The sequence below is a fragment of the Streptomyces sp. 35G-GA-8 genome, assembly GCF_023534745.1.
Taxonomy (GTDB): Bacteria; Actinomycetota; Actinomycetes; order Streptomycetales; family Streptomycetaceae; genus Streptomyces.
In genome coordinates this window covers 444,600-499,736 of record NZ_JAMHJQ010000006.1, presented here as the reverse complement: position 1 = coordinate 499,736, position 55,137 = coordinate 444,600, and the positions used below count along the sequence as shown (strand labels likewise).

Sequence of the window (55,137 nt, the reverse complement as noted above, 5' to 3'; positions counted from 1 at the left end):
GCTCGACGGCGATACCGCGCAGACCGGTGGCATGCGGCGCTTCGCCGCGATCAGCGGATCCACCGTCGGCTCGGAGCGCATCTGGATGGGCCAGACGCATGTGGCGCCCGACACCGCGTCCTCCAACCATCACCATGGCGCCTCCGAGACGGCGATCCATGTGGTGAAGGGGCACCCGGAGTTCGTGTTCCTGGACGACTCCGGCGGTACGCCGGAGGAGATCCGGATCCGTACCTCACCCGGCGACTACATTTTCGTACCGCCGTACGTCCCGCATCGCGAGGAGAACCCCAGCCCGGACGACGAGGCCGTGGTGGTGATCGCCCGCAGCACGCAGGAGGCGATCGTGGTCAATCTGCCCGAGCTCTACGTGCTGGGCCGCGACCCGGACGCGAGCCGGCCCACGAACTGACACACGGGACAACACTGGGCGGGCCGCTCGAAGCGGCCCGCCCGGGAAGACAGTTGTTCGCGCTCAGACTCCCTGGCCGCTGCCTCCGGAGCCGGTGCCCGCCGCCGCCTTGATCCCCTTGGTGATCTCGTCCATGACGGTCAGCTTGGGTGCCTTGTCGTTGACATCGAATCCGGAGCGTACGAGGACCATCAGCTCCGGTGACGTCGGCGAGGTGAAGGCGAGCGACTGCACATAGCCGTCGTCCCCCTTGCTCGTGACGACCTTCCACCGCACCAGATAGCCCTTCTGCCCGGCGACGGTGACCTCTTCCGACTTCAGCTGCTCGTGCGAGGAGATCTCGCCGTAGATCGTGCCGCCGTAGGATTCCTCGGCATTGACCTCGATGTCCTTCTCGGCCGCCGCCTTGGGCGTGGTGGCGTCGACCTTCAGGGCGGCGGCGGGAGCGGAGAACACCCCGCCGCGCACACAGCTCTGCGAGGTGTCCCCGGGGCACTCGTACTTCCCGGTCGTCACCCCGGCCCCGATGGTCCCCGATTCACCGGTCCAGCCGTCCGGTACCGGAATGCTGATCCCGCTGGCCGCGTCGGTGGCGTAGCCGTCCTCCGTCTGCGGCTGCTGCTGGGGCCCGCCGTTCTCGCCGCCGGGGCCGCCGCCTCGCGGGCCGTCGGGCGCCGGGCTCTGCTGGCCGGGTCGCGAGGGGGCGGCGGAGGGGCCGGGGCCCGCCTGGCCCGCCTCGTTGTCGCCACCGCTGTCGCGCCCGAGCAGATAGAAGCCTCCCGCGAGGGCCACCGCGACCACCGCGGCGATGGCGCCGATCGCTATCCGCCGCCCGCCGCGGCGTGTGCCGGGCGGGGGTGTCGCGGGGTACGGCGGTATCGGATACGGCGCTATCGGGTGGGGCGATTCGGGCGGGAGCCCGGCGGCCGGGGGCGCAGCCGGAGGGGGCACCGAGGCGGGCGGATCCCACTCGGCGGGCGGGGCGGCGCGGACTTCGTCGGTCCACGCGGAACCGTCCCACCAGCGTTCCTGGCGTGGTCCTTCACCTGTGTGCCCCGGGTCGGGATGCCAGCCGGGCGGAGTTGTGTACGTCACAGCCCTCACCTTAAACACATTGTCTGAAAAGCTTGTGAGAGGGCCATGAGAATCCCCCGTCGCGGGCCGTACCGTACCGCCTTACGCCTCTCCCGGCCCCGGCCCCGGCCCCGGCCCCGGCCCCGGCACGATCCCTCGTACCACCCCCAGGGACACCAGATCCTGCGGGCGCAGCCGGAGCTGGTCGGCTGTCACCCGGGCCTCCTCCGGGGCGCGTTTGAGGATCGCCGCCGCCAGTTCCGGCGCGATGACGGAGAAGTAACTGTCCGGCGTGGCCCAGGTGTTGTCCGGCGCCGACAGGGCAAGCGCACCGCCCGAGCCGCCCTCGCCGATCAGCAGCGTGGTGACGGGGACCGGGGAGGTGGCCATGGCCGCGAACAGGTCCGCGATGGCGCTGCCCGCCCCCGCGCGCTCCGCCTCCGCGTCATTGGCCGCGCCAGGGGTGTCCACCAGCGTCAGTACGGGTATCCCCAGCCGGCCCGCGAGCCGTACCAGCCGGGCGGCCGTGCGATAGCCGGCCGGCAGCGTGGCGGTGCCGCACTGCGCCGCGTACGCGATCGTCCGCCCTTCGCGTCGGCCGAATCCGCACAGCATTCCGGGGTCGGTACCACCGCAGCGGTCTCCGCCGATCGCCTCCCGGTGTGTGAAGTAGGCGTCCAAGTACGCGACGGCCCGGGGCCGTTGGGGGACACGCGCCTGAAGAACGGCCTCCCACCCGGTGGCCGGGAGCCCCGCGCCGCCCAGTCCCTCCGGAGGCGGGGCGGCGGGGGGCACGGCGTCCCGTACGCCTCCCATGAGCAGGTTCAGCCAGTGACCGACGGTGGCGCGCAGCTCGTGCCGGCCCACCACCGCGTCGATATGGCCCGCGGCGAACTGCGCCTCGGCCGTGTAGGCGTACGGATCGGCGTCCGCCGGGCGCACGCGCGAGCCCGCGAAACCGATCTGGGCGCCCGGCAGCGCCAGTACGACATCGGCGCCCGCCCCGAGCGTGGCCCAGCCACCACCGGTCGTCGGGTCGCGCACCACCGCCAGCTGCGGCAGTCCCGCGGCCCTGGTCAGGGCGGACTGCCGTGCCACGCGCTGGAGTTGGAGCAGCGCGCGCATCCCTTCCTGCATCCGGCTGCCCCCGGTCGCGATGAGCGAGACGACCGGCAGCGCCCGCTCCCGTGCCAGGGTGTACGCGGCTTCGAGCAGATCACCGGTGCGCTCCCCCAGGGAGCCGCCGAGGAAGCCGAACTCGAAGGAGATCAGCACCGCTTCGACCGCGCCGATCCGTGCGGTGCCGCAGACGACGGACTCCTTCTCCCCGGTGCGTTCCTCGGCGCGGGCGCGCGAGGCGTCGTACCCCTCCCAGCCCAGCGGTCCGTCCGGCGCGGACACGCCCTGGGGCGCGGGCAGTTCGGTGAAGGCGCCCTCGTCGCCCTCGTCGACGACGGTGGCGATGGCCTCGCGGGCGTTCGGCCGCTCAGCCATGGAGCGCGCGCTTCATGATCTTGCCCATGTCATTGCGGGGCAGGGCGTCCAGATACCGTACGGCGCGTGGCCGCTTGTGCGCGGCGAGCTGCGCGGCCACATGGTCGGCCAACTCCTGTGCGGACGGCGGCGCTTCGGCATGGGCCGGGACGATCCAGGCGACGATCCGCTCGCCGAGGTCCGCGTCCGGCTCGCCGGTCACCGCGGCCTCCCGTACCCCGGGATGCTCCAGGAGAACGTTCTCGATCTCCCCCGCGCCGATCTTGTACCCACCGCTCTTGATCAGGTCGGTGGCCTTGCGGCCGACGATACGGACATAGCCGTCGGGGTCGCGGATCGCCATGTCCCCGGTGTGGAACCAGCCGTCGGTGAAGGCGGCTTCGGTGGCGTCGGGCCGGTTCAGATACTCCGTGAAGAGATGGGGGCCGCGTACCTGGATCTCGCCGACCGTCTCGCCGTCGTACGCCTCGAACGCGACGCCCGACTCGTCGACGAGCCGCAGTTCGACGCCGCCCAGCGGCACCCCGACGGTCCCGGCGCGCGGCTCGCCGTCCGCCCGCACACTGGTGTTCATCAGGGTCTCCGTCATGCCGTACCGTTCGATGACCCGCCGGCCGGTCGCCGCGGCGATCCGTTCATGGTCGTGCACGGGCAGCGCGGCGGAGCCGGATACCAGCAGGCGCGCTCCGGCCAGCGCCTTCGCGAGCGCCGGATCGGTGGCGAGCGCCTCGGCGATGCGGTGGTACATCGTCGGTACGCCGAAGAGCATCGTGGCGCCCGAGGACAGTTCGCGCGTGACGCCCCCGGTGTCGAACCTGCCCAGATGGCGGACGGACCCGCCGCGGCGCAGCGGGCCGAGGATGCCGAGGATCAGCCCATGGACATGGAAGAGCGGCAGGGCGTGAACGAGTACGTCTTCGGCGGTCCACTGCCAGGCGTCCTCCAGCGCGTCCAGGTTCGTGGCGATGGCGCGGCGCGGTACGACGGCGCCCTTGGGCGGTCCGGTGGTGCCGGAGGTGTACACGATCAGGCCGGGCGCCTCCGGGGAGAGCTCGGGGAAGGCATCGGTCCGCGGGTGTTCCGTGGCCGCGTCGTCCCTGCCGGCGGCTCCCGCGTCCACGCGTGCCAGCCCGGCCAGTGCGGGCGGAAGGATGGCATCCGGTTCGGCGACGACCAGGGTGGGCGCACTGTCCGCGACGATGTGCGCCAGCTCGCGTTCACCGCTCCTGGGGTTGACGGGGACGGCGGGGACCCCGGCCAGCAGCGCGCCCACCACCCCCACGGCCGTGCCGAGTGTGGGGGTGGCCCAGACCGCGATCCGCCGTTCACCGGCGATACGAGCCGCCAGGGAACCGGCCGCGTCCGCCAGTTCGGCATAGGTGAGCGCGTGATCGCCGAAGCGGAGCGCGGGGCGATCCGAACGCGCGGCGAGGGCCGGGAAGAGAGGGGACACGCGTCGTTCTCCTTGCTGTTGACGAGTCTGGCCGAGCATCGCGGTCGTGGCGGCCGAAGCGGTCACCCGAAGCCTGGCACCACGAGTACCAGCCAGACCGCGGCGGGTACCACCGCCACCACAATCCCTCCGTACACCATGAGCTGCCGGAAGAAACGCTCGCGGTCCACATCGGGCGCGGCGGCCAGCACCAGCGCGCCATTGGTGGAGAACGGACTGACGTCGACGACTGTCGCCGAGATGGCGAGCGCCGTGATCATGCCGATCGCCCCGATCTCGCCCTGGGCGAGAAACGGCACGGCGAGCGGGATGAGCGCGCCCATGATGCCGACGGACGAGGCGAACGCGGAGACGATCGCGCCGATGTAGCAGAGCAGCACGGCGGCGAGGAGCGGGATCCCGATGTCCCCGACGGCGTTTCCGGCGTAGTCGATCGTGCCCATCTCCTCCATGACACCGACATAGGTGAGGACACCGCAGATCAGCAGCACCGTCGGCCAGGCGATCTCGCCCACGGCCTTGCGGCTGGTGTCCGGCCAGACAGTGCTGAGCACCACGGCGAGGGTGAGGGAGGAGAGCCCGGCGTCGAGGTCGAAGCCGAGGACGGCGACGACGAGCGCGACCAGCGCGGCGAGGGTGGCGCCGATGGCGGGGGTGAGCCGGACAGTTCCCCGGGTCCCCTCCGGCTCCCGCTCGCCCGTGCGCTCCTCGCCCTGCCGCTCGGGCCCCGTACCACCGGGCTCGCCGCGCCTGCCGGAGAGCTTGAGGCCGCCGAAGAGTACGAACACGACGGCGGCGATGACGAGATTGGCCACGAGCGAGCCGAGGAAGAGGGTGAGCTCGCTGCCCGGCAGGTTCTCCCGCTCCACGATGCCGTTGACGATCGAACCGTAGATGCTGATCGGTGAGAAGCCGCCACCCTGGGCACCGTGCACGACCATGGCGCCCATCAGCAGCGGGCTGATCCCGTACTGGGCGGCGAAGCTGAGCGCGATCGGCGCGACGATCGCGACGGCGGCCGGGGAGACGGCCCCGATGGCGGTCAGCGCGCCGGTGATCGCGAACATCACCCAGGGGATCAGCGCGATCCGGCCGCGGACCAGCCGTATCGCGGCATGGACCAGCCAGTCGGTGGTGCCATTGGCTCGGGCGATCGCGAAGAGATAGGTGACGCCGACGAGCACCACGAACAGATCGCCGGGAAAGCCCGCGAAGATGCCGTCGGCGTCGAGACCGGCGACCAGTCCACCGACGCCGAACGCGGCGGCGAAGGCGAGCGCGCCCATATTGATCGAGCGGGTGGTGGCGATCACGAAGACGACCGCGAGTACGAGGATCGAGATCAGTTCGGCGGACATTGCGCGGGCTCCCGTCCCTGGGTCCCTTGAATCAGCGGGGAATTGGCCGACTGGCTGACTGGACGACTGGCCAAGTGGCTGGACCACATTGACGGCCGGCCCGGGCGAGCGTCAAGGGATCGGACAGGAATTGGCTCAGCCACTTGACCGCCCGGTGTTAGGCTGGGCGCGCACAGGATCGCGAGACAGTGGGCAGCGATGGGGGGTCCGGATGTCCGACGCACTGCGGCCGATGGCCCGGCCGCGTTTGTACGAGCAGGTCCTCGACCGACTGCGCAGCTATGTCAGCGAGGGCGACCTCGGGGCGGGCGATCGGCTGCCCCCCGAGCGGGAGTTGGCCCAGCGGCTGGGGGTGAGCCGCGCCTCCGTCAAGCAGGCGATCGTTGTCCTGGAGGTCCAGGGTCTGGTCGAGGTGCGGCACGGCGGCGGCACTTATCTGACCCGGGCCGGCCTCGATCCCGAGCCCGTCGAGCGACTGGTGGAGCGCAAGCGGCGATTGCCCGATGTGCTGGAGGCGCGTGAGGCGCTGGAGACCAAGCTCGCCGAACTCGCCGCCGAACGGCGCACCGAACTGGATCTGGCGGCGCTGCACGACGCGCTGCACCAGATGTCCGACGAGATCGAGGCGGGCGGCTACGGAGTGGAGGGCGACCGGCTCTTCCACACCGCGGTGACCGCCGCCGCCCACAGTGGACTGCTCGCCGAGTTCATGCACTCCATCACGGAGCAGATCGCCGAGAGCCGCAATGAGTCCCTGCGCCAGCCCGGCCGCCCCAAGCGGTCGTTGGCGCAGCACCGCGCGATCCTCGACGCGATCGAGGGCGGGCGGGGCAAGGCCGCCGCGGCCGCGATGCGGCGCCATGTGCGGACCGTCGCGAAGGTGCGCCTGCTGGAGTGGAACCCGGACGAGAACGCCTGACACCGCCGTGGTCCATACCAAAGCCTTGACATGGCGTTGGTTCACTTCTTAAATCGAGCAGCAAGCGCTTCCTCCTGTCATGTGCGCGACATCCCCCACATTCCATGCGCCTTCGTTCACCGAACGGGCGCGGGAAGGATCGTCACGATGACCATGCTCAAGTCCTTTACGGCGCGCGGCTCGTCGCGCCTGCTCGTACTGCTCGCCCTGCTGCTCGGGCTGGTCGCGGTGCCGGGCGTCGGACAGGCGCAGTCACCCACCGCGCCCGCGTTCAAGGTGCTCGCCTTCTACAACGGCACCTGGGACGCGGCCCACATCAGCTTCGTCCATGAAGCGAACGAGTGGTTCCCCAGGACCGCCGCCGCCAACAACTTCTCCTACGAGTCGACCAACAACTGGAACCGCCTGACCAGCACCACCCCGCGGGACTACCAAGTGGTGCTGTTCCTGGACGACTTGCCGCAGACGGCGGCGCAGCGGACCGGGTTCGAGCAGTACATGCGGGCCGGTGGGGCCTGGATGGGCTTCCATGTCTCCGCGTTCACCACCGAGGCCCAGAAGTGGCCCTGGTATCACAACGAGTTCCTGGGCAGCGGTGGGTTCAAGTCCAACACCTGGGGACCGACCACCGCCGTACTGCGGACCGAGAACCGTACCCATCCCTCGACCACCCGGCTGCCCTCGACATTCACCTCGGCCGTGAGCGAGTGGTACAGCTGGACGAACGACCTCAGGAAGAACCCCGCCATCGACATCCTGGCCTCGGTCGATCCGGTGAGCTTCCCCCTGGGCACGGACCCCAACCAGTCCTGGTACAGCGGGTATTACCCGATCGTGTGGTCCAACAAGAACTACCGGATGCTGTACACCAACTTCGGTCACAACGCCATGGACTACGGGTCGGGCACCACACTGTCATGGACGTTCGGCAACGAGGTCCAGAACCGGTTCGTCATCGACGGACTGAAGTGGCTGGGCGGTGTGACGGCCGGGGCTTCCGCGCCGGCCCCGGTCAGTTGAGGGTGTCGGGGTCAGGTCCGGTACGCAGACCGCGATCGAGCGTGGCGAGCGCGGCCATGTCGCCGGCCGAGAGCTCGAAGTCGAAGAGGTCGATGTTCTCGCGGATCCGCGCGGGGGTGACGGACTTGGGGATGACGATGTTCCCGAGCTGAAGATGCCAGCGCAGCACCACCTGCGCGGGCGTCTTCTCGTGCCGCCCCGCGATCTCGGTGACCGCCTCCTCCTGGAGAAGGGCGCCCTGTGCCAGCGGGCTCCACGCCTCGGTCGCGATGCCGTGCTGGGCGTGGAAGTCCCGCAGCTCCTCCTGCTGGAGACCGGGGTGCAGCTCGATCTGGTTCACGGCGGGGACGATCCCGGTCTCGTCCAGAAGACGTTGGAGATGGGCGGGCTGGAAGTTGGACACACCGATGGCGCGGGTCCTGCCGTCGGCGAGCAGCTTCTCCATCGCGCGCCAGGTGTCGAGATAGCGGTCGCGTGCCGGGGTGGGCCAGTGGATGAGATACAGATCCAGCCGTTCGAGGCCGAGCCTGGCGAGGCTCGCGTCGAACGCGGCGAGCGTCGAGTCGTACCCCTGGTCGTCGTTCCAGAGCTTGGTGGTGATGAACAGCTCGTCGCGGGGCAGCCCTGAGGAGGCGAGGGCGCGGCCGACACCGTTCTCGTTGCGGTACACGGCGGCGGTGTCGATACTGCGGTAGCCCGTCTCCAGCGCGGTGCGGACCGCGCCGGTGGTCTCTTCGTCGCCGACCTGGAAGACACCGAAGCCGAGCTGCGGCATCCTGACGCCGTTGTTGAGTACGACGTTGGGGACGGAATTCATGGTGTTCCTCTTCTTCGCGGATTCACTGCGGATTCACTGTGGGGGGCGCCCCGGGAGGCGGCGCTGCGGGGGACGCTGTGGAGCAGGGGGAGAAAGCGGGGGCACACCGACTTCCAACGTAACGACGTCGTCGGCGCCGCGCGCTGCGGCGGTCCATGGCGCGCCCGTACGGGAGAGTCCGCTCAGTGCGGCGCGGTGGTGGTGACCCGCTCGGGCCGCCGCGGGTCAGCCGTCTCGGTGACCGTCTCTGCGGTGACCGTCTCTCCGGTGGTCGGCGCCCGGCGCTCCAGGACGCCGGAGACGATCGCCAGGACGAGGGCGGAGCCGGCCAGCGCGGCGCCGACCCAGTTCGGCGCGGTGTATCCGAGTCCGGCGGCGATGACGATGCCGCCGAGCCAGGCGGCCAGCGCGTTGCCGAGGTTGAAGGCGCCGATATTGACGGCGGAGGCCAGCGTGGGCGCGGCGGACGCCTGGTCGAGGACCCGCTTCTGGAGCGGCGGTACGGTCGCGAAGCCCAGGGCGCCGATCAGTGTGAGGGTGACGGCCGCCGCGATCTTGTTGTGGGCGGTGAGGGTGAAGAGGGCGAGCACCACGGCGAGCGAGCCCAGGGACACATACAGCAGCGGCATCAGCCGGCGGTCGGCGAACCTGCCGCCGATCAGATTCCCGGCGACCATGCCGAGGCCGAAGAGCACCAGCAGCCAGGTGACCGAGGAGTCGGCGAAACCCGCGGTCTCGGTCATCATCGGTGTGATGTAGGTGATCGCCGCGAAGACCCCGCCGAAGCCGAGGACGGTCATCGCCATGGCGAGCAGCACCTGCGCGTTGCGGAAGGCGGCGAGCTCATGCCGTACTCGTACGCCCTCGGGCCGCGGCTGCTCCGGTACGAGCCTCGCGATGCCCGCGAGGCCGAGGACCCCGAGTCCGGCGACCACCAGGAAGGTGGCCCGCCAGCCGGCGCTCTGGCCGAGGAAGGTGCCGAACGGTACGCCGACGACATTGGCGACGGTCAGCCCGGTGAACATCATGGCGATGGCGCCGGCCTTCTTCTGCGGGGCGACGAGACCGGCGGCGACGACGGATCCGATGCCGAAGAAGGCTCCATGGGCGAGCGACGCGACAACGCGCCCGGTGAGCATGAGTCCGAAGCTCGGGGCGAGCGCGGAGAGCACATTGCCCACCACGAACAGTCCCATCAGCACCATCAGCATCCGCTTGCGGGGGATCCGGGTGCCGAGGACGGTCATCAGCGGGGCGCCCAGCACGACTCCGAGGGCATAGCCGGTGACCAGCAGTCCGGCGGTGGGGATGGTGACGCCGTAGTCGGCGGCCACCTCGGGGAGCAGCCCCATGATCACGAATTCGGTGGTGCCGATCCCGAATGCCCCGATGGCCAGGGCGAGGAGCGCGAGTGGCATGGATATGACCTTCCAGAACGTATGCATGAGCGCGTTACAAGCGATGACAATACTTGCAGACGCCGATTAATTGCAAACGCGCTATATTGCGAATGTGCCCTATCCTGGGGTACGGGGACGCGTCCCGCCGCCACCCGCCCTCATCCCCCGCTGGAGGAAGCCATGACCGCCACGGACACCGCGCTCACCGGGCTCGCCCAGGGCTGGTGCGCCCTCTCGCTGCTGCACGGCAGGATCGAGGGGCATATCGAGCGCGCGCTGCAGGCCGGGCACGGTCTGAGCGTCCGTGAGTACTCCCTGCTCGATGTCCTCAGCCGTCAGCACGACGGCGAGGGCGGCCATCTCCAGATGAAGCAGGTCGCCGACGCGGTCGTCCTCAGCCAGAGCGCCACCACACGGCTGGTCACCAGGCTGGAGGACCGCGGACTCCTCACCCGCTATCTGTGCCCGACCGACCGCCGCGGGATCTACACCAATGTCAGCGAGGAGGGGCTGCGGCTGCTGGCCGAGGCACGCCCCACCAATGACGCCGCGCTGCGGGAAGCGCTCGACGAGGCGGCGAAGGTCCCCGAGCTGGCCGCTCTCGTCAGGACCGTGAAGTCGCCCGGGACCACCGGCTGACCCGCCCCACGTACGGCCTGTCCGAGAAACCCCCGGAAACCCCCGAAAACGGAGAGCCGGACGGAAACCCTGGTCGGGTTACCGTCCGGCTCTTCTCGCACAGGTCGTGCACCCGCGCCATACACGCGGACCGGCTCTGCGGCGTCAGCTCTTCTTCGCGCCGCCCGAGGCGCCGTAGCGGCGCTCGAACCGTTCCACCCGGCCGGCGGTGTCGAACACACGGCCGGTCCCGGTGTAGAAGGGGTGGCTCGCGGAGGAGACCTCCACATCGATGACGGGGTACGTGTTGCCGTCCTCCCACTCCACTCGCCGCGGCGAGTCCGCGGTCGAACGCGTCAGGAACGCGGTACCCGCCGCGCGGTCCCGGAAGACGACCGGACGGGAGACGGGGTGGATACGAGGCTTCATAGGAACTCCCTCCTCATGATGGATATCGTTTCCATCAAGTGGCGCATCGGGGTAACGCGACGAGCCCCCTCGGCATTCCCCGCCATGTCCCGAGCGCCGGAACAAGGGACACTGGGCGTGACGGGCTCCCCGCGGCCCGCCGAGGAACGCGCTCGCGGCCCGCCGAGTTCTCCCATCGGCACGGGCGGGCCGTCCGGGCCGACGACCGCCGGGGACGGCTCCGGTGGCGGAGTTCGGAGAACAGGAAAGTGGGCGGCACCCATGGGTGAGTTGATCCTGGTACGGCACGGAGAGACCGCCTGGTCCCTGTCCGGGCAGCACACCAGCTACACCGACCTGCCGCTGACCGAGCGCGGCGAGAGCGAGGCCCGTTCCCTGGTGCCACTTCTCGGCGAGCGCCGGATCGGCCTCACACTCGTCAGTCCGATGGCTCGGGCCCGGCGCACCGCGGAGCTGGCGGGTCTCGACGGGGTCCGCGCCGTACCGGATCTGCGCGAGTGGAACTACGGGGGCTACGAGGGGATCACCACGGCCGAGATCCATCGCACGCGGCCCGGCTGGGACCTGTGGACCGACGGCACCGTCCCCGGTCCCGACGGCCGGACCGGCGAGAGCCCCGCCGATGTCGGGCACCGCGCCGACCGGGTACTCACCGAGGCCCTGGAGGGGCTGCGCTCGGGTGACGATGTCGCCCTGGTGTCGCACGCCCACTTCCTGCGGGTGCTCACCGCGCGCTATCTCGGGCTGGCCCCGGCCGCGGGAGCCCTGTTCCTTCTCGCCACCGGGACCGTCTCCCGCCTCGGCACGGAGCACGACCGGCCGGTGATCACCGCCTGGAATCTCGCGATCCCCGAGAGCGTGCTGCGCGCCGCCCGGGAGAAGGAGAACGCGGCCTGACCACACCCGGCCCAGCGGTCCTCAGAGCTGTCCGAGGTCGGCCGAGAGCCAGTGCTCGGGCCGCATCCGGATGACGACCTGCTCGCCGTGCTCGGACGAGGCGACGTCGACATAGGCGTCGACCTTGTCGGCCGCGACATAGCGGGACGCGATCTCGTGGAGCGCCTCGCGGGTGGCGGGCTCGGTCGCGGTCACGGAACCCTCGACCGACACATAGCGGACCGTGGGTTCGACGCGTTCGACCATCAGGGTGAAGCGGCCCGCGGCGGCGATGAGCCGGCCCTTGCGCGAGTCCCGTCCCGTCATGATCCAGATGTCTTCGCCCGGCCGGTACTGGTACCAGATCGGCACCGTGAGCGGAGCCCGCCCCTCCGCCGCCGCCACCGCGAGCGCGGCGATACGCGGCTCGGCCAGGAACAGCTCGCGCTCTTCTCGGGTCAGTGCCACCGAAACTCCTCCGTCCCTCGGACCGGCCCCTCCGCTTCCGTCGCGCGGCGGTCGTCCGGCACGGTCAAGCCCTCCCCCGTTTCACCCGCGGGGTAACGACAAAGGCGCCGGTCCGGCGGAAAGAAGCTCCGCCGGGCCGACGCCCTCTTGTTCCGTGCCGACCACCGGGGCCGCTCAGAGCCCTTGGGACGGCGGGGTGTTACGAGGGAAGGATGTTCTCCGCCTGCGGGCCCTTCTGGCCCTGCGTGACGTCGAAGGTGACCTTCTGGCCCTCCTGGAGCTCACGGAAGCCGGACGTGGCGATGTTCGAGTAGTGCGCGAACACGTCGGGGCCGCCGCCGTCCTGGGCGATGAAGCCGAAGCCCTTTTCCGAGTTGAACCACTTCACTGTTCCACTGGCCATGCTGAGTCTCCGTTTCAAGGGACGCAAGATTCCCGCACCGTACGGGAACCGGAGGTGATCGCCTTGGTCCGCAGAGACGCTGAACAGCACAAACGCCCGTGACGGCACGTCACGGGCGAGCGGTACTTCGGAACCACGACAGCTGATCAAGACGCTACATGGCGCGAAGCGATACAGCCACAGAAACGACCAACTCTTGCGCCTGTGCCGCGTAATCGGAGCGCGAACGGCCCACGATCACCCGTTCGCCAGCGGGGCCCACGGGGCGCGGGCGCTACCAGCGGGGATGGATCGAGGCGCGCAGCCGGCGGTCGTAGAGCTCCTGGACCGCCGCCAGGGTCGACGGCGACAGCGGCGGGAGGGCCGCCGCCCCGCTGTTGGCGCGCGCCTGCTCGACGGAGCGGGCACCGGGGATGACGCTGCTGACGCCGGGCTGCTGAACGATCCAGCGCAGCGCGGTGGCGGCCGGGGTGGCGCCCTCGGGTGCCAGTCCGGCGAACTCCGCGGCGGCGGCCAGCCCTGTCCCGTACTCGATGCCGGAGAAGGTCTCGCCCTGGTCGAAGGCCTCGCCGTGCCTGTTGTACGAGCGGTGGTCGTCGGCGGCGAAGACCGTGTCCGCCGTGTACTTCCCGGTCAGCAGGCCGGAGGCGAGGGGTACGCGCGCGATGATGCCGACCCCCGCCGCCCGGGCGGCGGGCAGTACCTCCTCCAGCGGCTTGAGCCGGAAGGGGTTGAGGATGATCTGGACACTGGCCACACCGGGGCGCGCGAGGGCCGCGAGCGCCTCGGCACAGGTCTCGACGCTCACGCCGTAGGCGGCGATGCGCTCCTCCGCCACCAGGGTGTCGAGCGCGTCGAAGACCGCGTCGGACGTATAGACGGGCGTGGGCGGGCAGTGCAGCTGCACGAGATCCAGGGTGTCCACGCCGAGATTGGCCCGTGAGCGGTCGTTCCAGGCGCGGAAGTTGTCCAGAACGTAGTTCTCCGGGACCTGGTCGGCCCGTCGGCCCATCTTCGTCGCGACGAACACCCCGGCGTCCGGGCGGCCCTTCAGATAGCGGCCGATGAGCTGTTCGCTGCGGCCGTCGCCGTACACATCCGCGGTGTCGAAGAAGGTGACGCCCGATTCCACGGCCGCGTCCAGGACGGCGAAGGCGTCCGATTCGGCCACCTCGCCCCAGTCGGCGCCCAGCTGCCAGGTCCCCAGCCCTACGGCGGATACGTTTCGTCCCGTTTTACCCAGTGCGCGTTGCTCCATACGGATCATGTTACGGGGCGGCCGGCGAGGAATTAATTTTGCGGATCCTGCACTTTTGCATACCCTGCAAGATGTGAGGAATGAGGGTGCGGCGCCGGGTCTCCGCGAGCGCAAGAAGCAGGCCACGCGAGCGGCGCTGGCCGAGGCGGCGGTGCGGCTGGCCGCCGAGCACGGCGCCGAGAATGTCACCGTCGAGGCGATCAGCGAGGCCGCGGGGGTCTCTCCGCGTACGTTCTTCAACTACTTCGACAGCCACGACGACGCGTTCGTCATGATCGACCGGGGCATCGGCGAGCGGGTGCGGCGCGCGGTGCGCGAGGCACCGGCCTCGGTGACCGCGCTCGACGCGGTCCGCGAGGCACTCGCCACCGAACTGGCCGACGTAGTGGAGGAGCAGCGCGAGATCTGGGACCTGCGGGCCGCGGTGCTGCAACGCTCCCCGCATCTGCTCGTGCGCGGCATGGGCGCCCATATGACCGAGGAACTGGAACTGGCCGAAGCCATCGCGGAACGGCTCGGCGCGCCGGCGTTCCGTACGGCGGAGGGCGAGCGGGTGTCCCGGCGGCCGGGGCCCTGCGCGCATGTCCCGGACACCTCGGCGCTCGGGCTCTACCCGCGGCTGCTCGCCGCCGTCGGCACGACGGCCGTACGGGTCGCCGTCGAGCACTGGTGCGCGCAGGGCCCGGAGGCCACCTTCCCGGACATCTTCCGGCGTGCCTTCGCCCTTCTGGCCGCCGGTCTGCCCGAACCTCCGGCCGACGGCTGACAGCCGACAGCCGCCCCCACCGCTTCCGCCCACGTATCGACCATGGACTTGAAGAAGGACACCTTGAGTGCAATTGAGGCGCCCGAACAGGCGCCGACCTCCATGACCAACCGCCAGATACTCCAGGCCATGTCGGGGTTGATGGCCGGTATGTTCGTTGCCATCCTGGCGAGCACAGTGGTGGCCAACGCCCTGCCCAGGATCATCGCCGACCTCGACGGAAGTCAGTCGTCGTACACCTGGGTCGTCACCTCCGAACTGCTCGCCATGACGGCGACCGTGCCCCTCTGGGGCAAGCTGTCGGACCTGTACAACAAGAAGCTGCTGCTCCAGCTGTCGCTCGCCATGTTCGTGGTCGGGTCCCTGCTGGCCGGCTTCTCCCAGGGCGTCGGCCTGCTCATCTTCAGCCGTGTCGTCCAGGGCATCGGCGCGGGCGGTCTGACCGCGCTCGCGCAGATCGTCATGGCCGCGGTCATCCCGCCCCGGCGGCTGGGCAAGTACTCCGGGATCTTCGGCGCCGTCTTCGCGGTCGGTACGGTCGCCGGGCCGCTGATCGGCGGCGTGCTCGTGGACACCTCGTGGCTGGGCTGGCGCTGGTGCTTCTTCATCGGTGTGCCGTTCGCGCTGGCCGCGATCCTGATGCTCCAGTCCACGCTGCGGCTGCCCACGATCCGGCGCGAGGTGAAGATCGACTACCTGGGCGCGTTCCTGATCGTGGCGGGCGTCTCCGCGCTGCTGATCTGGACCTCCCTGGCGGGCAACCAGTTCGACTGGGCGTCCTGGCAGACCTTCGCCCTGACGGGCACGGGTGTGGTGCTGCTGGTGGCCGCGGTCTTCGTGGAGGCCAGGGTCCCCGAGCCGGTCATTCCGCTGGACATCTTCCGCAACCGCACGGTCACCCTGACCACGGTCGCGAGCCTGCTGGTCGGTGTGGCCATGTTCGGCGGCACCGTCTTCCTCTCGCAGTACTTCCAGATCTCGCTCGGCAAGTCCCCGACCGTCGCCGGGCTGATGGGCCTGCCGATGATCCTCGGTCTGCTGGTGTCCTCCACCGTCGCCGGCCAGATCATCAGCGCCACCGGCAAGTGGAAGGTCTATCTGATCGCGGGTGGCGTGATCATGACGGCCGGTCTGGGCATGCTGGCGACCATCGACGCCAACACCGGCTTCGGTCTGCTCAGCCTCTACATGGCGGTGCTCGGAATCGGCGTCGGGCTGCTGATGCAGAACCTGGTGCTGGTGGCGCAGAACGACGTACCGGCCGCCGAACTGGGCGCGGCCACGTCCGTCCTGTCGTTCTTCCGCAGCATGGGCGGAACGATCGGTACGAGCGTCCTCGGCGCGGTGCTCGCCAACCGGGTGGCGGCCGAGATGACCAAGAGCCTGGGCGAGTCCGGGCAGGGGGCGTCCGGCGGCGCGGGCCACGGCGCCGTACCCGACATCTCGAAGCTGCCCGACGCGATGCGGGAGATCGTGCAGCACGCCTACGGTGTGGCCACGGCGGAACTCTTCCTGGTCGCCGCGCCGTTCGCCGCGCTGGCGCTCGTCGCGGTGCTCTTCATCAAGGAGAAGCCGCTCAAGACCACGAGCGGGATGGAGCGGCTCGCGGAGGAGAGCAAGCAGGCGGAGGAGATCTCCAAGCCCACTCCGCCCGCCCCGGTGGGCTGACCGCCCCGGTGGGACGGGCCCCACGTATCACCGCATGACGTCACGGCCCCGGCCGCGCCCTCTCGGGTGCGTCCGGGGCCGTGCGCGTGGGGGTCAGCCCTGCGCGTGGGGGTCAGTGGTCGTCCCAGTGCCCTTCGTGCTCGGCGTGGCGGTGTCCGTCGTGCACATAGTCCACATGGCCGTCATGAGGCACTGCCACATGACCGCAGCCCTCCCCGTGCTGATGCGCATGACCACTGTGCGGGGCGTGGGCTCCGGGCTCGCATTCGTCCACATGATCGCCGTGGACCGCGTGCACATGGCCGTCGTGCGCGTAGTCCACATGCCCTTCGTGCGGGAACGCCACATGGCCGCAGCCCGCGCCGTGCTGGTGCGTGTGGTCCGGATGAGGAGCGTGTGCGGTCGTCATGGCTCTCTCCAATCACTCGTGGGCGCGAGGCGACGCGCGTGGGCGAGAGGCGGTTTTGGTAACGGTGTTCATTTGCATGTAGCGTTCGACGGCATCACGATCCGCGCTCCGCACCCTGGAGGTTCGCCATGGCCGTACCCAAACGGAAGATGTCCCGCAGCAATACCCGTCACCGCCGCGCCCAGTGGAAGGGCGTCACGCCGACCCTGGTGCCCCTCACGATCGACGGTACGTCTCATCTCGTACCGCAGCGACTCGTCGCGGCGTACGAGCGCGGCCTGCTGACCCCGGAGGGCTGAACCGTGCGCGTAGCGTTCGTCGGCAAGGGCGGCAGCGGCAAGACCACGCTGTCGGCCCTCTTCGCCCGGCAGTTAGCCGCCGAGGGGGCGCCCGTGGTCGCCATCGACGCGGACATCAACCAGCATCTGGCCGAGGCCCTCTCCCCCGGGGAGGGCGAGGGCCATACCGCGCCACCGCTCAGCGCGCGCACCGGCGAGATCAAGGACTGGCTGCGCGGGGACAATCCGCTGATCGCCTCACGCGAGGCGATGATCAAGACCACTCCGCCGGGGCGCGGTTCGCGGCTGCTGCGAGTGCTCGGCGAGGACCCGGTGCACAGCCACCACGCCCGTCCGGTGGGCGGGGTGCCGCTGATGGTGACCGGGGTGTTCGACGACAGCGATCTCGGAGTGGCCTGCTACCACTCCAAGCTCGGGGCCGTCGAGCTGTATCTGAACCATCTGGTCGACGGGCCCGGCGAGTATGTCGTCGTGGATATGACCGCCGGGGCCGACGCGTTCGCCTCCGGTCTGTTCACCCGGTTCGATCTGACGTTCCTGGTCGCCGAGCCCACCCGCAAGGGCGTCTCGGTCTACCGCCAGTACCGCGATCACGCACGGGAGTTCGGGATCGCGCTCGCGGTGGTCGGCAACAAGGTGACGGGAGAGGACGATCTCCTCTTCCTCAAGGAGCATGTCGGGGACGATCTGATCGCCTACTGCGAGCAGTCCCCCTGGGTGAGGGCTCAGGAGCAGGGCCGTACGGGAGGCGGGCTCGAACCGCACAACGCGCACACCCTGCGCCAGTTGCGCGCCGCCGTCGACGCGCGGCCGAAGGACTGGGACACCTTCCAGCGCCACGCCGTCGAGTTCCATCTGCGCAACGCGCACGCGTGGGCCGACCGGGCCACCGGGAGCCGGCTCGCGCTTCAGGTCGACCCCGGTTTCCGGCACGGTCCGGACGCTCTGGCGCGGTGAATCACGCCGCGACCTCGCACCGTCTCCTCCCCCACCGGGCCACTGTGCCCCCCAACCCGACAGGACAGGCACTCATGTCACTCGATGTCTCCCCCAAGCTGCTCGCCGACGCCGAGAACGGCCAGGTCCGCGAAGAGGACTTCGTGGACACCGTCCGGACCTCCCTGCCGTACGCGTACACCCTCATCGCCGGTCTCGTCGGTGAACTGCGGCGCGGCGATGCCGTGTTCGCCGACAACCAGACACCGCCGCCCTCCGAGCACGAGCGCGGTCAGCTGCTGCGCGCGCTCGCCAGCGATGCCATCCGCTCCAGTCTGGAGCGGCACTTCGGGGTCGGCCTGGCGTTCCAGAACTGCCACCGGGTGGCCGTGTTCCGTCCGGAGGACCGGGGCGGTGCGACCCACACCCGGTTCACCTCGACGCGCTCGCAGATCCTCAACCAGTCGCCCGAGTTCCGGGACTGCTGAACTCGGGCCCGCTGACGGGTCGATGAAGCGGGGCGGTGGGGCCGGAGCCCCGCCGCCCCGTTTGTCGCGACCCCGGGCTCAGACGCCGTGCGGGCGCATCGTGGCGCTGCCGGTGCCACGGCCGTGCAGCACCAGTGCGCGGGCGAGGAAGCCGAGCGCCGCCGTGCAGACCAGGGTCCGCACGATGTTGCTCGTCTCCCAGGTGGTCCTGAACTTCTCGACGATCGAGAAGTCCGTGATCCTGGCCGGGTCACCGGCGGCGGCCAGTTCGTTGTTGAGCGGGATATTGACGCTGAACGTGATCATCAGGGCCACCAGATAGAGCACGGCCGCCGCCCCGATCCAGAGCGCGGCGCCCCGCCCGCCCTGGCGGTGCTCAAGGAACGCGGCGACCGCCGCGGCGAGCAGCGCCCCGATGAAGACCATGCCGAAGAGACCGTTGCCGTCGATCAGGGCGTTGAAGTTCTGCATCGCGTCGACATAGGTACGGTCGTCGGTCCTGGCCAGCCCCGGCATCACCGAGATGTCGTACGCGAAGAAGAGACCGGCCATCAGCCCCATGGTGATGGTGGCGATCATCAGCAGCGGCCCCACCGCCTTGCTCCGGCGCACGGGCGCCGCCGCGGGGGCGGGCGGATAGGCGGCGTAGGGGTTCGGGGTTCCGGTCGGGTTGAAGCTCATGGGACTTCCTTGTCTGGTGGTCGAAGCCGTCCGATACGAGGTGATCCGGCGACCGCCACGGTGTCGTCGCCAACGCCGCCGCCGACATGTGACACGGCTTTCTCACGTACTGCGTCAGGGGACCAGTCAAGTACAGCGCGGTGAGACGGAACATAGCCATGAAGCTCAGGTCCATATTCCAGCGTCCAAGCGGGTGGACAGCTCACCGGCTCCGGCCGGGCGTCGGGTCAGGGACGGGTGGCGGCCAGCGGCCGATCGCGCCGTACCCCCACGCCGAGGTTCTGGTGGATCTCCATCGTGGCCGTGGAGCGGTTGAGAGTGATGTAGTGCAGTCCGGGTGCGCCTTCGGCGAGCAGTCGTTCGGCCATGGCCGTGGCGTACTCGACACCGATGCGATGTCCGTCCCCCGGCCGGTCGCGAGCCTCTTCGAGCCGTTGGGCCAGCGCGTCGGGGAAGCGGGCGTCGCTGAGTTCGGCGAAGCGGCGGATCTGCCGTACATCGGTGGCCGGCATGATCTCGGGGACGATCGGCGTCGTACAGCCCGCGGCCTCGATCCGGTCGCGGAGCCGCAGATAGTCCTCGACGTCGAAGAACATCTGTGTGATCGCGTAGTCGGCGCCCGCCCGGCACTTGGCGACGAAGTGGCGGATGTCGCTGTCCCAGTCGGGCGAGCGCGGATGGCGCTCGGGGAAGGCCGCCACCCCGACGGTGAAGTCGCCCAGTTCCCTGATGAGGGTGACGAGTTCACCGGCCTGGGCGAAGCCCTCCGGATGGCGGACCCACTCGCCGCGCGGGTCGCCGGGCGGATCGCCACGCAGCGCGAGCACGTCGCGGATACCGGCGTCCGCGTACTGCCCGATGATGTGCCGCAGTTCGGCCACCGAGTGGCCGACCGCCGTGAGATGGGCGACCGGGCGCAGGGTGGTCTCGGCGGCGATGCGCTTGGTGACCTCGATCGTCCGGTCGCGCGAGGAGCCGCCGGCGCCATAGGTCACGGAGACGAAGGACGGCGCGAGCGCCTCGATCCGGCGGATCGCGTTCCAGAGGGTGCGTTCCCCCGCGGGCGTCTTGGGCGGGAAGAACTCGAAGGAGTACGAGCGCTGCCCGTCGGCCATCAGGGCACGGGGGCCCGGCCTGGGATGCTGCGGGAGGTCCGCGGTCTCTGCCGCCATAAGGAGGGGTCCTTCCTGGAGCCGCTCGGTGCGTGGATGAATACAGTGCGCACACAGTAGCCGCGCCGCGCTCCGCTCCTCCGCCATGACCACGGATTGATCACCTATTGATCACCGGGACGACGCTCGCGCACAACAGCCGCTCCCCGGAGCGGAGTTCAGGATCCGGCGGGCGCGTCACCACCATGTCGCAGACACTCCTCCAGAAAGGCCAGCGCCCGCAGATGGTAGGCGCGTGCGGCGCGGCCGATGCTGATGTTGTGCCCGGCGGCGGGCAGCCGCTCCACCGTGACGAGCGGCGCCGCGGTCAGCTGCCCCGTCATCGCCGACAGCGCCTTGTCGTCCAGCTCCCACCAGAGTTCGTATTCCGCGAAGGTCAGTCTGACCGGGCTGGTGATCCGGCCGGCCAGCCGCGGGTACTGGACGGGCCAGGTCGCCGTCTGGGCCGCCTCGCGCGCCGGAACGGCCCTCAGCAGGGCGCGGCTCGCCCGGAACGTACCGGGTGCGTACAGATGCAGCGGGCCCCAGTTGAGCCGGGACGCGCCACCGCCGAGGGTGTCGGGGAAGTGCCGTGCCTCGGGCGCGTACCGCCAGCCGCATCCGTTGATGTCGAGCCCGATCAGCCCGTCGCCCGCGTCCTGCGCGGCCATGTGCAGCGCCACCTTGCCGCCGTCGGAGTGAGCCACCACGAAGAAGCCCGCGCCGGTCGGGTGGTGCCGGGCGAAGCCGGCGAGCGCCCGGTGCAGTGTTGTCGCCTGCTCGCCGAGGGGCTGTCCGTCCGGCAGTGGGCCGGCGGAGGCGCCGTACCCGGGCCGGTCCAGGGCCAGCACCGTATGACCGAGCCGGGCACCCAGGGTGAGCAGTGAGTCGGCCGGGTCGGTCAGCCCGTTGAAGTAGTCGGCGCACATGCCCCGGCCGTGGACGGCGACGATCACGGAGCGGGGTTCCGCGCCGCCGTCCGGCTCGGCGAGCAGACCCGACAGCGGGATGTCACCCGCGTTCAGGGTCACGGCGCGGACGGCGGGCGCCGGAGAGGACGCGGTGGCGGAGAGGGATACGGGTGCGGTCATGGCAGGCGGTTCTCCTGAGCGGCGGGGCGGGTCCTGGCGCGGTCCAGGCGGTCGACCCAGCCGGCCGGGCTGTCGGCGCGCAGCAGCGACGTGCCCACCAGCAGGCCGGCGTACCCCGCGTCGAGCAGTGTCGCGGCGGCGAGCGGACCGTCGATGGCGCTGGCGCTGACCGGGCAGCGGGTGCCCGAGGCCCGGACCGCGGGCAGCAGGGCGAGACTGCGGTCGAGGTCGCCGCGGTCGCGCTCCCTGGCCTTGATGTCCTTGTTGTTGACGGCGACGACGCACTCGTCGGCGTGCGGCAGACCGTCGAGTTCGGACTCCTCCGTCACCTCGACGAAGGGGGTGAGGCCGAGGGGCAGAGCGGCGGTGATCAGGGTGCGCATGCTGGATCGGGGCAGCAGGGCCGCGGTGAGCAGCACGGCGGAGGCGCCGAGTTCCCTGGCGGTCGACAGCTGGTCCTTGCGGGTGATGAAGTCCTTCTGGAGCAGCGGCAGATCGGTGAGCGCGGCGACATCGCGCAGCAGATCGGTGGTGCCACCGAACCAGCGTCCCGTCACCACCGAGACACAGGGCGCGCCCGCCGCTTCGTACGACGCCACGATCGCGGCGGGCGTCCGGCCGCCGAGCAGGTCGTGGCCGTGCGCGTCGCGCCGTTTGATCTCCATGACCAGCGGGCGATCGGCGGCCAGCAGGGCTGCCAGGAATCGGGAGGTCATCGGGGCTCCTCAGGGGACGTGCCGGTCCGCCAGGCGCGGGCCAGAGCGGTGACGGCGGGCGCCGAGAAACGTCCGTGTGCGTCACGGGCCGCGGTGTCGACATCGATACCGCGGAAGCCGGGGTGGGCGACGACGGACCCGTAGTCGCGGCGGTTGTCCGGGGAGATGCCCCCGGCGAGCAGGAACGGCCGGGTGAGCCGGGGCAGCAGGCCCAGCACCTCGCGCTCGGGGAGCTGATGTCCGGTACTGCCGATCCGGCCGTCCTCGGTGGCCGTGTCGAGCAGGAACAGGTCGGTGCCCGCCCGCTCGTACGCGCCGATCAGCGGACGTTCCGGACAGCCGCCGCCGCGCAGATGAAGGACCTTGACCAGGACCGCGTCGGGCAGGGCGGCGCGCAGCGCCCGTACCACCGCGGGTGACTGGTAGGCGTGCAGTTGCAGCCAGCGCAGACCGGTGCGGCGGGCCAGAGCGGCGAGGGCTTCGGGGTCACCGAGGAAGGTGACAAGGACCGGTTCGAGCCGGCCGGTGGCGCGGGCGGCCGCGACGAGTTCGGTCAGGTGTCGTGCGGGAAGTTCGGCATGGCCGCCGGGTATGCCGTGCCACAGGCCGACGCAGTCCGCGCCCGCGGCGGCGAGCGTGGTGATGTCGTCGGTGGAGGTGGCTCCGCAGACCTTCAGAACCCGGCGGGTCTCGGGTGCGGCCGAGTCTCCCGCCGGGTGCCCGGAGGCGGGCTCCGGGCTCATGTGCCCAGACCCAGCATCGAGGCGATGCGGTTGTACTGGATTTCCGTGGTGCCGGAGTAGATCGTGCCCGCCACGGCGTTGCGCACGTCCTTCTCCAGACCGTACTCGGTCATATAGCCGTGCCCGCCGAAGAGTTGCACGGCCATCAGACTGGTCGCCACATTGCTCTCGCTCGTGACCAGCTTGGCGATGGCCAGATCCACCGTGACGTTCTCGCCGGCCGCGAGGCGTTCACCGGTGTCGTACAGCCACTTGCCTGCCGTCTCCAGCCGGATCCTCATGTCGACGATCTTGTTGGCGACGGACTGGTACGAGCCGATCGGCCTGCCGAAGGAACGGCGGGTCTTCGCGTAGTCGAGGCAGCGGTCGAGCCGGTGCCTCATCTCTCCCACGTTCACGATGAAGGAGAAGAGGATCTCCCGCTTCATCACATGGTCGAGCACGATGAATCCGCCGCCGACCCGGCCGAGGACCTGGGTCCTCGGGACACGGCACTCGTCGAAGAACAACTCGCTGAGCGGCGAGGTGCGCAGTCCCATCTTCTTGGTCGGTGTGCCGATCGTGAGCCCCGGGGTGTCCCGGTCCACGAGGAACGCGGTGACCCCGAGCGGGCCGCCGTCCGGATGCGTACGCGCGTAGACGACGAACACATCGGCGACAGGGCCGTTGCTGACGAAGATCTTCGAGCCGTTCAGGACGAAATGGTCGCCGTCCCTTACCGCTCTGGTGGTCATCGCCATGGCGTCCGAGCCGCCCTCGGCCTCGGTGATGGCATGGGCGCCGATCACCTCGCCCGAGCAGATCCGGGTCAGATACCGCTCCTTCTGCGCGTCCGTGCCGAATCGCGCGAGTGGCACACCGGTACTGGCCATGGTGGTGGTGACCGAGAAGCTCAGCCCGGAATCGCGGCAGTGCTCGCCCAGCCCTTCGAGCAGATACATGGTGGTGAGCAGGGATTGGCCGAGGCCGCCCCAGCGCTCTTCGAAGGGCAGTCCGAGGATGCCGGTCTCCCGGATCAGTTTCCACTTGTCCCAGGAGAACGTGGCCTGTTCGTCCTGTTCTATGTGGCCGGCGCTGAGCGCCTCACCCCACCGGGCCAGACCTTCGCGCAGTTCGGCCTGGTCGGCGTTCCAGCGGATCACGGCGAGCCTTTCCACGAGGGTTCGTTGACGGGCGGTCGGGGACCGCGGTGTGCGGTCAGTACGCCGAGGAGACCTGCTCGTCGAGCTGGTGCACCTCGTCGCCCCGGAGCGCCGGGGAGAAGACGCACACCAGACGCAGATCCTCGTGCGGGCTGGCCACGAGGTAGTGGGCGTCGTTCTCGTTGAGCGAGTAGAGACGGCCGGGCACGATCGGGTGCGAGGTGCCGTCCAGCTCGATCACCTCTCCCGAACCCTCGATGCAGTAGCAGGATTCGATGTGATTGCGGTACTCCAGACGGGACTTGGTGCCCGCGCGCACGGTAGTGTCGGTGATGCTGTAGTCGAGGCCGTCGGCGGCCACGATGAAGCGACGGCTCAGGCCGTTGCCCCACTCGACCGTCTTCACGCTCTCCAGGTCACGGACGAACATGTTCAACTCCCGGTTCTCTCAGGTGTGATGGAACGGTTGGGCGATACGGACCTGACGAAGGCGCGGAAATCGTCGACGACATCGCTCCCCTGAGCGAGCGAACGCTCGATCCGGGCGACACCCGCGGAGCCGATGATGACGGCATCGGCTCCGCAGGCGCCCACGGTCTCCACGTCCTGTCTGGTCCTGACCCCGAAGCCGATGGCGATCGGGGATTCCGTGTGCGCCCGGAGCGCGGCGACGGTGCTCGCCAGCGCGGCGTGCCCGCCGGCGGGGGCGGTGCCGCTGCGTCCGTAGTGGGCGACGAGATAGAGATAGGCGGTCGCGCCGGCCGCGGCCTCGGCCATGGTCGACGGCGGGCTCTGCTGGTAGCAGGTGGTGACCACGGGCAGTCCGGCCTCGCGGGCCGCCGCGTGGTGTGCGGTGCGCAGCCGGGGTGGCAGCGCGTGGACGAGCAGTCCGTCCGCGCCGGAACCGGCGATCGCACGGAGTGTGCGCGCGGGGCCGCCGTTCTCGCGGTCCCGGTGCTTGAGTGTGTGGCTCCAGTCGGCGAGCAGCGCGATCCGCAGCCGGCGCAGGCGCGGGCGCACGGCGGCAATAAAGGCGAGCACATCGTCGAGCCCGACCCCCTGGTCGAGGGCGCGGCGTGCGGAGCGGCGGATCACGGGCCCGTCGGTGACGGAGTCGGGGAAGGGCACGGCGAGTTCGAGGCAGTCGACGCCCTCCTCGTCCAGCATGGGAACGAGGTCGGCGAGGACATCGAGCGGTGGGTCCCCGGCGTTGAGGAAGAGGGCAAGGCCCGGTCCTTCGCCGGGTCCGACGCGGGAGAAGAAGTCAGCCATGGGTGGTCATCTCCCGCGTGCGGGCGGCCGGGCGCGACGCCCCGGTCCTTACGCGCTCGGCGAGTTCGCGGGCGGCTCCGCCGCGTACCGCCTCCAGGGCGGCGGCGACAGCTTGCGTCCAGTCCGTGGTGTGACCGCTCGCGACGGCCAGCGCCGCCGCGTTGAGGCAGACCGTACGGGTGGCCACTTCTCCCTCGGTGCCCGCGAGGACGGACAGGAAGTGGGCGGGTGCCGAGGCGGGGTCCGGGGCGGGTCTCAGATCGTCGAAGCCTCCGTCGGGCGAGACCAACTCCCCTGCCGGGAGCCGGAGTTCATTGCCGCCGGGGGTGTGGATGGTGTTGTCGGCGAAGCCGAGCAGTTCATCGGCGCCGCGGTCGTTGGTGGTCAGCCAGAGCGTGCGGCCGGGCCGGCTCCCGCTCTCCGCCTCGCTCCCGGCGAGCGCGCGGAGCTCGGCCAGGGGCGCGCCCGCCGAGACCCCGGTGACCTGCGCCGTGACGGGCAGGTCCGCGAGGAACGGACCGAGGGCGTTGAGGAAGCGGCCGAAGGGTTTCATGCTCGTCGGCGCGATGGTCCTGGCCAGCCGGGTGAGCTGCGCCGGGTAGACGAACGGTCCGGCGAAGGCGATGCCGTACCGGTCCAGGGTGTCGGCGGTCTGGTCGTAGGAGGAGGTCAGCCGGACGCCGAGACGTTCCAGCAAATCGACGGAGCCGAGCGAGCTGGTGTACGCGCGCGAGCCCGTCTTGACGACCCGCACCCCGGTCGCGGCGGCGACGAACGCCGACGCGGTGGAGATGTTGAAGGTCTTCGGTCCGCCGCCGGTGCCCACCACATTGACCGTTCCCGGCCAGCGGCCCGCCGGCCGGGCGGGCCGCCGCTCGGCGAGCGAGTCGAGCAGCGGACGCAGCGTCTCGTGGCCGGGCAGCGCGGTGGCCAGGGAGGCCAGCAGGGCGAGGGCCTGCGCCCGGTCGAGGCCGCCGTCGCCGAGCTGGTCCCAGAACGACCGCCAGGTGTCGCGCCCGACGGGCGCGCGCCGCTCCAGCAGGCCGGTGAGTGCGTCATGCACCGTTATCCGCCCGCCACCTCGGGACGGCGCGCACCGGCGATGAACGCGTCGATGGCCGCCACACTGCGGAAGTTGTCGGGGTCGAGATCGGCGTCGCCGATCGGCAGCTCGAAGCGGTCCTCGACCCAGGCGATCAGCTTCAGCACACCGAGGCTGTCGATGACACCGTCCGAGAGCAGATCGTGGTCGTCCGCCAGCTCCTGGGCGGTGATGTCCGGCAGGAACTCCTCGATGACGAACTGCTTGATGGTGCCGGCGTGGCTCATGACGTCCTTCCCTGGGCGGTTGTGGCCGATGTGGCGGTGGAGACGGTGGACAGCTCGTCGAGACGGTCGAGCGCCTTGCGGTCGACCTTTCCCGTGGCGGTCTTCGGCAGCGGCTCGTGGACGATCCGCAGCGTGGCGGGGACGGCCGCCCTGGGCAGCCGTCCCGCGCAGTGCTGACGCAACGTCAGGGAGTTGAGCCCGCTGCCCGGTTCGCTCTGTACGGCGGCGATGAGCCGGCGGCCCTCGATCGGGTCGGGTACGGCGGCCACCCCCGCTTCGCGTACGGCGGGGTGGTCGAGCAGTACCCGTTCGATCTCCGCGGTGTTCACGGCGACTCCGCGGACCTTGACCTGGTGGTCGGCGCGGCCGGTGAGATGGAGCCTGCCGTCGGCGTCGCGCCGTACCAGATCGCCGGTGCGGAACCAGCGCCGGTCGTCGCGACCGAGCGGATGGCCGGTGAACTTGTCGGCGTGCCGGGTCCGGTCGAGATAGCCGGCCGACTGGAAGGGGGTGGAGACATACAGTTCGCCGGAGCCCGGTCCCTCGACGGCCGCGCCGTCCGGGGCGAGGATCAGGGCCTCGACCCCCGGCAGCGGGCGGCCGATCGGTACCGGCGGGAACGCGGTGGCGCCGGTGTCGACCTCATGGACGAAGCTGTCGTTGGTCTCGGTGCAGCCGTAGATGTTGTGGATCCGCGCCCCGGGAAACAGCCGGGGCAGGGCGGCGAAGGTGCGGTCGGGTATGACATCGCCGCTGAACATCACCTGGCGGACCCCGGGGAGCGTCGCCCCGCGCCGCTCGGCCGCGTCGAGCAGCAGCCCGTAGAACATCGGCACCGCCTGGACCACCCGTACGTCATGGCGGACGAGGAGATCGAGCAGATGCCCGCCCCGGGCGGCGAGTGCGGGATCGACCAGGACCACCCGGCCGCCGTGCGCGAGGGTCGTCCAGACGTCCAGCAGGCACAGGTCGAAGTTGAGCGGGGCGTAGTTGAGTACGGTGACGCCGGGCCCGATGGAGAAGGCGGGGGCGGCCCAGGCGACGAACCGGTTCACGGCGTCCCGGCCCAGGGGGACGATCTTGGGCAGGCTGGTGGAGCCGGAGGTGGTGAGCATGAACGACACCTCGGCGGCCTCGCGCGGTGCCAGCGGCTGCGCGGTGACCTCGGGGTTCGGCGCCACCGCGGCGTCCGTGCCGTCGGCCGTGATCACCTGGCGGCAGCCCGCCTGCGCGAAGAGATCCGCGAGCAGGGCGTCGGCGAGCGCGGGCGACGGCAGCAGGAAGGGGCGCCGGGCCAGCAGACAGGCCAGCACCAGCGCGATGGCCGCGGGCGATTTGGTGGCCAGGACACCGACGGGCTCGCCGGGGGTGAGCCCCAGCCGGGCCAGCCGGTCGCGCTCGCGTCCCGCCCGTTCGTACAGCTCGCGGTAGGTGGTCTCCTCGCCGTTCCACACCAGGGCGGTGGCGTCGGGCCGTTCACGGACCTGGGAGAGGAATCCGCCCACCAGGCCGAGGCCGTCAGTCGTCATGTCCGGCTCCCGCTCTTCCCGTGTGCTCGGCCAGTTCGACCCAGCCGCTCTTGACCGCGGGTCCCGCGGGGGTGCGGCAGCCGAAGCGCACCACGCGGTGGGCCGTGTCCGGCTGAAGGTCGAACCGGAGCGGCTCTCCGGGCGTGACGGGCGCCGAGAAGCGCCCGCCGATCCCGCGTATCCGGGCGGCGTCCGCGTCCGCGTACCGGTCGGTGATCTCCTCGACGGCCAGGGCCAGCACGCTCATGCCGTGTGCGATGACGGAGGTGAAACCGGCGGCGCGGGCCGCGTCGGCGTCGAGATGGATCGGGTTCTCGTCGCCGGAGGCCAGCGCGTAGCGGCGGATCCACTCCACGGTCGGCTCGTGGACGACGGTGGCGGGCTCGGCCGCTCCGGCGGGCGCGGGGACGGCGGCGCCGCCGGAGATCTCGCCAAAGGGTTCGAGGGCGGTCGCGCCCACGAGCAGGGCGCTGGTGACCAGTTCGGCGAACGGCTCGGCGGCCCCACCCCGGTCGGTGGAATCCGTGGCGCCCGTGGAATCCGTGGCGCCCGTGCGGTCCGCGCCGTCGCCGGTCAGCCGGGAGCGCAGCGCGACCCGTGTCCCGCGCGGTTCGCGGCGGGCGCCGAGCACATCCAGCCGTACGGTGACCTGTTCACCGGGGCGTACGAGCCGCCGGCAGCGGATGTCCTGGCCGAGGTGGACGACCGACACGGGGCCGGGCTCGTCGGCGGTCAGCGCGGCCACCGTACGTTCGGCGACGGCGTGGGCGAGGACGAACGCGTGGACGGGCGAGGCGAGTTGGTCACGCGCGGCGGGCAGCGCGGCGCGGACGGCGCCCCGGTAGGCCGCGATCTCTTCGGCGGTGACGGTACGCGTCGCCGTCGGGGCGGGGGCGGTGGTCATATCGGGGCCACCACCAGGCTGGAGTTGTGGCCGCCGAAGCCGAAGGAGTTGGAGAGCGCGGGACCGGACGCGACGGCGCGCGGGGCGCCGTGGACCACATCGATTTCCATGCCTGGCTCCAGCTGTTCGTGGTTGGCGGTGGGAGGGACCTCGCACCGGCTCATCGCCTGCACGGTGGCGATCAGTTCGACGGCGCCCGCGGCCCCGATGAGATGGCCGATGACGCTCTTGCTCGCGGTCACCGGCGGGCCGTCCGTGCCGAACACCTTGGCCAGCGCGAGTGCTTCGGCCCGGTCGTTGTGCGGGGTCGAGGTGCCGTGCGCGTTGACATGGACGATGTCGGAGGGGGTCAGACCCGCGTCGGCGATGGCTCCCGCCATGGCCCCGACGGCGGCGCCGCCGTCCGGCAACGGCATGGCCAGGTGGTACGCGTCGGAAGTCGCCGCGTAGCCGGCCACGGTCGCGTACGTACGGGCGCCGCGCGCCCGCGCGTCGTCGAGGCGTTCGAGGACGACGAACCCGGCGCCCTCCCCCATCACGAAGCCGTCGCGGTCGGCGTCGAACGGCCTGGACGCGTGCTCCGGGTCGTCGTTGCGCAGCGACACGGCGTTGAGGTTGCCGAATCCGGCGAGGGTGACGGGGGTGAGGGTCGATTCGCAGCCGCCGGCCAGGACGACATCCGCGCGGTGGGTCCGCAGCAGTGTCAGCGCGTGGCCGACGGCGTCGGCGCCGCTGGCACAGGTGGTGGCGATGGTCAGGGCGGGACCCTGCCAGCCGAGCCGCATCGAGATCTGGGCCGCCGCCGCGTTGGGCATCGTCATCAGTGGCATCAGCGGGTTGACCCGGTGCGGTCCCGACTCGGTGAAGTGCCGGGACTCCAGATCGCTGGTGGCCCGGCCGCCGACCGCGTTGCCGACGACGATCGCCGTACGGCCGGGATCGGCGGTGGGCGCTCCCGCGTCCTGGTGCGCGGCGAGGGCGGCGGTCGTCCCGTACAGCGCGAACGGGTCCATCCTGCGGGCGTCCTTGGCGGGCACGAAATCGAGGGAGTCGAGCCCGGTGACCCGGCAGCCGATGCGCACCCGGTGGCGCTCCAGGTCGAGATGGGTCAGCGCGGCGGCGGTGGACCTGCCCGCGCGCAGCGCGGTCCACAGATCGTCAGGGGTGCAGCCGGCCGGGGTGACGACGCCCATGCCGGTGATCGCGACAGGCGCTTGTGGCGGTGCGTGCCTCGGTGAGGTTGGCATCTCGGATCCCGTATCCCGTACGAACGTCGAAGGGCGGAAGGGCAGAAGGGCTGGAGGGCTGGAGGGCGAAGGAGTGTGCGGGAGAAGCGAGTTGACTGGCCGTCAGCCCGCGATGAGCCCGCACACCCGGGCGGCCTTGAGGAAGGCCTCCGCGGCGAAGTCGATGTCGCTCTTGGTGTGGCGCGCGGTGATGGCGATCCGCAGCCTGGCCAGGTCGTTGGGGACGGCCGGGGTGACCACCGGCAGTCCGATGACCCCCGCCGCGCGGCAGGCGGTGGCGTAGTCGTACGCGGCGTCGTCGGAGCCGGCGATGACGGGGACGACGGCGGTCTCGCTGTCGCCGGTGCGCATCCCGCCGTCGTTCAGCATCTGGCGGAAGCGCGCGGACTCCCGCTGGATATGGGCGACCCGCTCGGGCTCGCGCTCCAGGATCCGCAGCGATTCGAGCGCCGCGCCCGACTGGGCCGGGCCGAGGGCCGCGGAGAAGAGGAACGGCCGTGCCGCGTACTTGAGATGGCCGATCAGCTCGCTCGGTCCCGCCACCCAGCCGCCCATCGAGGGGATCGCCTTGGAGAGCGTGCCCAGCTTGACGTCGACCCGCGCGGTGTAGTCGAAGTGCTCCTCGATGCCCTTGCCGGTGGCGCCGATGACACCGAGCGCGTGGGCCTCGTCCACCATCAGCAGCGCGTTGTGGGCGTCGCACACCCGGCGCAGCTCCGGCAGCGGCGCGATGTCGCCGTCCATGGAGTAGACGCTGTCGACGATGACGAGCCGGATCCCGTCCGGGCTCGCGGCGGCGAGCCTGCGGTCGAGGTGGCCTACGTCGTTGTGCCGGAAGCGGGTGACGGTGGCGCCGCTCAGCCGGCAGCCGTCCACGATGCTGGCGTGGTCGTACTTGTCGATCAGTACGGTGTCCCCGGCGCCGACCAGCGCGCCGACCGTGCCGACGTTGGCGGCGTACCCGGAGCCGAACACCAGCGCCTCCTGGCGGCCGGCGAACCGGGCGACCTCCGCCTCCAGTTCCTCGTGCAGCGGGATCGAACCCGCCAGCGCCCGCACCCCGTGGTTGCCGGTGCCGTACAGATCGACGGCGGCCTTGGCGGCGGCGACCACGCGCTCGTCGCCCGCCAGGCCCAGATAGCTGTAGCCCGACATCATCAGGAGGCGCTCGCCGTCGAGGTCGGCGTAGGCGGTGTCGCGCTCGACGGTGTACGTCACAAAGCTGTTGCGGCGGGCGGGCTCCCACTCCAGGGCCCGCACGCGGCGGTGTGTCGCGGCCAGTTTCGGCGCGAGACGATCCCAGCCCCCGGATGTGTTCACGTACGTCTCCTCACCACGTTTCGGACAATTACCGGAGTCCGCTCAACCTGGACTCAGAGTGCCGACGCAAATTCAACGACAGCCGCGCAAGCCGCGCGCAACACGGCGCTGAAATGGGAAAAGAGGAGAGCGCAAGAACATCGCGTCAGCTTTACGCAAGCGGAATGAAGGTCTCCAGAGAAATCCAGGGGAATGTTCCCCGGCCACTATTGACACACCGAGATGGCCGATTGGTATCGTCCAATTTCTGTGCAGGGGGCATGCACAGAGTGTCCCGGACTTCTTCACAAGGACCACTGTGGCGGGGCCCCCTGGCGTGATGTCGACACCCTCGCCGGCGGCAGCCGCCGTCGGTGCAACCGGCCCAGGGCCGACCGCATCGGGGAGTACAGCTTGCTCATCAGACTCGCTGGCCTTGTCACGATCGAACCCGAAGGGGTTCCGCCTCAGCATCTGTCCAGCGCTCAGGCTCAAGTCGCGTTCGCCAGGCTCATCCTCGAACGGTCCGGCGGCACCAGTCGCGATCAACTGGCCGACACCGTCTGGCCCGACGGACTGCCGGACACCTGGGCCTCGGCCCTGCGCAGTGTTGTCAGCCGGGTCCGTACGTTCGTCACGTTCCCCCAGCAGCGGCCCGGGGTCACACCACTGGTCGCCCAGGGCGGCCGCTATCTGCTGCGGCTGCCGGACGACGCGGCCGTCGACGTCGAGTGCGCGGAGGCGGCGGCGAGGGAGGCGGCCGAGGCGTACGCCACCGGCTCGTTCGCCGTCGCCCAGCAGCTCGCCGCCGCGGCCGTGTCGAATCTACGCGGGTCGTTCCTGCCCGCCCACGAGGGCGAGTGGGTCAACGGCGTACGGGAATGGCTCGACGAGCTGCGGCTGTCGGCGCTGGAGACCGCGAGTCTCGCCTCGGCGGCCCTGGGCGACGAGCATCACGCGCTGCGGTACGCCGAGGAGGCCGTACGGCGGGCACCGTTCCGGGAGAGCGCCTACCGGTGCCGGATGGCCGCGCACCGTACGGCCGGCAACCGGGCCGAGGCGCTGCGCACGTATCAGCAGCTGAGGGAGGTGCTCGCCGAGGAGCTGGGGATCGATCCGGCGCCGGAGAGCCAGGCCGCCTATCTGGAGCTGCTGCGAGGCCCCGACACCCCCCGAAGACCGGCGCCCGACAACAGCGCCGCGCCGCGCCTCGACCCGCTGCTGATGGGCATGTTCGAGGCCCCGTGCCCCCGGCCGGCCCCGCCGCGGCCCTGCTTATTGACGGCGGACGGCTGTCTCACCCACCCCGCGCCTCCGGTGCCAGAGCGGCGTGTGGCGTAGGAGCAGCGGCGGGGGGACATACGCGAGCGGCCCGGCAGATGATGCCGGGCCGCCTCTCTGTGCGCACAAGCCGTTCTCAGGTGATCGAGACACCGCTGTCGATGCTGATGACCTGGCCCGTCATACAGTCCTGGTCAAGGAAGAGCGCGGCGCTGCGAGCCACCTCCTCGACCGTGACGAAGCGCGGAATGGGGGCCTTGCCCTCCATCCCCTCGATGACGTGTCCCGGCAGGTTCTCCGTCATTCCCGTGATCATGAACCCCGGGGAGAGCGCGTTCACGGTCACCCCGCGTCTGCCGCACTCGGCGGCCAGGGTGCGGGTGAGACCGATGAGACCCGCCTTCGAGGCGGAGTAGGCCGTCTGACCCGCCGTCGCGATCAGCCCGGAGGGCGACACCACATTGATGATCCGGCCCCACCGCTGCCTGAGCATGTACGGAACGGACACCCGCGCGGTGTGGAACGAACCGATCAGATTGGTCTGGATGACCTGCTGCCAGTCCGTCGGCGACTGCATCGCCATCAGCGCGTCCTTGCGGATGGCGCCATTGTTGACGAGCACGTCGACCGGGCCGAGCCGCTCACCGATCTCGGCGTACATCGCGGTGACGGCGTCCCAGGAGCCGACATCGCCGGTGACGACGGCCGAGTCGTTGCTCAGCTTCTCCCGTACGGCGTGGGCCGCCGCCTCCGAGCTGTTGTAGTGGACGGCGACCCGGCAGCCGAGCGCGTCGAGTTCGAGTGCCAGGGCCTGCCCGAGCCCGCCGGACGCCCCCGTGACCAGGGCGACCGGCCGCTCGGGACGGGTGCCCGGCTCGCTGTTACGGCTCATTTCCTCTCCCCGCCCCACTCAAGGAGCATCGATCCCCAGGTCATTCCCGCGCCGAAGCCGGCCAGCAGCACCTGGTCGCCGGGGCGGATCCGGCCGTCCTCCAGCGCCTCGGTGAGCGCGATCGGGATGGACGCCGAGGCGGTGTTGCCGTACCGCTCCAGATTGGTGACCAGCGCCTCCGGCCGCAGACCGGTGTGGCTGAGGATGGAGTTGATGATCCGGATATTGGCCTGGTGCGGAATGATGTGGTCGACGTCGGCCGCGTCGACCTTGGCGCTCTCCAGCGTCTCCCGGACCGTACGGACCGTGTAGCGCACGGCGTTGAGATAGATCTCATTGCCGTTGATCTTGGCGAAGTGCAGCCCCTCGCGGACCGTCTCCTCGGTGGTCGGCATCCTGCTGCCGCCCGCCAGCACCTTCAGACTGCCGGTGCACGAGCCGTCCGCGCCGAGGTTCCATGCCTTCACCCGGTTCTCGGGGCCGGGCTGGAGCACGACCGCGCCGGCCCCGTCGCCGACCAGGATCGACAGATCACGGTCGGCGGGGTTGGCCGTCAGGGTATGGGTGTCGGAGCCGATCAGCAGGATGGGCCGGGGATCGATGGCGATCAGCGCCATCGCCGACACCAGACCGTAGACGAAGCCCGCGCACTCCGAGTTGACGTCGTGCGCGCTGCCCGCGATGCCCAGATCGTGATGGACGAAAGCGGACGTGGCGGGTGAGGGCTGCTCGGGCGTGGCGGTGGCGACGATCAGATGGGCGATGTCGCCACCGCTCAGGCCCGCCTTCTCCAGCGCGCGCCGGCCGGCCTCGACAGCCAGCGAGGCGGTCGTCTGTCCCGGCCCCACGGCGCGGCGCTCCCGGATGCCGCAGCGGCTGACGATCCAGTTCTCGTCGACACCGAACCGCTCCGCGAGCTCCACGCTGGTGACCTTGCGCTCGGGTACGGCCATGCCCCACCCGGTGATGTCGAAGCCGTTCACGGGCGCTCTCGCTACGCCTGCGCCGGCTGCGGGACGAGCGCGACGATCCGCTCGTACACATGCCGCAGCGTGGTCGTGTCGTCGAGATCCGCGAACAGCGACTCGTCGGCGGGAATGTGCGGGTACTGGTTCTGGAACCCGTACAGCCACTCCATCAGGTCCAGCGAGTCGACGTCCGCGATGTGCTGGAGCGGTGCGTCGGGGCTGACCTCCTGCGCGCCCGACACGGCCTCCAGCTGGCTCGCCAGTTCTTCGATGGTGGGGAGCGTCATGAGCTTCGGTCCTCTCTCGCGGTGCATCCGGTGTCGAGAGGCATGGAAGCGCGGCGCGCGCAATCGGGACGCAACACCGTTGACGCATGGCCGTCTTGCACATCTGTTGCGAGCCACGCGGTTATCTCGTGACCGCATCACACGGTCGGTACGAGCGGCGCAGCGACAGGATCAGGAAAGAGGTCGAGGATGACAACGGTCGCACCCAGGTCGGTGGACCCCGAGGTCGACGCGGTCAGACACCACTACGAGGTCAGCAACGATTTCTACCGGCTCCTGCTGGGCCCGACCATGATGTACTCCGGCGGCTACTGGGAGCAGGACGAGGATCTCGTCGCGACACTGGACGAGGCCCAGGAGCGCAAGCTCGATGTGTTCGCCGAGCTCGCCGGGGCGCAGGGCGCCCGCCGGGTGCTGGACATCGGCTGCGGCTGGGGCACCATGCTCAACCGGCTCACCACCGTGCACGGGGTGGAGGAGGCGGTCGGTCTCACGCTGAGCCGCACCCAGGAGGCGTTCATCGCCGGCCTGGACAACCCGCGGATCACCACGCGGGTGGAGAGCTGGGCGGACCACGCGACGGACGAGAAGTACGACGCGGCGTTCTGCATCAACGCGCTGGAGCACTTCGTCTCCTCCAACCTGCCGCCGCGTGAGCGCACCAAGCGCTACCGCTTCTTCTTCTCCCAGGTGTACAAGGCGCTGAACCCGGGCGCGAAGTTCGTCCTGCACACGATGACGGCCGAGGCCCAGCCCATGAACCGGGAACTGCTCGCCGATCTGAAGTTCCTCCAGCGCTCCGAGTTCGAGGGGATGCACATCCCGCATCTGCACGAGCTGACCGCCGCCGCCGAGGGCCAGTTCGAGGTCGTGGAGATCGTCAACGAGCGGGAGTCCTTCGCGATGGCGTGCCGCGCCTGGCTGAAGCGGCTGGCCGATGACCGTGCGACGGCGGTCGCCCTGGAGGGCGAGGAGGTCGTGGCCCGCTTCGAGCGCTACCTCGACATCTTCGCGTACACGCTCGAAGACAAGTTCTTCAACAACTTCCGCGTCACCATCGCGCGCAGGGGCTGAGGAGGCCGCCGTGACGAGCATTCTCGAACCCGCCCGCGAAGACGGGGTGAGCAACGGTTCGGAACCGGAGCGCCCGTCGGGCCGGGGACCCACCCGTCATCTGCGGGTCGCGGTCATCGGCACCGGTTTCTCGGGCCTGGGAACAGCCATCCGGCTGCTCCAGCAGGGCATCGACGACTTCCTGGTCTTCGAACGGGCCGAGGAGGTGGGCGGCACCTGGCGCGACAACGACTACCCCGGGTGCGCCTGTGACGTCCAGGCCCATCTCTACTCCTTCTCCTTCGCCCGCAACCCGGAGTGGAAGAGCACCTTCGCCAAGCGCGACGAGGTGTACGCGTATCTGCGGGACTGCGCCGACCGCTTCGGGGTGCGCCCGCACATCCGCTTCAACCACGAGCTGATCGCGGCCCGCTGGGACGAGAACACCCGGTGCTGGCACATCGAGACCTCGGGCGGCGAGTACACCGCCCAGGTCCTGGTCACGGGCGCCGGCTATCTCAGTGAGCCGGCCGTCCCCGAGCTGCCGGGGCTCGGTGACTTCGAGGGGAAGGTCTTCCACTCGGCCCGCTGGGACCACGATCACGATCTGACCGGCAGGCGCGTCGCCGTGATCGGTACGGGAGCCTCGGCCATCCAGTTCGTGCCGAAGATCCAGCCCGAGGTCGGGCACCTCGACCTCTACCAGCGCACGCCTCCGTGGGTGGGCCCCAAGAAGGACAAGGAGAACAGCGCCTTCCACACGAAGATGCTGCGCGGCTTCCCCGGCTACCAGGGCTTCCGGCGCAACTTCAACATGTGGGGCCGGGAGGTCCTGGCCTTCGCCTTCGCCCGGCCCAAGGTCGCCGAGAAGGTCCAGAAGATGGCCTCGGACCATCTCAAGAAGAGCGTCGAGGACCCGGCGCTGCGGGAGCGGCTCACCCCCGACTATGTCGTGGCCTGCAAGCGGCTGCTGTTCTCGAACACCTGGTACCCGGCGATCCAGCAGCCGAACGTCGACATCGTCAGCGACTCCATCGACCATGTCCGGGCCACGTCCATCGTCACCAAGGACGGCCGGGAGCGCGAGGTGGACACCATCATCATGGGCACCGGCTTCCTCGCCACGGACCGTCCGATCGCACGGCGGATCTGGGGCCGGGACGGGGTCCAGCTCCGGGAGGCGTGGAGCGAGGGGATGTCCGCGCACCGCGGCACCACCATCGCGGGGTTCCCCAATCTCTTCATGCTGCTCGGCCCGAACACGACGCTGGGTCACTCCTCGCAGACCGTGATGATCGAGTCCCAGATCGCCTACGTCATGGACGCGCTCAAGCAGATGGACAAGCGCGGGCTGTCCAGCGTCGAGGTACGGCCGGAGGCGCAGCGGTCGTACAACGCCACGCTCGACAGGCGCCAGGCGCGCGCGGTCTGGAGCGCCGGCGGCTGCAAGAGCTGGTACCTGGACAGCGCGGGGCGCAACCCGTCGATCTGGCCCACGTACACCTGGCGGTTCCGCAACGGCACCAAGCACTTCGACCTGGGCGAGTACCAGCTCGCCACCACCGTGGGTGCCGGACGACCGGCCGTCAACCACGCATGACGAACGGGAGAACGGACCAGATGAGCACCAACACCCCTTCCCGGCGCAGAGTCCTGGGCGGCATGGCCGCCACCGCCGCGACCGTCGTGGGCTGGAACGTCGCCACGCAGACATGGGCCACCGCGGCCGAGGCGGGCCGCGGCCACGGCGGCAGCGGCAGCGTGTCGCCCGTACCGGCGCTGGACGGCACGCTCAGGACCTCGGCGGCCGACCTCGTGCAGTTCAGCAAGGACTTCGGCAATCTGGTGTCGGACATCACCCCGTGGGCCGTGCTGGTGCCCGGCTCGGTCAACGACATCGTCAAGATGGTCAACTTCGCGCGGGCCAACAACCTGAAGATCGCCGCGAACGGACGCAGCGGCACCGGCGACGATCTCGAGTCGCACTCCAACTACGGCCAGGCGGCGGTCCCGGGCGGTATCTCGATCGACTCGCGCGGTCTGTCGAAGGTCGTCAGCGTCGGCGCGAACACCGCGGTGGTCGAGGCGGGTGTCACCTGGCACCAGCTCACCGAAGCGGCCCTGGCCAAGGGCAAGATGCCGCCGGCCATGCCCGACTACATGCATCTGTCGATCGGCGGCACGATCAGCGTCGGCGGCATCGGCGGCACGGTCGGCAAGTACGGCCTGGCGGTCGACACCATCGAGTCGATCGACATCGTCACGGGCACCGGGCAGCTTCTCACCGCCTCCCCCTCGGTCCGCCCCGACCTGTTCAACGCCGCGCTGGCCGGCGGCGGCCAGGTGGGCATCATCGTCCGCGCCACGGTGAAGATCGTCCCGCCCAAGGAACGGGTGGTCGTCTTCAACCTCGTCTACAACGACGTGGCGACCTACCTCGCGGACGCGGAGAAGGTCCTGGCGGAGGGCCGGTTCGAGGTCCAGGCCGGTGAGCTCCAGCGCAGGCCCGACGACTCGGGCTGGCGTTACAAGATGGAGCTGGGTGCGACCTACACCGGCACCGCTCCCGCCCGGGAGCCGCTGATCGCGGGGCTGCGGGACGTCCGCGCCGAGGCCGTCATCGACGACATGGCGTTCCTCGACTACGTCTACCGGTTCGACGCCTATGTCGAGTACTACAAGGAGGCGGACTACTGGGACCAGCCCAAGCCCTGGCTGAGCCTGTTCCTGCCGGCCTCCAAGGTGAAGCAGTTCCTCCAGATCGCCGAGGCCGACCTGACCGCGAACGACCTGGGCATCGGCTTCGTGCTGACGTACCCGTACCGCACGTCGAAGGTCAAGCGTCCGATGGCGGTGCAGCCGAACGACTCGGTGGGCTACCTCTTCGACCTGCTGCGCTTCCCGCACCCCGGTGAGCCGGACATCGCGGGGATGCTGGAGCAGAACCGGCGGCTGTACGACAAGGCCGTGGCGCTGGGCGCCAAGCGCTATCTGGTCGGTGCCATCCCGCGGATGACCCCCGCGGACTGGAAGAAGCACTTCGGCAACCGCTACTCCGACCTCTGCAACGCCAAGCGGCGTTACGACCCGGCCGGCATCCTCACGCCCGGTCAGGGCTTCTTCGCCTGATCCGGCCCGGCCGCACCGGAGCGGGGCCCTTCCCCGGGCCCCGCTTCCCGGCCTTCCCATCCGCCGCCCCACACAGGGAGACTGGCATGAACGGCTACGACATCATCGACGAGGCGGTGGTCGACGCCCCCGCGGACGTCGTCTGGGACGCGCTCATCGCCGAGTTCCGCGGCGCCGCCCGCTGGTGGGTGCCCGCCAACACCTTCGCGACCGTCTCCGGCGCGCCCGACGTGGTGGGCGGCGAGGTCGGCGTGACGGTCCACACCAAGGGCGTCGACAAGGGCGGGCTCAAGCTCCGCTTCACCGCCCGTACGGTGGCCGTCGTGCCGGGCCGCCGGCTGACCGTCGAGTATGTCGACGGAGTCTTCCGCGGCCCGGCCGGCTTCCGCCTGGAGCCGCTGGACGACGGCCACCGCACTCGCGTCACCATGCACTTCCAGGGGCGCCCGCACGGCAAGCTGAAGCTCCTGTCCAAGGTCGCCGACATCGGCGCCGAGCACTCGAAGGCGACGCTGGCGGCCTTCGTCGCGCTCAACGCGCTGCTGACCCGACCGCTGGCCGGGAGGACGCGGTGAACCCCACGGTGTCGCTCTCCCGCACCGAGGAGACGACGGTACGTACCGATGACGGCGCCGCGCTCGCCGTCACCGTCCTCGCCCCGCTGCGGGCACCGACCGGCACGACCGTCGTCCTCTCGCACGGCTGGGCCGCGGGCCGCCGGGTCTGGGGTACGGTCGCCGACCGGCTGATCCGCTCCGGCCACCGGGTGGTGCTGTACGACCAGCGCGGGCACGGCGCGTCGGGCCTGGGCAAGGAGCCGATCGCCATCCGCCGGTTCGGCGCGGACCTGTCGGCGGTGCTGGGCGAGACCGGTGCGCGCGAAGCGCTCCTGGTCGGACACTCCGGCGGCGGCTTCGCGGCCCTGTCGTACGTCACCGCCGACCCGGCCGCCGCGCGCCGGCTGCGCGGCCTCGTCCTGCTGGGCACCGCCGCGCATGACCAGGACACCCCCGACAGCGAGGTGCGCATGATGGGCAGCGCGCTGTTCTCCCGTGCCCTGCGACGGCCGGCCCTCGGCCGACGGCTGCTGGCCCAGACGATGGGCAAGGGGGTCGACCCGTACGCCCTCGAAGTCAACCGCCAGATGTTCGCGGCGGCTTCCCCGCGGGTACGCGCCGACTGCTTCGCCTCGTCCCGCGGCATGGATCTGCGCGCGGCCCTGGCCACCGTCGAGGTGCCCGCCGTGGTACTCGCGGGCGAGCACGACCGGGTCGTCAAGCCGGAGCTCGGCGACGCGCTCGCCAAGGCGCTGCCCGACGCGCGGTTCGAACGCCTTCCCGGCGCCGGTCATATGCTGCCGCTGGAGCGGCCGGCGGAGATCGTACGCGCGGTGTCGGGCCTCATCGACCGCCCTCGCTGAGACCGTGATCGAGGAGATTCTGCCCCCGGGCGTCAGATCGGCCGAAGCGTTCGACGATCTGGCGCCCGCGCCGCTGTTCCCCGAGGAGGCGGCGCTGATGGCGGGCCGACGGCAGCGCAGGCGCGCGCAGTTCGCCACGGCCCGCGCCTGCGCGCGCCGCGCCCTGGCCGAACTGGGCCTGCCGCCCGCGCCCATCCTGCCCGGCGCGGGCGGGGCGCCGCAGTGGCCGGACGGGGTGGTCGGCAGCATCACCCACTGCGACGGCTACCGGGCGGCGGTGGCGGCCAGAGCGACCGACGTGTCCGCGCTGGGCATCGACGCGGAGCCGGCGGGGCCGCTGCCGCGCGGGGTACTGGGCCTGATCTCCTCCCCCACGGAACGCGCGGCGCTGGAACGGCTGGGCGCGGAGGCGCCCGGGGTGTGCTGGGACCGCCTGCTGTTCTCCGCGAAGGAGTCGGTCTACAAGGCGTGGTATCCGGCCACGGGGCTGTGGCTCGGCTTCAGGGATGCGGAGGTCCGCCTCGCCCCGACGGGCACGTTCACGGCAACGCTGCGGCCGGCGAGGGCTTTGGGGTTCGAGGGACGGTGGCTGCGGCGAGCGGATCTCGTCCTGACCATGGTGGGTGTCGGGGATGCGTTTCGGCAGGGGCCGGTTTCCGGGTGCGGGTTGTCGCCGGGGTGCGGTGCGCCTCCGGCGGGGTGCGGGTGCGTGGCCGGGTGTGCCCACCGGGGGGAGGGGGTCGGGGTCGTAGGAGGTGCGTGTCCGGACACTAAAGCGTGATTTGTGGCGCGCGACCGCCCGAACCAACGACAGGCCAGAACCGCGCCGTAAATCATGCCGTCCGGACATGTACCTCCGGAGACCCCGGCCCCCGGCCGACGACGACGAGACCGCGACCCGCAACCCCGCCGGACGGCGGGACGCGCCCGGTCCTAACGGTCCAGGACCACCGTCTGCCTCACCGCCCCCTGACGCTCCACCGCCTCCCCCCGCCCGCCCTTCCGGAACTCCTGCGGACTCAGCCCCCGCACCCGCTTGAACGCCGCGCTCAGCGCGAACGCCCCGCTGTACCCCACCCGCCGCGCCACCGTCGCCACCGTCGCGTCCGGCTCGCGCAGCAGGTCCGCCGCGAGGGTGAGCCGCCACTCCGTGAGGTACGCCATCGGCGGCTCGCCGACGAGTGTCGTGAAGTGCCGGGCCAGACCCGCGCGGGAGACGCCGACGTTGTCCGCGAGCGAGGCCACCGTCCACGCCTTGCCCGGCTGTTCGTGCAGCAGTCGCAGGGCGGGGCCGACCACCGGGTCGCTCTGGGCGCGGTACCAGGCGGGCGCGCCGGACTCGGGGATCGCGAGCCAGGTGCGCAGGACGCTGACGAGGAGCAGGTCGAGCAGCCGGTCGAGGACCAGCTCCTGGCCGATCTCGTCCTTGCCGATCTCGTCCGCGAGGATGCGTACCAGCGGGTTGTCACCCGCTTCCGCCGGGCGCACGAGCAGTACGGGGAGCGCCGCCAGCAGTCGGCGGCCGATCTCGCTGGGGGCCTGGTACGTACCGCTGAGCATGACCGAGGAGCCGGCCCGGCTGTCGTCGCCCCAGGTCCGTACGCCCAGGGCCATCGTGTCGGTGACGTCCTCGCCCTCGGTGGTGTTGCAGCGTTGTTCGGGGCCCACGACGATCTGGACGGGGGTGTCGGGCCGGTCCGCGATGGTGTACGCGTCGGGTCCGCGCATCACGGCGACGTCTCCGGGGCAGAGCCGGACCGGTCGGCCGTTGTCGGGGAGTACCCAGGCGTCGCCGCGGACCATCGTGACGACGGAGATGGGCGCCCGGTCCTCGACCCGCAGGGACCACGGTGGGCTGAAGACCGACTTGAGCAGGAACGCGCCGCGGGCCTTGGGACCTTCGAGCAGACCGGTCAGTGTGTCCATGTCATCACCTGATTCGTGTCAGGGTGGGGGCGCCCGCCCTCCCCGCGGGGGAACGAGTTGAGAGGGCGGACGCGGTACTGGGGGGGGCAGGAGACGTCAGAGCGGCCGGGCCGCTCCCCTGCCGTGCAGGACCAGGGCGCGGCCGAGGGCGCCGAGGGCCGCCGTGCAGGCCAGGGTCCTGACGACGTTGGCCGAGGTCCACGGTCGTTCGAAGCGGCCGCGTACCACGCCCACGTCGGTGGTGCTGCCCACTGATACGGCGCGGGCCAGCATCCTGTTCAGCGGAACGTTGACGCAGGCGGTGATCGCGACCGACAGGGCGTAGAGGGCGAAGGCGGTCCGGGTCCAGCGTGCGGCGTCCGGCCTGCCCAGGCGCCGTTGGAGTACGGCGGCGACGCCCGTGGCGAGGAACACCCCGACGAACAGCAGGCCGAACAGGGCGCTGTTGTCGATGATCCGGTTGATGTTGCCCATCACGGTGACGAACGTACGGTCGTCGGCGGCGGCGAGTCCCGGCATGACCGAGACGTCGAAGGCGAGGTAGAGCCCCGCCATCAGCCCGGTGCCGATGGTGGCGGCGGCGAGCACGGGGCCGGCGACTGCTTGAGCGGTCTGCATCGGGGCTTCCTCATCCGGTCGGGCGGTCACAGGGCGGGCGGGTCAGCGGGGGCGGGTCACGCCGGTGAGGGTCCGTTCGTACCGTCGGCGCAGCACCGTATTGCCGATCAGCCGCACGGGCGGCGGGATGGTGGCGGCGACGTGCGCCACCGACCGCTTGTCCGCGCCGTCGAACATCCAGGGCTGGAGGCGGGTGATGACGGTGAACGGGGCACTGGCGATCACCTTCCGCTCGACGGCGAGGTATTCGTCCGGGGAGAGCCGGGCGAAGACGGGGAACGAGACGGTCTCCTCGTCCCGCAGATGATCGCGGAGCACGGACTCGAAGCGGGTGGCCGCGGGGGCGACGGCGGCGGGGTTCGCGCCGGGCCGCAGTGCGGCCGTGACCGCTTCCATGGCGCGGTCGAGCACGGCGTGGTCGTCACCGAGCCGCCGCGCCTCGGCGGTGAACTGCGGTGCCCTGCTGAGCAGTCCCGGCCAGAGCACCTCGTCCTCGCTGTGGTGGTGCCAGTCGATGATGTCGCGCAACTGCCGCCACCACGCGGCGGCGGCGCCGAGCCCGGCCGGAGTCAGGACGGGCGCGGCGGCGAGCAGCCGGCGGGCGTCCCGGCGCATCGCGATGTGCATCAGCGCGAATCCATGGAAGTGACCGGGCAGGGACGCGAGTCCGTACTCGCTGGACATGGGGATACTCATGGCGGCCTCCTCGCCGATGGTGCGTCGGGCGCCACCGGCGCGGGGTCGTCCGCGTACCGGTGGCGCCCGGCCGTTCGCCGTGCGTGATCAGACGTTCCAGACGCCGCTGGCGGCGGCCTCTCGGGCGAAGTCGGAGAAGTCGCGGGGCTTGCGGCCGAGGGCTTCCTCCACTCCGTGCACCAGGAACGCGTTGCGGCCGTCGAGGATCAGCCCGAACAGGTCGGCGAACTCGACCGGCTGCCCGTGCTCCGCGAGCGCGGCGCGGTAGTCGTCGATCGAGACCGGGATATAGCTGATGTCTCGGCCGGTGGCCTTGGACAGCTCGGCGGCGACGTCCTGGAAGCTGAGCAGCCGGGGGCCGGACAGTTCATAGGTCTTGCCGATGTGCTGGTCCCCGGTCAGCGCGGCGACGGCCACATCGGCGATGTCGTCGGTGTCCACGAAGGGCTCGACGGCGTCACCGGTCGGCAGCGCCAGCTCCCCGGCGAGTACGGGGTCGAGGAAGAAGCTCTCGTTGAAGTTCTGGTTGAACCAGCTGGCCCGGACCACGGTCCAGTCGGCGCCGGACTCCTTCATCTTCTCCTCGGCGACCTGGGCGCCCTCCTCGCCGCGGCCGGAGAGCAGCACCAGACGGCGGGCGCCGTGGGCGACGGCGAACGCGGAGAACTCGCCGACGACCTCGGCGGCCCCGGGGAAACCGAGGTCGGGGTAGTAGGTGATGTATACGGCCGAGATGCCCTCCAGCGCGCCCTCCCAGGTGGCCCGGTCCTCCCATACGAAGGGACGGTCGGCGGTGCGCGAACCGATGCGTACCGGAAGGCCCTTGCCGGCGAGTCGCTCCGCGACCTTCCGTCCGGTCTTGCCTGTGCCACCGATGACGAGCGTCGTCTTCGTCTCCGACTGGGCGTTCTGCGTGGTCTGTGTCATGAGTACAGTCAAGTCCACTCCGGTGAGACGGAACATAGCCACGAAGCTCAGTTCCATACGCGTACGTCTACGGTCGCGTCGCGGAAGCGGCTCAGGAGTAGCCCATGCCGCCGCAGACGTTGATCGCCTGCGCGGTGATCGAGGCGGCGCTGGGGGTCGTGAGATAGCCGACCAGACCCGCCACCTCCTCCGGGGTGGAGTAGCGGCCGAGCGGGATCTTCGCCTCGAACTGCTCCTGGACGAAGTCCTCGGTGGTGCCCCAGGCCGCGGCGTATCCCTGGCGGACCCGCTCGGCGGTCGGGGTCTCCACGTACCCCGGGCAGACCGCGTTCACGGTGATGCCGAGGGGCGCCAGCTCCTTGCCGAGGGACCTGGTGAAGCCGACGACGCCGTGCTTGGAGGCGGAGTAGGGGGCTCCCATCAGGACGCCCTGCTTCCCGGCGGTCGAGGCGATGTTGATGATGCGTCCGTAACCCGACTCCAGCAGGCCGCCGTTGGCCAGGGCCTCGCGGGTCAGCAGGAACACTCCGTTGAGGTTGGTGTCCATCACGTCGTACCAGAGCTCGTCGGTTATCTCCGCGGTGGGGCCGCCGCCGCCCCGGCCCGCGTTGTTGACCAGGATGTTCAGCGGGCCGAACTGCTCGATGACGGTTGCCACCAGCGCGGACACCGACGCGCGGTCCCGGACGTCGGCGACCGCGCCCTCGGCCTCCATCCCCTCCGCGCGTAGATCCTCGACCGTCTGCTTGACCTCCTGCGCCGTGCGCGCGCAGATGAAGACCCGGTGACCCCGGCCACCGAGCTCCCGTGCCACCCCGAGCCCGATTCCCCGTGTCGCGCCTGTGATCAGGGCCACCGGATTTCTCGGGGCCTTCATCGGTCTTTCCTGGTTCGCAGCGACCCCAGAACCTGAATCTCCACGTTTTTCCTCCACACCTCGTCGAATCCCCGCCGAATGACTCTTCGACGCCAGGCATGTTAGTCCCGTGCGGGCCTCACTTCTTGAATTCTTGAGTAACCGTCGAGCACATCTCCCACGCCTCCATTTACCGGGCATGGCGGAGGAATTGGGGTACGCGACAACCGCCGAAAAGCGCGGTGGAGCAACGCCGTGCGAACCATGGGGAAATTCCGGGCCCCGCTCGGCGGGTGCGCGCGGCGCGCGCTCCCGTACGGCTCAGGAGCCGCTTGACGACCGAAGAGCGCGGACGGCCTCGACGCGCGCGCCCCGGTCGGGTGCCACGTCCAGTTCGAGCAGCAGGCGCGGCATCACCACGCTGGGCAGCAGATGCGCCCACATCACCGACATCCGGCGCTCCACATCACGGCGGCCCGTCACGGCGCGGGCGTAGAGCTGGATCCCCGCCCAGGCGCTGACCACCAGTTCGGCCGTCTCCCGGGGCACGGCATACGGCAGCAGCTCGCCCCGCTCACCCGCCCGCAGCAGCAGGTCCTCGCTCAGCCCCGCCCACACCGGGAAGGGGCTGGCCTCGGAGAAGTCGATCGACCCCGGCTCCAGGGCAAGCCGGAGACCGGCCCTGACGATCGGGTCGTGCAGCGAGCGGTACGCGACGGCCATCGTCATGTCGATCAGCTCCTGGACAGGGGAGTCCGCCGGTTCCACGGCGAGATCCCCGGTCACCTCGCGCAGCACGCCCCGCGCCAGCTCCTCCTTGGACGAGAAGTGGGAGTGGAGGGCGCCCTTGGTCGTCCCGGAGCGTGCCATGATCTCCGAGACCGTCGCGGCGTCGTAGCCGCACCGCTCGAAGACGGAGGCCGCGGCTGCCAGGATCGCCGCGCGTCTTCCGGCTGTCACCGGCTTCCCCGTCGCTCAGTGTCGGGGGTATCCGCCGAACAGGGCGGTCCGTCCGTTCCGGCCGCGTACTCCTCGACCACCGCGAGGTGACGGGCGGCCCGCAGGCCCGCGACCGGGCGGCGGGCCAGGGGCAGCCGGCGCAGGGCTCGCCTGCGCGAGTGGCGCGTGAGCAGTTCGATGGAGAACGGGGACTCCGGCGAGAGCAGGAAGGCGCGGGCCCGGCGCCGCGCGCGGCGCCGCAGGACGACATAGAACCCCACGGCGACAAGGAAGTTGACGGCCACCTTGACGGCGAGGCCCGCGGTGGAGCCGAGCAGGGGGGAGTCGAAGAACCAGTGCATCGCCATGGCGGTGAGCAGACAGAGTGCCGCCGGCAGGAGCCGTCGGCGCACCGGCCGCTCCGTGTGGGCGAGCAGGACGCCGACGCCCGTCCCCGAGACGGCGGTCATCGCCCAGTGCGAGCCGAGACCCGTCAGCCCGACCCGGGTGACGAAGGACTGGAGGACGTCGTTGTCCGCGTTCACTCCCCCACCGCTGAGGATGGAGTTCATCGCATAGGTCCAGTTCTCCATGACCTGGAAGCCCAGTCCGGTGAAGGCCCCGAGGAAGAAACCGTCGAGCGGGCCGCGCACCAACTGCCGTGCGCCGAGGGCGATCAGCGCGACGCCGGACACCTTGAGCAGTTCCTCGTTGAGCGGGGCGGTGAGCGCGGCGCCCCACCGCGAGCCGAAGTCGATGCCGGCCGCCTTGAACCAGATCCCCTGGAGCCCGCCGTTGGCCACGATCGCGCAGCCCGTCGCCGCGGTGGCCCCCCAGGCGACCCCGCTCCACGCCCAGCCGCGCGGCGGCGCCTGGAAGGGGCGTACGCGTCTCAGGACGGCGACCCCGATCCCCAGCGTGACCAGCAGCAACACGAAGGCCAGCAGCGCCGAACCGGGGAACACCCGGATGGCCGGGGCGAATTCGAGGACGAGCAGCGCGAGACCGAGAGCGCACAGGACACCGCACAGCCAGCCCACCGGCCGCCGCCGGACGGAGCCGCGCAGTCCGGCGTACGCGGAGGCCACGGCCGACGTCGTCATGGCGCCTTCCCGGGGAAGGCGACGGACCGGACCATCGCCGCGGCGTCCGCCGAGACACGCGGATCCGCGTCCGGCCCGGCCAGTACGGTGATCTCGACCGCGTAGGACATGTCGGGCGGCAGCCAGACTGTGGCCGTGCCCGTACGCCCCCCACGGGTCAGTGTGCCCGTCTCGCCCTGCGCTCCCCCGGCGCTGACGACGGGCTGCGGGGCGCCGAGCCTGGCGTTCTCGTCACCGACCGACTGGAGCTTGCGCAGTCCCTCCCACAGCTCCTCGGCCTCACGGGGCGCGGTGAGGGCGACATAGCCGGCGACCAGATCGACGCCGTCGCGGGTCAGTACGTATATCGAGTCCGGATCGCTCTCCGCCTTGCTGAGCGCCCAGCCCGCGCCGGTCACCCGCAGCACCGCGATGTCGTCATCGGGCCCCAGCTCCAGCAGCGTGCCGTCCGGCAGCCGCTCGTGGTCGTTCAGCGCCCGGCCGATCAGTGGCCAGCCCGCGGTCAGAGCGGCCATGACGAGCAGGACGCCGATGACCGACGACCGGGCCCGCCGGGAGGTTCGCCGCGGTGGGCGCCTGATGTCCGATGCGGAGTCCATCCCCCTACGGTCAGTCAGGTGCCGCGTTCACGCAGCGTCAGTGACTCATACGAGTGGCCCCGGAACCGGCGCCCACGTCACCGCCGGGGCGGCCCTGCGCGTCGTGGCGCAGCGGGGTGAGCTGCTCGATGTCGTAGCGCAGCCGGAGATCGGCGATGGCGGCGGGATCGGGCGTTCCGCCGTCCTTGAGGATGTCGAGCAGTTCCTCGAAGTAGCGCTCATGGTCGGCGGGCGGGGACGACTGGAAGAACATCTTGGCCGGGCCGTCGCCCCGGTTGGCGAACGCGTGCGGGCAGCCGGGGGGCACGACGATGACGGTACCCGGTGTGGCCCGTACCGACTTCAGCCCCGACGCGGACTCCCAGTGCCGCCAGTCCTCGCTGAGCACCCGCGGTTCGAAGGCCAGCACGTCCAGCTCACCGTCGAGGATGTAGAACAGCTCCTCGCTGTGGGTGTGCCGGTGGGCGCCGACGTCGAAGCCGGGCGGCACGACGACCTCGAAGCTGGAGGAGACCCGGGAGTGCTCGCCGGTGACCTTGAAGGTCACCTGCTGCGCCTCGGTGAGGATGGTGGTGCCCCCGCCCGGAGGGACGATGAGCCCCTCGGCCTGGGTCAGCTGGGTCATGCGGCGCTCCGTGACGGTGGGGGTGGTGGTCGTACGGCGGTGCGGTGGCGCGGGGCCGTTCGGGTGACACCGGCCCGCGCGCCCGTGGGATCGGCGCTACTTTCGCAACGCGACCTAGCCGCCGTCGTCATCTCACCGGTTCGCTCACGGGCGACGGCCCGCTTTCGCGCTCCAGTCTTTCCACGAGCCGGCCCCCGGTCATCGCGGTGTCGAAGGATGCGCCGGTGCTCGTCCAGCGTCCCAGCGCCATCTCCGCGGTGATGCCGGGCCCGAAGCCGGCGACGATACCGCGCGCGCCGTCGGCCACGCCGCCCTCGTCGAAGAGCCGGCGCACGGCGTCGAGGACGACGGCGCTGGCGATGTTGCCGTACTCGGTGAGCGTGCCCCGGCTGAACCGGAATGCCTCCGGCGGCACTTCGAGGAAGTGGCTGAGGTCGTCCAGGATGCGCGGGCCGCCCGCGTGGATGATGTAAAAATCGAGCCCGGTGGCGTCCCAGCCGTGCTGGTCGGCGATCGTCCGCAGGGCGGGCGCCAGCGGCTCCATGGTGGTGGGCACCCGCTTGTCCAGCAGGAAGTGGAAGCCGGTGGCCCGGACGCTGTAGGCGATCCAGTCGATGGTGTCGGGTACGAGGTGGGAGCCGTTGCGCTCCAGCGCGATCCCGGTGCCGCCCTCGCCGCGTACGACGGCGGCGGCGACCGCGTCGCCGAACAGCCCGTTGGACAGCAGTGATCCGACCCCGAGGTCGGTCGGCTGGTAGCAGAGCGAGCAGAACTCGCAGGCGACGATGAGTACGTTGGCGCCGGGGTACGAGCGGCAGAAGTCGTGCGCCCTGTTGATGGCCGCGCCGCCCGCGGCGCAGCCGAGTTGGGCGATCGGGAGCTGCCTGGTGTGGCCGGGGAAACCCATGGTGTTGATCAGCCAGGCGGTCAGTGACGGCATCATGAAGCCGGTGCAGGAAACATAGACGATCATGTCGATGTCCGCCGGGCGCAGCTCGGCGTGGTCGAGGGCGCGCTCGACCACTTCGGGCACGCGTGCCTTCGCCTCCGCCTCGTACAGCATGTTCCGGTCTTCGAAGCCGGGATGCCGGAGCGTGTCCTCGATCGGCTGGACGATATGCCGTTTGGCCACTCCGGTGTTCCGGATGAGCCGCAGTGCCAGGGGCAGTTGAGGATGGTCCGCGTGCAGCGAGCGCGCGAGAGCGAGTGTGTCCTCCATGGTGATCACATACTGGGGAACCGAGACCGCGGGTTTACACAGAGTCGCCACGACGCTCTCTCTCCTTCATCCGTGTTCGCTGTGAACTGCGGCCCACACTCACCGGTGGTCCCCCGCCCCGCAACCCGGGACGGGGGCGCGGAAGGAGGCGGTGACGGCTGCCCGGAAGGGTACGGCGCGGGATCCGAAGAACCTCCGGGGCTCGCGCGACGACTACGGAACGTGACCCGGGGGGCCGGACCGTCTCGTCCATCCGGGTGAACCCCGCCGATGTCGGGCACCCCGGGCGGCCCACCTGATCGGTGACTCGCTGTGTTCCCGACGTGACCGCGACATGTTCTGACAAGTCACTGATTGTCAGTCCTGTCGTCGTGGTCATCAACCGCCATGAACGGGGTTCGAACGGCCCCCTCGCGTCCGGCGGACCCTGTCCAGGAAGCCGTCGAGCGTACGCCCGTTCGGGTCGTGCGATGAGCGGAGTCCGCCGCCCCGTCGTAGGAGCGCGTGAACACGTACCGCGACGGCCGGCCGAGTCGCGGCCGTTCGCGCACCGCGGATCCGCAAGTTCCGTCGCGGACCGGGGAATCCGGCGGACACCTCTCGCGAACCCCCTCGGACGCGTGGCTCCTCACGCCCCGGTCCCGACGGGTGTGTGGCGGGTGTAACCGGGTGCGATCACCCGGCGTGACATCCGGGTAACGAGGGCTACGTACCGTCAGGGCCCGACCGTCCGACCACGAAGGGGCATCCACGTGACCGCACCGGATCAGCGGGCCGACGCCGTCGCCAAGGTGCGCACCGTCTGCTCGTACTGCGGTGTCGGCTGCGGGCTCGTCCTCGATGTCGCGACGGACTCCGACGGCCGCAGGAGCGTGGTCAGGGCGGCCGGTGACACCGCGCACCCCGCCAACGCGGGCCGGCTCTGCACCAAGGGCGCGACCAGCGCCGAGATGCTCGCCGCCCCCGGACGGCTGACGAGTGCGCTGGTACGGCCGGAGCGCGGCGGCGAACTCACGCCGTCGGCGATGGATACGGCGATCAAGGAGACCGCGCGCCGGCTGCGCGCGATCGTCGACGAACACGGCCCGGACGCCCTGGCCCTCTATGTCTCCGGGCAAATGACCCTGGAGGCCCAGTATCTGGCCAACAAGCTGGCGAAGGGGTTCGTCCGTACCCGTTGGATCGAGTCCAACTCCCGGCTGTGCATGGCGAGCGCGGGCAGCGGTTACAAACTGTCGCTCGGCGCGGACGGACCACCTGGTTCCTACCAGGACTTCGACCACGCCGATGTCTTCCTCGTCATCGGCTCCAACATGGCCGACTGCCACCCGGTCCTCTTCCTGCGGCTCATGGAGCGGGTCAGGGCGGGCGCGAAGCTGATCGTGGTCGACCCGCGCCGCACCGCCACCGCGGCAAGGGCCGATCTGTTCCTGCCGGTCAGACCGGGGACGGATCTGGCGCTGCTCAATGGGCTGCTGCGGCTGCTGGTCGACAACGGCCACACCGACCCGGGGTTCATCGCCGAGCACACCGAGGGCTGGGAGGCGATACCCACGTTCCTCCGGGACTATCCGCCCGCCGCGGTCGCGGAGATCACCGGTGTCCCGGAGGAGGACCTGCGCCGGGCCGCCGAGTGGATCGGCGGCGCGGGCGAGTGGATGAGCTGCTGGACCATGGGCCTGAACCAGAGCACACACGGCACCTGGAACACCAACGCGCTGGTCAATCTGCATCTGGCGACCGGCGCCATCTGCCGCCCCGGCAGCGGCCCGTTCTCTCTCACGGGCCAGCCCAACGCCATGGGCGGCCGGGAGATGGGCTATCTGGGTCCGGGACTGCCGGGGCAGCGGTCGCTTCTCGTGGCCGAGGAGCGGACCTTCGTCGAGGAGCTGTGGGGCATCGAGCCCGGCGCGCTGCGGGCGGACGTGTCGGGCGCGCGACGGCCGGGCGAGGACGGGTCCGGCGCGGGCCGGTCCGCCGAGGGCACCGTGGAGATGTTCCGGCGGATGGCGGACGGTGAAATCAAGGCGTGCTGGATCATCTGCACCAACCCCGTCGCGTCCGTGGCCAACCGCACGACCGTCATTGAAGGGCTGGCCGCCGCGGAACTCGTCGTCACCCAGGACGTCTTCACCCACACCGAGACCAACGCGCACGCCGATGTCGTCCTGCCGGCCGCGCTGTGGTCGGAGGCGGAGGGCGTATTCGTCAACTCGGAGCGCACGCTGACGCTCAGCGCGCGAGCGGCCGACCCGCCGGGCGAGGCCTGGCCGGACTGGCGGATCATCGCCCGGATCGCCTGCGAGATGGGCTACGAGGACGCGTTCGGCTACAGCTGTGCCGAGGAGATCTTCGACGAGATCACGCGCGCCTGGAACCCGAGGACCGGCTACGACCTGCGCGGGGTGACCTATGAGCGGCTGCGCCGTACCCCCGTGCAGTGGCCCAGCGCGTCTCCGGCCGGACCCGAACGCAACCCGGTCCGCTATCTCAACGACGGTGTCAGCCAGACGCTGATCGAACGGGCGGACGGCACCAGGCCCCGGCTGGCCTTCCCCACGGCCACCGGCCGCGCCGTGTTCTTCCCGCGCCCGTACCTTCCGGCGGCCGAGCTGCCCGACGCCGCGTTCCCGTTCATCCTCAACACCGGCCGTCTCCAGCACCAGTGGCACACGCTCACCAAGACCGGGAAGGTCGCCAAGCTCAACCGGCTCGCGCCCGGTCCCTTCGTGGAGATCCACCCTCAGGACGCGCGGGTGCTGGGGGTCGAGGAGGGCGACTCGGTCGAGGTGGCGTCCCGGCGGGGCCGGGCGGTGCTGCCCGCCGTCGTGACCGACCGGGTCCGGCAGGGGGAGTGCTTCGCGCCCTTCCACTGGAACGATCTGTTCGGCGCGGATCTGAGCGTCAACGCCCTCACCAACGACGCGGTCGATCCGGTCTCGTTCCAGCCCGAGTTCAAGGTGAGCGCGGTATCCCTCGTCAGGCTCGCGGCGCCCTCCTCGCGCCGGGAGTCCGCGTCCGCGTCCGGCGTGCTCGCGGACACCGGCGCCACGCTCGGAGACACGACGCCCGGACACTCCGGGCCCGGCCGCGAGATCGTCGTCCTGTGGGCCTCACAGACCGGGAACGCCGAGGAGATCGCCGCGTCGGCCGCACGGCGACTGACCGACGACGGCCGGGCGCCGAGACTCCTCGCCATGGACGACATCACGCCCGAGGCGCTGCCGCGCGCCGCCGATCTGCTCCTCGTCACCAGCACCTTCGGTGATGGCGAGGCACCCGACAACGGCGCCCGGTTCTGGCAGACCCTCGGCGGGCCCGGCGTACCGCGGCTGGACGGTGTGCGGTACGCCGTCCTCGCCCTCGGCGACTCCTCGTACGCCGATTTCTGCGGCCACGGCCGACGACTCGACGAGCGGTTCGACGAGTTGGGCGCGGTCCGGCTGGCCCCGCGCACCGACTGCGAGCCGGAGTACGAGCGATCCGCCGGTCAGTGGCTCGATCAGATGGCCACCGCTCTGCGTGCCCCGGCGGAAGGGGAACCGGCCACCGCGCCGGACGGAGCGCCCGCCGTACGCGCCACCGCCCCGGCCCCCGGTCCCCTTCCCGCCGACAGCCGCCCCTCCGAGGCGTCCCCGGCTCTCGCGCGGCTGACCGACAACCGCCTGCTGAGCCTTCCCGGCTCCGCGAAGGAGGTACGCGAGTTCACCCTCGACACCTATGACGCGTACGACCGCGCCGCCCCTCTCCTCTCCTATGAGGCCGGGGACGCCCTCGGTGTGCGGCCGCTGAACTGCCCCGGTCTGGTGGCGGAATGGCTGGACGTCACCGGTCTCGACCCCACCGTCACGGTGGAGGTGCCGGAAGCCGGTCCGGTGCCGCTGCGCGACGCCCTGCACCGCCATCTGGACATCACCGCGATCACCCCCGCTCTGCTCCGCCTCGTCGCCGAGCGCGGTCGCGACCGTACCGTCAGAAAGCTCCTGCGCCCGGACAACAAGGGCGAGCTGGCGCAGTGGACTTGGGGCAGGCAGGCGGTCGATGTCCTCGCCGAGCACCCCGTCCGGGCCACCGCGGATGAGTGGACGACGGTCCTCAGACGCCTTCGGCCGCGTCTCTACTCCATCTCGTCCAGCCCGTTGACGGACCCCGGGCGCATCCGGCTGACGGTCTCCGTGGTCCGGTACGAGAACCGTCAGGGCCGCGCGCGCAAGGGTGTCGCCTCCGGCTTCCTGGCCGACGCCCCGTCCGGCGGCGCCGTACCGGTGTATGTGCGACGTGCCGCCCGCTTCCGCCCGCCTGCCGACCCCGCGACCCCCATGGTGATGGTGGGTCCCGGCACCGGCGTCGCGCCCTTCCTCGGCTTCCTCGAAGAACGGCGGGCCCGCGGCCATCGGGCCCCCAACTGGCTCTTCTTCGGCGAGCAGCGCCGCGCCACCGACTTCTACTACCGGGACGAACTCGACGCGCTGCGCGGGGACGGCACGCTGACCCGGCTGGACACCGCCTTCTCCCGCGACCAGCGCGTCAAGGTCTACGTCCAGGACCGTATGCGCGAGCACGGCGCCAGGCTCTGGGCCTGGCTCCAGGAGGGCGCCCATTTCTATGTCTGCGGCGACGCCTCCCGGATGGCCAAGGATGTCGACCGCGCGCTGCGCGACATCGCCGCCGCCCATGGCGGGCTGGACGAGGAGACGGCCGGGGCGTACGTCCAGCAGCTCGCCGCCGACCGGCGCTACGTCCGCGACGTGTACTGACACCCGGCCCGGCGCCGCGCCAGGACATCGGGCGCCCGCGCGCCGGCCGATGCCCGTGTCCTCCTCGGTGAGTGGGTCGTTTGCCCAGCGGAGGAAACGACTTTGGTGATGCCTCACATGCGTGAACGTGCTCCGTCGGTGGATGCCCTGATCAGCCTTGTCGAATGCGCGCC

At 70.7% G+C, this 55,137-nt stretch carries 56 protein-coding genes (1 of these 56 cut by a window edge); 18 read left to right on the top strand and 38 right to left on the bottom strand.

Features of this window, described 5'->3' with window-relative positions; translation table 11 throughout:
• A protein-coding gene (locus M1203_RS16410; RefSeq protein WP_374403165.1) for a cupin domain-containing protein crosses the window boundary here: on the top strand, positions 1-412 show its 3' portion. 128 nt of this gene lie to the left of the window's left edge; only the last 412 of its 540 coding nucleotides appear in the window; its start codon lies off the left edge, out of view; it ends in the stop codon at positions 410-412.
• A gap of 63 nt (positions 413-475) precedes the next feature.
• On the opposite strand, the gene M1203_RS16405 is transcribed toward M1203_RS16410, so the two are convergent.
• From M1203_RS16405 to M1203_RS16390, 4 genes are all read right to left on the bottom strand, one after another.
• Positions 476-1,507, bottom strand: a complete 1,032-nt coding sequence (locus M1203_RS16405; protein ID WP_249950432.1) for a DUF2510 domain-containing protein — start codon at positions 1,505-1,507, stop codon at positions 476-478.
• A gap of 81 nt (positions 1,508-1,588) precedes the next feature.
• Positions 1,589-2,980 (bottom strand): carboxyl transferase domain-containing protein, encoded by a 1,392-nt coding sequence (locus M1203_RS16400; RefSeq protein ID WP_249950431.1) that lies wholly within the window; start codon positions 2,978-2,980, stop codon positions 1,589-1,591.
• A complete protein-coding gene (locus M1203_RS16395; protein ID WP_249950430.1) occupies positions 2,973-4,433 on the bottom strand; it encodes an acyl-CoA synthetase in 1,461 nt (486 codons plus the stop codon). Before M1203_RS16395 ends, M1203_RS16400 begins: the two co-directional genes overlap by 8 nt.
• Positions 4,434-4,495: 62 nt before the next feature.
• On the bottom strand, positions 4,496-5,791 hold the full coding sequence (locus M1203_RS16390) for an SLC13 family permease (RefSeq protein WP_249950429.1): 1,296 nt from the start codon (positions 5,789-5,791) through the stop codon (positions 4,496-4,498).
• Positions 5,792-6,002: 211 nt separating this feature from the next.
• Between M1203_RS16390 and M1203_RS16385 the strand changes: the two genes are divergently transcribed.
• Both M1203_RS16385 and M1203_RS16380 read left to right on the top strand, forming a co-directional pair.
• Positions 6,003-6,710, top strand: coding sequence for a FadR/GntR family transcriptional regulator (locus tag M1203_RS16385; protein ID WP_249950428.1), 708 nt, complete (start codon positions 6,003-6,005; stop codon positions 6,708-6,710).
• 147 nt (positions 6,711-6,857) lie between these two features.
• A complete protein-coding gene (locus tag M1203_RS16380; protein WP_374403115.1) occupies positions 6,858-7,730 on the top strand; it encodes a ThuA domain-containing protein in 873 nt (290 codons plus the stop codon).
• Here the strand turns inward: M1203_RS16380 and M1203_RS16375 are convergent.
• A complete protein-coding gene (locus M1203_RS16375) occupies positions 7,723-8,547 on the bottom strand; it encodes an aldo/keto reductase (protein ID WP_249950427.1) in 825 nt (274 codons plus the stop codon). The two genes, M1203_RS16380 and M1203_RS16375, sit on opposite strands and share 8 nt — an antisense overlap.
• Before the next feature lie 182 nt (positions 8,548-8,729).
• Complete coding sequence (locus tag M1203_RS16370) at positions 8,730-9,965, bottom strand: MFS transporter (RefSeq protein ID WP_249950426.1); 1,236 nt, start codon at positions 9,963-9,965, stop codon at positions 8,730-8,732.
• 162 nt (positions 9,966-10,127) lie between these two features.
• Between M1203_RS16370 and M1203_RS16365 the strand changes: the two genes are divergently transcribed.
• The gene (locus M1203_RS16365; RefSeq protein ID WP_249950425.1) at positions 10,128-10,586 is read left to right on the top strand and encodes a MarR family winged helix-turn-helix transcriptional regulator; all 459 of its coding nucleotides are present in this window, start codon (positions 10,128-10,130) and stop codon (positions 10,584-10,586) included.
• Positions 10,587-10,730: 144 nt separating this feature from the next.
• Here M1203_RS16365 and M1203_RS16360 read toward each other — a convergent pair whose 3' ends face one another.
• Complete coding sequence (locus M1203_RS16360) at positions 10,731-10,994, bottom strand: type B 50S ribosomal protein L31 (protein ID WP_249950424.1); 264 nt, start codon at positions 10,992-10,994, stop codon at positions 10,731-10,733.
• Between the two features lie 261 nt (positions 10,995-11,255).
• On the opposite strand from M1203_RS16360, the gene M1203_RS16355 reads away from it, so the two are divergent.
• Positions 11,256-11,891, top strand: coding sequence for a histidine phosphatase family protein (locus tag M1203_RS16355; protein ID WP_249950423.1), 636 nt, complete (start codon positions 11,256-11,258; stop codon positions 11,889-11,891).
• Positions 11,892-11,912: 21 nt separating this feature from the next.
• On the opposite strand, the gene M1203_RS16350 is transcribed toward M1203_RS16355, so the two are convergent.
• The 3 genes from M1203_RS16350 to M1203_RS16340 form a co-directional block, all read right to left on the bottom strand.
• On the bottom strand, positions 11,913-12,338 hold the full coding sequence (locus M1203_RS16350) for a pyridoxamine 5'-phosphate oxidase family protein (RefSeq protein WP_249950422.1): 426 nt from the start codon (positions 12,336-12,338) through the stop codon (positions 11,913-11,915).
• A 199-nt stretch (positions 12,339-12,537) separates the two neighbouring features.
• On the bottom strand, positions 12,538-12,741 hold the full coding sequence (locus M1203_RS16345) for a cold-shock protein (RefSeq protein WP_041994569.1): 204 nt from the start codon (positions 12,739-12,741) through the stop codon (positions 12,538-12,540).
• 274 nt (positions 12,742-13,015) lie between these two features.
• Entirely contained in the window at positions 13,016-14,008 is a 993-nt protein-coding gene (locus tag M1203_RS16340) for an aldo/keto reductase (RefSeq protein WP_249950421.1), read from the bottom strand.
• 64 nt (positions 14,009-14,072) lie between these two features.
• Here M1203_RS16340 and M1203_RS16335 point away from each other — a divergent pair, with 64 nt between their 5' ends.
• On the top strand, positions 14,073-14,765 hold the full coding sequence (locus M1203_RS16335) for a TetR family transcriptional regulator (RefSeq protein WP_249950420.1): 693 nt from the start codon (positions 14,073-14,075) through the stop codon (positions 14,763-14,765).
• A gap of 102 nt (positions 14,766-14,867) precedes the next feature.
• On the top strand, positions 14,868-16,433 hold the full coding sequence (locus M1203_RS16330; protein ID WP_374403163.1) for an MDR family MFS transporter: 1,566 nt from the start codon (positions 14,868-14,870) through the stop codon (positions 16,431-16,433).
• Between the two features lie 112 nt (positions 16,434-16,545).
• Here M1203_RS16330 and M1203_RS16325 read toward each other — a convergent pair whose 3' ends face one another.
• Entirely contained in the window at positions 16,546-16,842 is a 297-nt protein-coding gene (locus M1203_RS16325; protein WP_249950418.1) for a hypothetical protein, read from the bottom strand.
• Between the two features lie 128 nt (positions 16,843-16,970).
• Between M1203_RS16325 and rpmF the strand changes: the two genes are divergently transcribed.
• From rpmF to M1203_RS16310, 3 genes are all read left to right on the top strand, one after another.
• A complete protein-coding gene (gene rpmF / locus M1203_RS16320; protein WP_249950417.1) occupies positions 16,971-17,141 on the top strand; it encodes a 50S ribosomal protein L32 in 171 nt (56 codons plus the stop codon).
• Between the two features lie 3 nt (positions 17,142-17,144).
• Positions 17,145-18,098, top strand: coding sequence for an ATP-binding protein (locus M1203_RS16315; protein ID WP_249950416.1), 954 nt, complete (start codon positions 17,145-17,147; stop codon positions 18,096-18,098).
• Between the two features lie 74 nt (positions 18,099-18,172).
• Positions 18,173-18,565, top strand: coding sequence for an SCO5389 family protein (locus M1203_RS16310; protein WP_249950415.1), 393 nt, complete (start codon positions 18,173-18,175; stop codon positions 18,563-18,565).
• Positions 18,566-18,643: 78 nt separating this feature from the next.
• On the opposite strand, the gene M1203_RS16305 is transcribed toward M1203_RS16310, so the two are convergent.
• The 14 genes from M1203_RS16305 to M1203_RS16240 form a co-directional block, all read right to left on the bottom strand.
• Positions 18,644-19,246 (bottom strand): DUF1772 domain-containing protein, encoded by a 603-nt coding sequence (locus tag M1203_RS16305; protein WP_249950414.1) that lies wholly within the window; start codon positions 19,244-19,246, stop codon positions 18,644-18,646.
• A gap of 227 nt (positions 19,247-19,473) precedes the next feature.
• Positions 19,474-20,418, bottom strand: coding sequence for a methylenetetrahydrofolate reductase [NAD(P)H] (gene metF, locus M1203_RS16300; protein ID WP_374403108.1), 945 nt, complete (start codon positions 20,416-20,418; stop codon positions 19,474-19,476).
• A 158-nt stretch (positions 20,419-20,576) separates the two neighbouring features.
• Positions 20,577-21,488 (bottom strand): alpha/beta hydrolase, encoded by a 912-nt coding sequence (locus M1203_RS16295; protein WP_249950413.1) that lies wholly within the window; start codon positions 21,486-21,488, stop codon positions 20,577-20,579.
• Positions 21,485-22,204: an indole-3-glycerol-phosphate synthase gene (locus M1203_RS16290; RefSeq protein ID WP_249950412.1), complete on the bottom strand. Its 720-nt coding sequence runs from the start codon at positions 22,202-22,204 to the stop codon at positions 21,485-21,487. The genes M1203_RS16295 and M1203_RS16290 overlap by 4 nt, the downstream gene beginning before the upstream one ends.
• Positions 22,201-22,947 carry an N-(5'-phosphoribosyl)anthranilate isomerase gene (locus M1203_RS16285; protein ID WP_249950411.1) on the bottom strand — a complete coding sequence of 249 codons (747 nt, stop codon included), beginning with the start codon at positions 22,945-22,947 and terminating at the stop codon, positions 22,201-22,203. Before M1203_RS16285 ends, M1203_RS16290 begins: the two co-directional genes overlap by 4 nt.
• A complete protein-coding gene (locus M1203_RS16280) occupies positions 22,944-24,089 on the bottom strand; it encodes an acyl-CoA dehydrogenase family protein (protein ID WP_249950526.1) in 1,146 nt (381 codons plus the stop codon). Before M1203_RS16280 ends, M1203_RS16285 begins: the two co-directional genes overlap by 4 nt.
• Before the next feature lie 55 nt (positions 24,090-24,144).
• Positions 24,145-24,519 carry an ectoine synthase gene (locus M1203_RS16275; RefSeq protein WP_249950410.1) on the bottom strand — a complete coding sequence of 125 codons (375 nt, stop codon included), beginning with the start codon at positions 24,517-24,519 and terminating at the stop codon, positions 24,145-24,147.
• A 2-nt stretch (positions 24,520-24,521) separates the two neighbouring features.
• Positions 24,522-25,361, bottom strand: coding sequence for a tryptophan synthase subunit alpha (gene trpA, locus M1203_RS16270; RefSeq protein ID WP_249950409.1), 840 nt, complete (start codon positions 25,359-25,361; stop codon positions 24,522-24,524).
• Positions 25,354-26,424: a hypothetical protein gene (locus M1203_RS16265; protein ID WP_249950408.1), complete on the bottom strand. Its 1,071-nt coding sequence runs from the start codon at positions 26,422-26,424 to the stop codon at positions 25,354-25,356. Before M1203_RS16265 ends, trpA begins: the two co-directional genes overlap by 8 nt.
• A 2-nt stretch (positions 26,425-26,426) precedes the next feature.
• Positions 26,427-26,690, bottom strand: coding sequence for an acyl carrier protein (locus tag M1203_RS16260; RefSeq protein WP_129766285.1), 264 nt, complete (start codon positions 26,688-26,690; stop codon positions 26,427-26,429).
• Positions 26,687-28,219 carry an AMP-binding protein gene (locus M1203_RS16255; RefSeq protein WP_249950407.1) on the bottom strand — a complete coding sequence of 511 codons (1,533 nt, stop codon included), beginning with the start codon at positions 28,217-28,219 and terminating at the stop codon, positions 26,687-26,689. Before M1203_RS16255 ends, M1203_RS16260 begins: the two co-directional genes overlap by 4 nt.
• Entirely contained in the window at positions 28,209-29,123 is a 915-nt protein-coding gene (locus M1203_RS16250) for a MaoC/PaaZ C-terminal domain-containing protein (protein WP_249950406.1), read from the bottom strand. Before M1203_RS16250 ends, M1203_RS16255 begins: the two co-directional genes overlap by 11 nt.
• Positions 29,120-30,370: a beta-ketoacyl synthase gene (locus tag M1203_RS16245; protein WP_283958640.1), complete on the bottom strand. Its 1,251-nt coding sequence runs from the start codon at positions 30,368-30,370 to the stop codon at positions 29,120-29,122. Before M1203_RS16245 ends, M1203_RS16250 begins: the two co-directional genes overlap by 4 nt.
• Positions 30,371-30,472: 102 nt before the next feature.
• Complete coding sequence (locus M1203_RS16240; RefSeq protein ID WP_249950404.1) at positions 30,473-31,690, bottom strand: aminotransferase class I/II-fold pyridoxal phosphate-dependent enzyme; 1,218 nt, start codon at positions 31,688-31,690, stop codon at positions 30,473-30,475.
• A gap of 393 nt (positions 31,691-32,083) precedes the next feature.
• Between M1203_RS16240 and M1203_RS16235 the strand changes: the two genes are divergently transcribed.
• Positions 32,084-33,010 (top strand): bacterial transcriptional activator domain-containing protein, encoded by a 927-nt coding sequence (locus M1203_RS16235; RefSeq protein ID WP_249950403.1) that lies wholly within the window; start codon positions 32,084-32,086, stop codon positions 33,008-33,010.
• A gap of 76 nt (positions 33,011-33,086) precedes the next feature.
• Here the strand turns inward: M1203_RS16235 and M1203_RS16230 are convergent, their stop codons facing one another.
• The 3 genes from M1203_RS16230 to M1203_RS16220 are packed head-to-tail and all read right to left on the bottom strand — an operon-like array spanning position 33,087 to position 35,097.
• Positions 33,087-33,842, bottom strand: a complete 756-nt coding sequence (locus M1203_RS16230; protein ID WP_249950402.1) for an SDR family NAD(P)-dependent oxidoreductase — start codon at positions 33,840-33,842, stop codon at positions 33,087-33,089.
• Entirely contained in the window at positions 33,839-34,825 is a 987-nt protein-coding gene (locus M1203_RS16225; RefSeq protein WP_249950401.1) for a ketoacyl-ACP synthase III, read from the bottom strand. The genes M1203_RS16230 and M1203_RS16225 overlap by 4 nt, the downstream gene beginning before the upstream one ends.
• An 11-nt stretch (positions 34,826-34,836) precedes the next feature.
• Positions 34,837-35,097, bottom strand: coding sequence for a hypothetical protein (locus M1203_RS16220; protein WP_030355857.1), 261 nt, complete (start codon positions 35,095-35,097; stop codon positions 34,837-34,839).
• 189 nt (positions 35,098-35,286) lie between these two features.
• On the opposite strand from M1203_RS16220, the gene M1203_RS16215 reads away from it, so the two are divergent.
• The 6 genes from M1203_RS16215 (at position 35,287) to M1203_RS16190 (ending at position 41,480) form a co-directional block, all read left to right on the top strand.
• Positions 35,287-36,171 (top strand): class I SAM-dependent methyltransferase, encoded by an 885-nt coding sequence (locus M1203_RS16215; RefSeq protein ID WP_249950400.1) that lies wholly within the window; start codon positions 35,287-35,289, stop codon positions 36,169-36,171.
• 10 nt (positions 36,172-36,181) lie between these two features.
• Positions 36,182-37,750 carry an NAD(P)/FAD-dependent oxidoreductase gene (locus tag M1203_RS16210; protein ID WP_249950399.1) on the top strand — a complete coding sequence of 523 codons (1,569 nt, stop codon included), beginning with the start codon at positions 36,182-36,184 and terminating at the stop codon, positions 37,748-37,750.
• 20 nt (positions 37,751-37,770) lie between these two features.
• Positions 37,771-39,279: an FAD-binding protein gene (locus M1203_RS16205; RefSeq protein ID WP_249950398.1), complete on the top strand. Its 1,509-nt coding sequence runs from the start codon at positions 37,771-37,773 to the stop codon at positions 39,277-39,279.
• Between the two features lie 86 nt (positions 39,280-39,365).
• Positions 39,366-39,854, top strand: a complete 489-nt coding sequence (locus M1203_RS16200) for an SRPBCC family protein (protein WP_249950397.1) — start codon at positions 39,366-39,368, stop codon at positions 39,852-39,854.
• Positions 39,851-40,699, top strand: coding sequence for an alpha/beta fold hydrolase (locus M1203_RS16195; protein WP_249950396.1), 849 nt, complete (start codon positions 39,851-39,853; stop codon positions 40,697-40,699). Before M1203_RS16200 ends, M1203_RS16195 begins: the two co-directional genes overlap by 4 nt.
• Positions 40,700-40,703: 4 nt before the next feature.
• Positions 40,704-41,480 carry a 4'-phosphopantetheinyl transferase superfamily protein gene (locus M1203_RS16190; RefSeq protein ID WP_249950395.1) on the top strand — a complete coding sequence of 259 codons (777 nt, stop codon included), beginning with the start codon at positions 40,704-40,706 and terminating at the stop codon, positions 41,478-41,480.
• 152 nt (positions 41,481-41,632) lie between these two features.
• On the opposite strand, the gene M1203_RS16185 is transcribed toward M1203_RS16190, so the two are convergent.
• The 10 genes from M1203_RS16185 to M1203_RS16140 all read right to left on the bottom strand — a co-directional run bounded on the left by M1203_RS16185 (position 41,633) and on the right by M1203_RS16140 (position 50,258).
• On the bottom strand, positions 41,633-42,625 hold the full coding sequence (locus tag M1203_RS16185) for an AraC family transcriptional regulator (RefSeq protein WP_249950394.1): 993 nt from the start codon (positions 42,623-42,625) through the stop codon (positions 41,633-41,635).
• 96 nt (positions 42,626-42,721) lie between these two features.
• Positions 42,722-43,243 (bottom strand): DUF1772 domain-containing protein, encoded by a 522-nt coding sequence (locus tag M1203_RS16180; RefSeq protein ID WP_249950393.1) that lies wholly within the window; start codon positions 43,241-43,243, stop codon positions 42,722-42,724.
• A gap of 42 nt (positions 43,244-43,285) precedes the next feature.
• Positions 43,286-43,939: a hemerythrin domain-containing protein gene (locus M1203_RS16175; protein ID WP_249950392.1), complete on the bottom strand. Its 654-nt coding sequence runs from the start codon at positions 43,937-43,939 to the stop codon at positions 43,286-43,288.
• Between the two features lie 87 nt (positions 43,940-44,026).
• Positions 44,027-44,866 carry an NAD(P)H-binding protein gene (locus M1203_RS16170; RefSeq protein ID WP_249950391.1) on the bottom strand — a complete coding sequence of 280 codons (840 nt, stop codon included), beginning with the start codon at positions 44,864-44,866 and terminating at the stop codon, positions 44,027-44,029.
• 91 nt (positions 44,867-44,957) lie between these two features.
• Positions 44,958-45,743 carry a 3-oxoacyl-ACP reductase FabG gene (gene fabG, locus M1203_RS16165; protein ID WP_249950390.1) on the bottom strand — a complete coding sequence of 262 codons (786 nt, stop codon included), beginning with the start codon at positions 45,741-45,743 and terminating at the stop codon, positions 44,958-44,960.
• 300 nt (positions 45,744-46,043) lie between these two features.
• Positions 46,044-46,682, bottom strand: coding sequence for a ScbR family autoregulator-binding transcription factor (locus tag M1203_RS16160; protein WP_249950389.1), 639 nt, complete (start codon positions 46,680-46,682; stop codon positions 46,044-46,046).
• The gene (locus M1203_RS16155; RefSeq protein WP_249950388.1) at positions 46,679-47,764 is read right to left on the bottom strand and encodes a PrsW family intramembrane metalloprotease; all 1,086 of its coding nucleotides are present in this window, start codon (positions 47,762-47,764) and stop codon (positions 46,679-46,681) included. The genes M1203_RS16160 and M1203_RS16155 overlap by 4 nt, the downstream gene beginning before the upstream one ends.
• Positions 47,761-48,363, bottom strand: coding sequence for a hypothetical protein (locus M1203_RS16150; protein WP_249950387.1), 603 nt, complete (start codon positions 48,361-48,363; stop codon positions 47,761-47,763). The genes M1203_RS16155 and M1203_RS16150 overlap by 4 nt, the downstream gene beginning before the upstream one ends.
• A 37-nt stretch (positions 48,364-48,400) precedes the next feature.
• Positions 48,401-48,988, bottom strand: coding sequence for a cupin domain-containing protein (locus M1203_RS16145; protein WP_249950386.1), 588 nt, complete (start codon positions 48,986-48,988; stop codon positions 48,401-48,403).
• Positions 48,989-49,115: 127 nt separating this feature from the next.
• Positions 49,116-50,258, bottom strand: coding sequence for a type III polyketide synthase (locus M1203_RS16140; protein WP_249950385.1), 1,143 nt, complete (start codon positions 50,256-50,258; stop codon positions 49,116-49,118).
• 740 nt (positions 50,259-50,998) lie between these two features.
• Here M1203_RS16140 and M1203_RS16135 point away from each other — a divergent pair.
• Positions 50,999-54,964, top strand: coding sequence for a bifunctional nitrate reductase/sulfite reductase flavoprotein subunit alpha (locus M1203_RS16135; protein ID WP_249950525.1), 3,966 nt, complete (start codon positions 50,999-51,001; stop codon positions 54,962-54,964).
• Positions 54,965-55,137: the final 173 nt, after the last annotated feature.

What these genes read in the sequence shown, in the direction of transcription:
- M1203_RS16400 (WP_249950431.1), bottom strand. Translation starts at nt 2,980, where the DNA reads ATGGCTGAGCGGCCGAACGCCCGCGAGGCCATCGCCACCGTCGTCGAC.
- M1203_RS16390 (WP_249950429.1), bottom strand. Translation starts at nt 5,791, where the DNA reads ATGTCCGCCGAACTGATCTCGATCCTCGTACTCGCGGTCGTCTTCGTG.
- M1203_RS16385 (WP_249950428.1), top strand. Translation starts at nt 6,003, where the DNA reads ATGTCCGACGCACTGCGGCCGATGGCCCGGCCGCGTTTGTACGAGCAG.
- M1203_RS16380 (WP_374403115.1), top strand. Translation starts at nt 6,858, where the DNA reads ATGACCATGCTCAAGTCCTTTACGGCGCGCGGCTCGTCGCGCCTGCTC.
- M1203_RS16375 (WP_249950427.1), bottom strand. Translation starts at nt 8,547, where the DNA reads ATGAATTCCGTCCCCAACGTCGTACTCAACAACGGCGTCAGGATGCCG.
- M1203_RS16370 (WP_249950426.1), bottom strand. Translation starts at nt 9,965, where the DNA reads ATGCCACTCGCGCTCCTCGCCCTGGCCATCGGGGCATTCGGGATCGGC.
- M1203_RS16365 (WP_249950425.1), top strand. Translation starts at nt 10,128, where the DNA reads ATGACCGCCACGGACACCGCGCTCACCGGGCTCGCCCAGGGCTGGTGC.
- M1203_RS16360 (WP_249950424.1), bottom strand. Translation starts at nt 10,994, where the DNA reads ATGAAGCCTCGTATCCACCCCGTCTCCCGTCCGGTCGTCTTCCGGGAC.
- M1203_RS16355 (WP_249950423.1), top strand. Translation starts at nt 11,256, where the DNA reads ATGGGTGAGTTGATCCTGGTACGGCACGGAGAGACCGCCTGGTCCCTG.
- M1203_RS16345 (WP_041994569.1), bottom strand. Translation starts at nt 12,741, where the DNA reads ATGGCCAGTGGAACAGTGAAGTGGTTCAACTCGGAAAAGGGCTTCGGC.
- M1203_RS16340 (WP_249950421.1), bottom strand. Translation starts at nt 14,008, where the DNA reads ATGATCCGTATGGAGCAACGCGCACTGGGTAAAACGGGACGAAACGTA.
- M1203_RS16330 (WP_374403163.1), top strand. Translation starts at nt 14,868, where the DNA reads ATGACCAACCGCCAGATACTCCAGGCCATGTCGGGGTTGATGGCCGGT.
- M1203_RS16325 (WP_249950418.1), bottom strand. Translation starts at nt 16,842, where the DNA reads ATGACGACCGCACACGCTCCTCATCCGGACCACACGCACCAGCACGGC.
- rpmF (WP_249950417.1), top strand. Translation starts at nt 16,971, where the DNA reads ATGGCCGTACCCAAACGGAAGATGTCCCGCAGCAATACCCGTCACCGC.
- M1203_RS16310 (WP_249950415.1), top strand. Translation starts at nt 18,173, where the DNA reads ATGTCACTCGATGTCTCCCCCAAGCTGCTCGCCGACGCCGAGAACGGC.
- M1203_RS16305 (WP_249950414.1), bottom strand. Translation starts at nt 19,246, where the DNA reads ATGAGCTTCAACCCGACCGGAACCCCGAACCCCTACGCCGCCTATCCG.
- metF (WP_374403108.1), bottom strand. Translation starts at nt 20,418, where the DNA reads ATGGCGGCAGAGACCGCGGACCTCCCGCAGCATCCCAGGCCGGGCCCC.
- M1203_RS16295 (WP_249950413.1), bottom strand. Translation starts at nt 21,488, where the DNA reads ATGACCGCACCCGTATCCCTCTCCGCCACCGCGTCCTCTCCGGCGCCC.
- M1203_RS16290 (WP_249950412.1), bottom strand. Translation starts at nt 22,204, where the DNA reads ATGACCTCCCGATTCCTGGCAGCCCTGCTGGCCGCCGATCGCCCGCTG.
- M1203_RS16285 (WP_249950411.1), bottom strand. Translation starts at nt 22,947, where the DNA reads ATGAGCCCGGAGCCCGCCTCCGGGCACCCGGCGGGAGACTCGGCCGCA.
- M1203_RS16275 (WP_249950410.1), bottom strand. Translation starts at nt 24,519, where the DNA reads ATGTTCGTCCGTGACCTGGAGAGCGTGAAGACGGTCGAGTGGGGCAAC.
- trpA (WP_249950409.1), bottom strand. Translation starts at nt 25,361, where the DNA reads ATGGCTGACTTCTTCTCCCGCGTCGGACCCGGCGAAGGACCGGGCCTT.
- M1203_RS16260 (WP_129766285.1), bottom strand. Translation starts at nt 26,690, where the DNA reads ATGAGCCACGCCGGCACCATCAAGCAGTTCGTCATCGAGGAGTTCCTG.
- M1203_RS16255 (WP_249950407.1), bottom strand. Translation starts at nt 28,219, where the DNA reads ATGACGACTGACGGCCTCGGCCTGGTGGGCGGATTCCTCTCCCAGGTC.
- M1203_RS16250 (WP_249950406.1), bottom strand. Translation starts at nt 29,123, where the DNA reads ATGACCACCGCCCCCGCCCCGACGGCGACGCGTACCGTCACCGCCGAA.
- M1203_RS16245 (WP_283958640.1), bottom strand. Translation starts at nt 30,370, where the DNA reads ATGCCAACCTCACCGAGGCACGCACCGCCACAAGCGCCTGTCGCGATC.
- M1203_RS16230 (WP_249950402.1), bottom strand. Translation starts at nt 33,842, where the DNA reads ATGAGCCGTAACAGCGAGCCGGGCACCCGTCCCGAGCGGCCGGTCGCC.
- M1203_RS16220 (WP_030355857.1), bottom strand. Translation starts at nt 35,097, where the DNA reads ATGACGCTCCCCACCATCGAAGAACTGGCGAGCCAGCTGGAGGCCGTG.
- M1203_RS16215 (WP_249950400.1), top strand. Translation starts at nt 35,287, where the DNA reads ATGACAACGGTCGCACCCAGGTCGGTGGACCCCGAGGTCGACGCGGTC.
- M1203_RS16205 (WP_249950398.1), top strand. Translation starts at nt 37,771, where the DNA reads ATGAGCACCAACACCCCTTCCCGGCGCAGAGTCCTGGGCGGCATGGCC.
- M1203_RS16200 (WP_249950397.1), top strand. Translation starts at nt 39,366, where the DNA reads ATGAACGGCTACGACATCATCGACGAGGCGGTGGTCGACGCCCCCGCG.
- M1203_RS16185 (WP_249950394.1), bottom strand. Translation starts at nt 42,625, where the DNA reads ATGGACACACTGACCGGTCTGCTCGAAGGTCCCAAGGCCCGCGGCGCG.
- M1203_RS16180 (WP_249950393.1), bottom strand. Translation starts at nt 43,243, where the DNA reads ATGCAGACCGCTCAAGCAGTCGCCGGCCCCGTGCTCGCCGCCGCCACC.
- M1203_RS16175 (WP_249950392.1), bottom strand. Translation starts at nt 43,939, where the DNA reads ATGAGTATCCCCATGTCCAGCGAGTACGGACTCGCGTCCCTGCCCGGT.
- M1203_RS16170 (WP_249950391.1), bottom strand. Translation starts at nt 44,866, where the DNA reads ATGACACAGACCACGCAGAACGCCCAGTCGGAGACGAAGACGACGCTC.
- fabG (WP_249950390.1), bottom strand. Translation starts at nt 45,743, where the DNA reads ATGAAGGCCCCGAGAAATCCGGTGGCCCTGATCACAGGCGCGACACGG.
- M1203_RS16155 (WP_249950388.1), bottom strand. Translation starts at nt 47,764, where the DNA reads ATGACGACGTCGGCCGTGGCCTCCGCGTACGCCGGACTGCGCGGCTCC.
- M1203_RS16150 (WP_249950387.1), bottom strand. Translation starts at nt 48,363, where the DNA reads ATGGACTCCGCATCGGACATCAGGCGCCCACCGCGGCGAACCTCCCGG.
- M1203_RS16145 (WP_249950386.1), bottom strand. Translation starts at nt 48,988, where the DNA reads ATGACCCAGCTGACCCAGGCCGAGGGGCTCATCGTCCCTCCGGGCGGG.